The sequence below is a fragment of the Paenibacillus sp. 32O-W genome (assembly GCF_007679495.1).
Classification (GTDB): Bacteria; Bacillota; Bacilli; order Paenibacillales; family NBRC-103111; genus Paenibacillus_L; species Paenibacillus_L residui.
Window position 1 is genome coordinate 1 of sequence record NZ_VEGP01000049.1, and the last position, 42468, is coordinate 42468.

At 50.9% G+C, this 42468-nt stretch carries 36 protein-coding genes and 1 other annotated feature; of the genes, 26 read left to right on the forward strand and 10 right to left on the reverse strand.

All coding sequences use genetic code 11. The features are described from left to right. Positions 1–65: 65 nt before the first annotated feature. Positions 66–215 (reverse strand): hypothetical protein, encoded by a 150-nt coding sequence (locus FS806_RS26275; RefSeq protein WP_222126704.1) that lies wholly within the window; start codon positions 213–215, stop codon positions 66–68. A gap of 119 nt (positions 216–334) precedes the next feature. Here FS806_RS26275 and FS806_RS17670 point away from each other — a divergent pair, with 119 nt between their 5' ends. From FS806_RS17670 to FS806_RS17680, 3 genes are all read left to right on the forward strand, one after another. Then, a complete protein-coding gene (locus FS806_RS17670) occupies positions 335–1861 on the forward strand; it encodes an extracellular solute-binding protein (RefSeq protein WP_144939278.1) in 1527 nt (508 codons plus the stop codon). A 15-nt stretch (positions 1862–1876) separates the two neighbouring features. After that, positions 1877–3706 (forward strand): cache domain-containing sensor histidine kinase, encoded by a 1830-nt coding sequence (locus FS806_RS17675; RefSeq protein WP_144939280.1) that lies wholly within the window; start codon positions 1877–1879, stop codon positions 3704–3706. Positions 3707–3861: 155 nt separating this feature from the next. After that, positions 3862–4350 (forward strand): cysteine dioxygenase, encoded by a 489-nt coding sequence (locus tag FS806_RS17680; protein WP_144939282.1) that lies wholly within the window; start codon positions 3862–3864, stop codon positions 4348–4350. On the opposite strand, the gene FS806_RS17685 is transcribed toward FS806_RS17680, so the two are convergent. The 3 genes from FS806_RS17685 to FS806_RS17695 form a co-directional block, all read right to left on the reverse strand. Then, positions 4347–5399 (reverse strand): CapA family protein, encoded by a 1053-nt coding sequence (locus FS806_RS17685; RefSeq protein ID WP_144939284.1) that lies wholly within the window; start codon positions 5397–5399, stop codon positions 4347–4349. The two genes, FS806_RS17680 and FS806_RS17685, sit on opposite strands and share 4 nt — an antisense overlap. Positions 5400–5564: 165 nt before the next feature. Continuing rightward, positions 5565–6164 carry a YkoP family protein gene (locus tag FS806_RS17690; protein ID WP_260982153.1) on the reverse strand — a complete coding sequence of 200 codons (600 nt, stop codon included), beginning with the start codon at positions 6162–6164 and terminating at the stop codon, positions 5565–5567. 33 nt (positions 6165–6197) lie between these two features. After that, the gene (locus tag FS806_RS17695; protein WP_144939288.1) at positions 6198–6734 is read right to left on the reverse strand and encodes a phosphatase PAP2 family protein; all 537 of its coding nucleotides are present in this window, start codon (positions 6732–6734) and stop codon (positions 6198–6200) included. 398 nt (positions 6735–7132) lie between these two features. Between FS806_RS17695 and FS806_RS17700 the strand changes: the two genes are divergently transcribed. The 3 genes from FS806_RS17700 to FS806_RS17710 all read left to right on the forward strand — a co-directional run bounded on the left by FS806_RS17700 (position 7133) and on the right by FS806_RS17710 (position 10754). Continuing rightward, positions 7133–8086 carry a D-2-hydroxyacid dehydrogenase gene (locus FS806_RS17700; protein ID WP_144939290.1) on the forward strand — a complete coding sequence of 318 codons (954 nt, stop codon included), beginning with the start codon at positions 7133–7135 and terminating at the stop codon, positions 8084–8086. A 39-nt stretch (positions 8087–8125) separates the two neighbouring features. After that, the gene (locus tag FS806_RS17705) at positions 8126–8872 is read left to right on the forward strand and encodes an NAD-dependent protein deacylase (RefSeq protein ID WP_144939292.1); all 747 of its coding nucleotides are present in this window, start codon (positions 8126–8128) and stop codon (positions 8870–8872) included. A gap of 265 nt (positions 8873–9137) precedes the next feature. Further along, positions 9138–10754: an S-layer homology domain-containing protein gene (locus FS806_RS17710; protein ID WP_144939294.1), complete on the forward strand. Its 1617-nt coding sequence runs from the start codon at positions 9138–9140 to the stop codon at positions 10752–10754. Positions 10755–10997: 243 nt separating this feature from the next. Here FS806_RS17710 and FS806_RS17715 read toward each other — a convergent pair whose 3' ends face one another. Then, positions 10998–12449: a SulP family inorganic anion transporter gene (locus tag FS806_RS17715; RefSeq protein ID WP_144939296.1), complete on the reverse strand. Its 1452-nt coding sequence runs from the start codon at positions 12447–12449 to the stop codon at positions 10998–11000. 435 nt (positions 12450–12884) lie between these two features. Then, on the reverse strand, positions 12885–13583 hold the full coding sequence (gene sigK, locus FS806_RS17720; RefSeq protein WP_144939298.1) for an RNA polymerase sporulation sigma factor SigK: 699 nt from the start codon (positions 13581–13583) through the stop codon (positions 12885–12887). A gap of 396 nt (positions 13584–13979) precedes the next feature. Between sigK and FS806_RS17725 the strand changes: the two genes are divergently transcribed. Both FS806_RS17725 and FS806_RS17730 read left to right on the forward strand, forming a co-directional pair. Further along, positions 13980–18149 (forward strand): heparinase II/III domain-containing protein, encoded by a 4170-nt coding sequence (locus tag FS806_RS17725; protein WP_144939300.1) that lies wholly within the window; start codon positions 13980–13982, stop codon positions 18147–18149. A 478-nt stretch (positions 18150–18627) separates the two neighbouring features. Next, entirely contained in the window at positions 18628–18813 is a 186-nt protein-coding gene (locus tag FS806_RS17730; protein ID WP_144939302.1) for a hypothetical protein, read from the forward strand. A gap of 88 nt (positions 18814–18901) precedes the next feature. On the opposite strand, the gene FS806_RS17735 is transcribed toward FS806_RS17730, so the two are convergent. Both FS806_RS17735 and FS806_RS17740 read right to left on the reverse strand, forming a co-directional pair. Beyond that, a complete protein-coding gene (locus FS806_RS17735) occupies positions 18902–20167 on the reverse strand; it encodes a glucuronate isomerase (protein WP_144939304.1) in 1266 nt (421 codons plus the stop codon). Between the two features lie 292 nt (positions 20168–20459). Further along, a complete protein-coding gene (locus FS806_RS17740) occupies positions 20460–20666 on the reverse strand; it encodes a DUF1657 domain-containing protein (RefSeq protein WP_144939306.1) in 207 nt (68 codons plus the stop codon). Positions 20667–20828: 162 nt separating this feature from the next. On the opposite strand from FS806_RS17740, the gene spoVAC reads away from it, so the two are divergent. The 8 genes from spoVAC to FS806_RS17780 all read left to right on the forward strand — a co-directional run bounded on the left by spoVAC (position 20829) and on the right by FS806_RS17780 (position 29963). Further along, complete coding sequence (gene spoVAC, locus FS806_RS17745; protein ID WP_144939308.1) at positions 20829–21311, forward strand: stage V sporulation protein AC; 483 nt, start codon at positions 20829–20831, stop codon at positions 21309–21311. Positions 21312–21316: 5 nt separating this feature from the next. Next, entirely contained in the window at positions 21317–22333 is a 1017-nt protein-coding gene (gene spoVAD / locus FS806_RS17750) for a stage V sporulation protein AD (protein ID WP_144939337.1), read from the forward strand. Positions 22334–22341: 8 nt separating this feature from the next. Continuing rightward, complete coding sequence (spoVAE, locus tag FS806_RS17755) at positions 22342–22692, forward strand: stage V sporulation protein AE (RefSeq protein WP_144939339.1); 351 nt, start codon at positions 22342–22344, stop codon at positions 22690–22692. Positions 22693–23024: 332 nt separating this feature from the next. After that, the gene (locus FS806_RS17760) at positions 23025–23984 is read left to right on the forward strand and encodes an AAA family ATPase (protein ID WP_144939310.1); all 960 of its coding nucleotides are present in this window, start codon (positions 23025–23027) and stop codon (positions 23982–23984) included. A 4-nt stretch (positions 23985–23988) separates the two neighbouring features. After that, positions 23989–25221, forward strand: coding sequence for a DUF58 domain-containing protein (locus tag FS806_RS17765; RefSeq protein ID WP_144939312.1), 1233 nt, complete (start codon positions 23989–23991; stop codon positions 25219–25221). Next, positions 25218–27446 carry a transglutaminase TgpA family protein gene (locus tag FS806_RS17770; RefSeq protein ID WP_144939314.1) on the forward strand — a complete coding sequence of 743 codons (2229 nt, stop codon included), beginning with the start codon at positions 25218–25220 and terminating at the stop codon, positions 27444–27446. The genes FS806_RS17765 and FS806_RS17770 overlap by 4 nt, the downstream gene beginning before the upstream one ends. A 166-nt stretch (positions 27447–27612) precedes the next feature. Beyond that, positions 27613–28725 (forward strand): RNA-guided endonuclease TnpB family protein, encoded by a 1113-nt coding sequence (locus FS806_RS17775; protein WP_144939315.1) that lies wholly within the window; start codon positions 27613–27615, stop codon positions 28723–28725. A gap of 353 nt (positions 28726–29078) precedes the next feature. After that, a complete protein-coding gene (locus FS806_RS17780; protein ID WP_144939317.1) occupies positions 29079–29963 on the forward strand; it encodes a YitT family protein in 885 nt (294 codons plus the stop codon). Between the two features lie 49 nt (positions 29964–30012). Here the strand turns inward: FS806_RS17780 and FS806_RS17785 are convergent, their stop codons facing one another. After that, entirely contained in the window at positions 30013–30876 is an 864-nt protein-coding gene (locus FS806_RS17785) for an alpha/beta fold hydrolase (RefSeq protein WP_225312498.1), read from the reverse strand. A gap of 139 nt (positions 30877–31015) precedes the next feature. Here FS806_RS17785 and FS806_RS17790 point away from each other — a divergent pair, with 139 nt between their 5' ends. The 10 genes from FS806_RS17790 (at position 31016) to leuS (ending at position 40978) form a co-directional block, all read left to right on the forward strand. Then, on the forward strand, positions 31016–31510 hold the full coding sequence (locus FS806_RS17790) for a YqeG family HAD IIIA-type phosphatase (RefSeq protein WP_144939319.1): 495 nt from the start codon (positions 31016–31018) through the stop codon (positions 31508–31510). Positions 31511–31658: 148 nt separating this feature from the next. Then, positions 31659–32771 (forward strand): ribosome biogenesis GTPase YqeH, encoded by a 1113-nt coding sequence (yqeH, locus tag FS806_RS17795; protein ID WP_144939321.1) that lies wholly within the window; start codon positions 31659–31661, stop codon positions 32769–32771. A 24-nt stretch (positions 32772–32795) separates the two neighbouring features. Beyond that, positions 32796–33668 (forward strand): shikimate dehydrogenase, encoded by an 873-nt coding sequence (locus FS806_RS17800; protein ID WP_144939323.1) that lies wholly within the window; start codon positions 32796–32798, stop codon positions 33666–33668. 66 nt (positions 33669–33734) lie between these two features. Next, positions 33735–34025, forward strand: coding sequence for a ribosome assembly RNA-binding protein YhbY (yhbY, locus tag FS806_RS17805; RefSeq protein ID WP_144939325.1), 291 nt, complete (start codon positions 33735–33737; stop codon positions 34023–34025). Positions 34026–34208: 183 nt separating this feature from the next. Then, the gene (locus FS806_RS17810; RefSeq protein WP_144939327.1) at positions 34209–34796 is read left to right on the forward strand and encodes a nicotinate-nucleotide adenylyltransferase; all 588 of its coding nucleotides are present in this window, start codon (positions 34209–34211) and stop codon (positions 34794–34796) included. Beyond that, complete coding sequence (yqeK, locus tag FS806_RS17815) at positions 34786–35361, forward strand: bis(5'-nucleosyl)-tetraphosphatase (symmetrical) YqeK (protein ID WP_144939329.1); 576 nt, start codon at positions 34786–34788, stop codon at positions 35359–35361. The genes FS806_RS17810 and yqeK overlap by 11 nt, the downstream gene beginning before the upstream one ends. A 254-nt stretch (positions 35362–35615) precedes the next feature. Continuing rightward, positions 35616–35954 (forward strand): ribosome silencing factor, encoded by a 339-nt coding sequence (gene rsfS / locus FS806_RS17820; RefSeq protein WP_144939331.1) that lies wholly within the window; start codon positions 35616–35618, stop codon positions 35952–35954. Next, positions 35951–36838: a CvfB family protein gene (locus tag FS806_RS17825; protein ID WP_144939333.1), complete on the forward strand. Its 888-nt coding sequence runs from the start codon at positions 35951–35953 to the stop codon at positions 36836–36838. The genes rsfS and FS806_RS17825 overlap by 4 nt, the downstream gene beginning before the upstream one ends. Positions 36839–37028: 190 nt before the next feature. Further along, positions 37029–37754 (forward strand): class I SAM-dependent DNA methyltransferase, encoded by a 726-nt coding sequence (locus tag FS806_RS17830; RefSeq protein ID WP_144939343.1) that lies wholly within the window; start codon positions 37029–37031, stop codon positions 37752–37754. Between the two features lie 69 nt (positions 37755–37823). Continuing rightward, positions 37824–38089, forward strand: a binding site (T-box leader). A 438-nt stretch (positions 38090–38527) separates the two neighbouring features. Beyond that, positions 38528–40978: a leucine--tRNA ligase gene (leuS, locus tag FS806_RS17835; RefSeq protein ID WP_144939335.1), complete on the forward strand. Its 2451-nt coding sequence runs from the start codon at positions 38528–38530 to the stop codon at positions 40976–40978. A 460-nt stretch (positions 40979–41438) separates the two neighbouring features. On the opposite strand, the gene comER is transcribed toward leuS, so the two are convergent. Further along, complete coding sequence (comER, locus tag FS806_RS17840; protein ID WP_144939345.1) at positions 41439–42275, reverse strand: late competence protein ComER; 837 nt, start codon at positions 42273–42275, stop codon at positions 41439–41441. Between the last annotated feature and the right edge of the window lie 193 nt (positions 42276–42468).

The window sequence follows — 42468 nt, forward strand, 5'->3', positions numbered from 1 at the left end:
CGTTAATTGCGCACGTACGGATCTGTGAGGGGTAAGGGGCACAATCCTCGAAGGAAAGGCCCCGCCTACTCGACCAGCTCCTTAAGGGCCTCGCCCTTTTTTTGATAGTCGGGAGACCAGACCGGATTAACATTTTGCGCCTGTACAATTTTTAAAGCAGCGAACGCAATTTCCTTCTTGACGGATTTCCTCGAATCGTTCAAAGTGAAAGTCATGAGAGTACTACACAAAGTAACCGGAATCCACTATTTTATGGAAGCGCATACAGGTACAATAACGGTACACTTCCATCCTTCCGGTATTCTCGGCAAACATGATAACAAGGGGTATAAGTATGAAGAACCGCTCCGTAAGTAGACTAAGCCGCTTGATAATACTGGTTTCCGCTGCCGGTTGGATATTGATGGCCTCCGTCTCTTGCTCTTTACTGCCGACAGGCAAGGAAGGAAGGAGGGATAAGGACGGAAGTCCTCTGCCATCCAAAATTCGCATAGTAATCAGCAGCATGGGGCTCACTTTTCCGAATGGACTAAATGAAAACAACAATCCGTATCTCGACTATATCGAGCAGAGCACCAATCTGGATGTTGAGGTGATATTGCCGCCGGTGGATGCTTATCAGGAGATGCTCAATGTGATCATGGCATCGGGGGATTTGCCCGATATGCTCAATACGAGCAATCCCGGATTTCTGTCCAACTATGTCAAGAAGAATGCTTTGATGCCGCTGGATGATTACATCGATAAATATGGAGCCGATTTGAAACGGCTCATTCCCCAGGAAGCCTGGGATCAGGTCACCTTCGACGGGAAAATCTATGCGATTCCCAGCCTGAATGAGGTGAAAGGAACGGAGATCATGTATGTCCGCAAGGACTGGCTGGATAAGCATGGCCTTAAGCCTCCCAGGACGCTGGATGAATACGTGGAGGTTATGAGAGCCTTTGCCGGGAACAACCCGGACGGCAGTCTTTCCGGCGCTGTCGGCTTATCCATTACTGAAAATCTGGGGAGAACCGCTCCTTTCTTCGGCGCGTTCGGAACTCAGAAGAATGCTTGGTATGAACGTAACGGAGAACTGATCTACTCGGGAATTTTGCCGGAAACGAAGGAAGCGCTCGCTTTCCTGGCTGAATTATATCGGGAGAAGCTTCTGGACCAGGAGTTCCCTTTGAACAAGACCAAGACACTGGAGGAGAAGATAATATCGGGCAAGGTGGGACTGTTCTCCGCGGCTTGGTTTGATACGAGAGGTCCGATTGAACAAAACCGCAAGCTCGATCCGACCGCAGAATGGATTCCGCTGGAGTATCCGACTGGCCGGGACGGGCACAGAGGAACCTACACCACTTCCATTGTCCGTTCCTATAACGTGATTCCGGCTGCAAGCAGCAACCCGGAAGGGGTCGTCGCTTTTCTCAATTTTATCGCCGGGGAAGGGCACAAAACGCTAAAGCTCGGCTTTGAGAACGAAGTCTGGACGAAGAAGGACGGGAAGATGATTTCCAATTTCGAGGAGCATAACAAGCAGCAATACCGCGGCATTTACGGTGCGCTGTGCGATACGGTGGAGCTGTCTGTGAGCAAGGACCGGCTTGACTCGCTGGGAGAGCATTTTCGCCTGTGGGACAATATAGAGCAAATCCATGCCAATTTGATCAAAAACGAGTTCGATGCAGCCCCTACGCCGGCAATGGGCAAATACAATGCCAAGCTGCAGCAGCTTATGGACGAAACCTTTACCAAAATCGTCGTTGGTACGGTTCCGCTGGACGCGTTCGATGATTTTGTAGAGAAGTGGAAGCTGGAAGGCGGCAATGAAATCACGCAGGAAGTGAATGAGTGGTACAAGAACAAGTAGGAGGAACGCGCATCTATGAGAAGGCTGCTGAGAGGAATCTATAATTACTTTACCGGACGCATTCAGGTGAGGCTGACATGCTATTTTCTTCTCATCCTCCTTCCCCTCGTGATCATCAGCTTGTTTGCCAACGGCAAATCTCAACAGATATTGGAGGAGGAGACCGGGGAAAGAACACGCGGGGCGCTTCAGGCCGCAGTGGAATATATCGATTTGACCCTGCAGAATGTGGATGAGCTGTCCACTCTTCTGGCAACGGACCGCAACCTGATCCGTCTTCTCGAAGAGGCGGAATCGCAGCTGACGCCGCAGTCCATTGTCGACTTTTCCCTTCTGATGCGGGAAATTACAAATGTGATGTCCATCAATCATATTTTGTCTAAAATATCCATCATTCATCTGCCTTCCGAAATGATGATCACTACGGACTCCGGCGGAAAGCGAATTCCCGGTGCGGAACGGCATCCCGTCATCGCCAAGACGGTCGAAGCCAACGGGGCCAGGCTGTTGTACATCCCGGAAGCCGACGGGAACGAGGATCTGCTTAACGGTACGTTCGAGACCGATCAAATCTATTTATTGCGGACGATGGATTTATACAATCATGACCGGCAGCCGAACATACTGATTCTGGCGATCAAGAGAGATACGCTGCTCAAGCTGACCTCTTCGATTCAACCGTCCGAGAATGCCCATATCTACTTGTTCTCCAATGATAACAAGCTGGTAGCCGGCACCGGGCATAGCCGTTTCTTCCCTTATTGGGATCCGGTGAGCGAGGAGATGGTTATGAAGAGCATGGAGAAGCACGAAGAGAATATGTTCATCATTCGTGCCAAGTCCCGCTATTCGAATTGGTCGCTCCAGCTCATGCAGCCGGAGGTTGAACTGAACGGGAAGACCCGGCAGCTGCAAATGTTCACTTATTTGATCATCGGGCTGAGCGTTATTCTGGCCCTCTGGATCTCCTGGATTGTGTTCAGCGGGATTTCCTCGCCCCTGTCTAATCTGGCATATGGGCTCAGGCAGTTGAGATTCGGCAACCTCGACGTCAGGCTCAGCGACAATAACCGCAAGGACGAGTTCGGATATGTAACCAACACATTCAATAAAATGATTGAGGATCAGAAGCATCTGATAGAAAATCACTATGAGCAGCAGCTTCGCTTGTCCCGAACGGAACTGAAATTTTTGCAGTCGCAAATTAATCCGCATTTTCTGTATAACACTTTGGACACGATCTATTGGACGGCCAAAAATTACGAGGCAAGCGAAATTAGCGAAATGGTGCTGAATCTTTCCCGTTTTTTCCGGCTCAGTCTGAACAAGGGGAAGGATACGTTCACCGTTGAGGAAACAATGGGTCACCTGAATTATTACATCCGGGTGCAGCAGCTTCGCTTCCTCGACCAGTTTACAGTGGAGTATGAAATATCGGAGGACAGCAAGCACTTATATATTCTTAAGCTGCTGCTGCAGCCGCTCGTGGAGAATGCGATACTGCACGGGCTGGAGAAGAAGCAAAGCGGAGGCCATCTCCGGATCGTAAGCCGGTTAGAGGACGATCATTTGCAGCTTACCGTGCAGGATAACGGAGTCGGAATAAGCGCAGAGAAGCTGCGGTATATTCGGCAGGAGCTTGCTGCGGCCGCCTCGGTCGTCTCCAGCGCACATTCCGCGGAACCGGTTGAAGATCTGTTCGGCTTAAGAAATGTGGTCTCCCGTATCAAGCTGTATTACGGCAGCGAAGCGCGGCTGTCCATTGACAGCCAGGAAGAGGTAGGGACGACCGTCGTGCTTTCCATCCCAATGAGCGACCGCTTAACGACGGGCAACGGAGGCTAATGCTCCTTGTCCTTTTCTTTTTTTTGCCGGCTTTGTTGGAACCCTCCTGTTCTTTTTTCCATACATTGAAGCAGGGCTATAGTCCCTCAGGATCTATAGTTTTTTTATAAAGATTTCTTATAGGAAACAGGAACAATGCTTATAAGGAGGACAACATGAACTGGCTGGAAGAAGTAAAGAGAGTGATCAACGGGATATCCTCCGGCAAGGAGGAAGAGCTTAGAGCGGCTATTCGCGAATTGAAATGCACCCCGCTTCAGATCGGTCCGCACGTAACCGAACCGAAGGATTTGCCCTACGGACGGAACGTCATCCACCGGACCGATCAAGTGGAAGCGATCGTCATTTACCTGCCGCCCCTCCAGTCTACCTTTATCCACGATCACGGCAAATCGGTAGGCTGCGCTTATATCGTGCAGGGGACGATGGTAAATACGATCTATAAACCTAATGACCGCGGCAAGGCGGAGTTTCTTTACGAATACAGGCTGAATGCCGGGGAATGTTTCTACGCCGGGCCGGGGCAGGTTCACGCCATGCGCAACCCGTCCAACAAGCCGCTCATCACTTTCCATTTGTATTCGCCGCCGCTGCAGAAAGCTAACCGTTATGAGGCGGAATGGGTTCTCGATTTTGTTATTTAAGCCTGAACAGCCGATGCGGGGGAACGGCGCTTCAAGTTCAGGACGTCCAGCGTCTGCTGATAAAGCCGCTGCATCAATGCTCTTTCCTCCCCGTCGGTTATCTCCTCGGGCCGTTCAAGGGCGGCCTGAATGGGAACGACCTGATAGGTTCCGCTCTTCGTCTGCTCCGGAGAGCGGACCCAGGTAGGCACTGCATGCACATCGGAGATGCGCACCCTCCGGTTAGGTGCTTTCTCGATTTCGATTTGCAGAATCACTCCGGCCAGGGTGGACGGATTTTTTTTCAAGCGGGTGCTTAACAGACTTCCCATGGAATAGACGGCAAAATGTCCGGGTGAAGGAAAATACGCCGGCTGTACAACATGGGGGTGGGAGCCGAGAACAAGGCGGGCTCCATGCTGGAGAAGCATCCTAACCAACCGCCGCTGTTCGCCGGTCGGCTTGTGGCTGTACTCGGGTCCGGCGTGAATACAGACAATCGGAAGATCGGTGACCCGAACGAGATTCTTCAGATCCCGTAACATCGAGGGCAGGTGAATTCGGTTAACCATCCACGGCTTCGGGACCGGCAGCGAATTGGTTCCTCTTGTGTATGACAGGATGCCGATGCGGATTCCATTGCGTTCCAGGATCAGAGGCTTAGACGCTCCCGCTTTGGACGCATAGGTTCCGGTATGAGCGATACGGTGCTTGTTCAAGATGCGGAGGGTGCGGACCAATCCGACCTCCCCCCGATCCATGCAATGATTATTGGCGGTCGTTAATACGTCGACTCCGCTGTGGGCCAGCGCTGCCGCGAATTCGTCCGGACAGTTGAATTCGGGATACCGGGTCTTCGGATTTCTCCTCATATAGCTGCTTTCCCTGCCCGCCAATGTCACTTCCAGATTGCCTATCGATAAATCGGCATCCCGCAATATAGGCGCGATCGGCTCCAGCAGCGGCTCGAAGGAATACCGGTCCGTATCGGGCAGCTTGGCCGTCGTTATCATGTTTCCTCTGACTAACAGGTCGCCAAAGGCGGCTATTCGAAGTTTATTCCCGCTCATCCAAACTCTCCCTTCCTTTCTAGATTAACCGGCTCGAACCCACGAGTCTTATTATCCTATTCAGCAGAAGCGGAAAACGTTAGTTCCAGGTTAACAGGACAGGGCAGGGCCAGGGAAAAAGCCGAATCGAGCGGAAATATCGCCGGACGGATCACCCGCGCCGGGCTAAATAGCCGATGACTCCACCCCGAACCGGCGGATCAGCGAAGAGCGGGTCATCACTAGCCTCATCGGAACAAGCTTCTCCGTATGGGGGACGATGCGCCGGCGGTTATTCGGATGGAAGACCGTCAACAGCAAACGCAAATAGGAGGTAGTAAACTTGCGGAAGAAGCCCTGCTCCACGTGGTGAGTCTCAAAGCCCAACCCGTGCGTAATGCCTCGATGCAGCAAAGTTATGCCCTGCAGCGCCTTGACCTGGCTCAGCTGCGGGTTTCTTTGCATTTCTGCGCAAATTTGCCGCATGGCGCCGCGTGTAAGGCGGGCGATCATCAGCGCCACGCGGTTCGCTTCGTTGGACTGCAGCATATGAAGGATTTTCCGATTATCCAAATGCAGTTCGCCGATCCAATCGCCGGAATGTATCCATGTGCCGTCCTCGCACTGAATGCACTTCCCTTGGTACTTGATTACGAACATTTTACAGATGCCGAATTCTCCGGCATATTTGGAGCGTAAGCGGCTGAACGCCTCGAATACCCGCTCCCAGCCCATCCAACAATGCTGGACCACTTGTTTGATTTTTGAACCGGCTTGCATATCCATTTCCTCGCTTTCGTGTTCTCTAAAATTTGCTGCTTACGCGGCCCCGGCGACCAGTACAACCAGGATGGCGGTTATCGTGCCGACCAAACCGCCGGCCAGCACGTCGGAAGGATAATGAACGCCCAGGCAAATACGCGACAGGCCGACGATGAAGGCCAGCGGCAGCAATATCCGGGCGAGCCCGGGATCGGCGAACAAGAACGGAATGAAAGTGGAGAAAGCGGCCGTCGTGTGCCCGGAGGGAAACGAATAATCCTTGAGCGGATGGATGAAGAGCTTCGCCTGCTGCAGGACATCATAGGGCCGGTTGCGCTGGAACGTTTTTTTGATGAGCACTGCCAGCAGATGGCTGGCGGCTAAGGCGATCAGGCTCAGCCAGCCGGTTCTTTGCCAAGGCTCTACCGAGAAAAGGATAATCGAAAGGGAAAACAGGATGGTGAATGCCGCGCTTCCCAAATGGGTGAGCCCCTTTAGTAGGCGGTCGAGCACAGGATGGCTGAGCGAATGGTTGCACCAGAGAAACAGCCGATTGTCGTACTCGCGCAGCCAAAGATAATAGCGATGTTTCATTGTTAACACTCCCCAAGGAAAAATAGCTTGACCGGTCGCAGTTGGCGCAAGTCCTGCCTAATGCCGCTGGCCGGGCGCTGTCCTTGCCCGTTCTTCTCGCCTACCGGCCCGATCTGTTAGTTCACACAGCATAGTGATAAGAACAGCAGCGCGCTGATGCCAACCATTACTGTTTCGTCAAAGCTTGTGACCATCCTGTTATGGTTGGATTTGTTTTCCAGTATATCGGATGATGCGGGTAGAACGAACCGGCCTCGCGCCGAGATTTCACCTCCGACCAAAGTCCAGTCTGGTTTTCCCTGAAGCGCCGGCTTTCTGCCTTTTGAAGAATAGAGGCTTATTGTCGTATACTAGTAGGAAGCAGGATAGCCAATTTTCGGAAAAAGGGGGAGAGGTTCATGAACATAGTTGTTCTGGACGGTTATACATTGAATCCCGGCGATCTCAGTTGGGAGCCGCTGCAGCGGCTGGGCCGGTTGACGATCTACGAACGGACGGGCCCGGAGCAGATTGTGGAGAGGGCGCGGGATGCGGAAATTGTGCTGACGAACAAGACACCCTTGCGGGCCGCAACTCTGGAGCAATTGCCCAAGCTGAAATATATCGGAGTGCTGGCTACCGGGTATGATATCATCGATGTGAAGGCTGCAGCGGAACGAGGCGTCATCGTTACGAATGTGCCGGATTACAGCAGCCGTTCCGTAGCTCAGCTTACGATGGCCCTACTGCTGGAGCTGTGTCATCATGCCGGCCGGCATAGCGATTCGGTGAAGGCGGGTGATTGGGCGGCCAGCCGGGATTTCAGCTATTCGCTCACCCCGTTGATCGAATTAAGCGGCAAGACGATGGGGATTATCGGGCTCGGCACCATCGGAAAGCAGACGGCGAAGCTCGCGCAAGCCTTCGGCATGGAAGTGATCGCGACCAAGCGCAGCCTTCCCGTCGGAACAACGGAGGATAACGTGCGGATTGTGGAACTAGACGAACTGCTTCGTCTTTCCGATGTGGTCAGCCTGCATTGTCCGCTTACCCCGGAGACGGAAGAAATCATTCAGCGGAAGACGCTGGACCGGATGAAGCCCTCCGCCTTCCTGATCAACACCTCCCGAGGGAAGCTGGTGCGCGAGCAGGATTTGGCCGATGCGCTGAACGAAGGCCGGATTGCCGGGGCGGCGGTTGACGTTCTGTCCCAGGAGCCGCCTGGAAGCGATCATCCGCTAACGAAAGCGGCCAACTGCATCTTGACTCCCCATATCGCCTGGGCGACACAGGAGGCCAGGAGCAGGCTGCTGGAAACTGCGGCGGCCAACGTGGCCGCCTTTCTTGCCGGCACACCGGTCCATACGGTATAATCGCAATTCTTGTACGTACAGAGGAAAGCAGGGATGAGGATGGAACATTTGCTGGAACTGCGGCAGCTTCTTCGGCGAAGCCGCTCCATTGTTTTCTTCGGAGGAGCGGGGACGTCAACGGAGAGCGGAATCCCGGATTTCCGCTCGGAAGGGGGCTTGTACTCCACTTCGGAGGGAACGGAGGTTCCTCCGGAAGAAATTCTTAGCCGCCGTTTTTTTATGAAGCATCCGGAAGATTTCTACCGCTTCTACAGGAAGAAAATGATATATCCCGATGCCAAACCTAATGCGGCGAACCTGGCCTTGGCCAAGCTGGAGCAGGAGGGGCGTCTGTCCGCCGTCATCACTCAAAATATCGACGGTCTGCATCAGGCGGCCGGCAGCCGCAATGTCCTGGAGCTTCACGGCTCCATTCACCGGAATATTTGCTTGAACTGCCATGAGAGCTACGACCTGGATTATGTTCTGAACAGTGCAGAGAACGTACCCAAATGCGCGATTTGCCGGGGAAAGCTGAAGCCGGACGTTGTTCTCTATGAGGAACCGCTGGATGAGAAGGTGCTGACAGCGTCCATCGAAGCCATCGCCGGCGCCGATGTGCTGATTGTGGGAGGAACCTCCTTGACGGTATACCCCGCTGCGGGTTTGATTCGGTATTTCAATGGGGACCGCTTCATTATTATCAACCGGTCGCCCACTCCTTTTGACGGAACGGCGGATTATGTATTTCACGATTCGATCGGGCAGCTTCTTCCCCAATGGGTGGACGATTCGCCGGATAGCTGAATTTAGCCTGCCGGCAACGTCAGCGGATTCGCAAACTCATGGCGTGCATTATTTCAGAGTTTTTTTGCTGTTCCGCTATTTTTCTGGATTCGTCATCATACGCAAACCGCCGACATCGGCGGTTTTTCCATTTTCAATAAAGGTTAAGCTCGTCAGATGGGCATGAAAAGCATTCAGCCGTTTGCGTCCGCAGCCAATCCTCTTTCCCCGGGTGCAACTTTCCTCCCTATGCCGCGTTTTATATTTGGGGGAGGAGATCAAACGAATGGGAAAGTGGATAAAAATAATCGCTTTTGTCGTGCTCTTGATGAGCGTCGGAACAGTGAACGTCTATGCTTATGATGTAGCGGCTTTAAAGCCATTTAACGATTTGCAGGAAGGAGATTGGTCCGAAGCCTCCGTTTACTTGCTTTCGTCCTTGGGGGTGATAGAAGGCTATTCCGACGGCAGCTTCCGGCCGGATGAGCAGCTGACCCGCGAAGCTTTCATTAAGCTGTTGACATCGGCTCACAAGCTGGGTGCCCCAGCGGAGTCGTCATTAACGTTAACGGATGTAACCGGGGACCGGTGGTCTTATCCATATATTCAGGCCGCTTATTCATTGGGCTGGCTGGATCATATGGTTGAGAACGGGCAATTTCACCCCGAGCGAGCCATTACCCGGGAAGAGGTGGCGGCCGCGGCGGGACGATCGCTGCTGGCCGGCCTCGATGAACAGGAGCGGAAGGCCTGGCTGGAATCGGGCTGGCTCCATGAGCAGGCCGCCAGAGGATTTGCCGATCAGGCGCAATTCCGTCCGGATACGGCGCCCTATGCCTACTATGCAATGAATAGGGGGATCATGGAAGGTGACGAGACAGGCTTTCGCCCCGGCGACGAATTGACGAGGAAGGAGGCGGCGGCGATCATTCACCGGCTGACGGATCGCTTGCAATCCGGACAGCCTGTATCGGTGACCGGTTTCTATGCGATTCGCTCCTATTCCAATATGGACAAGCTGGCGATGGTGGATCATGCGGTATTCGGCTGGTCCCACCTCGAATATCCCGGGGAAGGCTCCGCGTCTCTGAATACAGCCGAGACGGAATACCGGATACCGGAAGGGTGGAAGGAAGCGTTGGATACCGCCGGAAGTCATCGAATTTCCAAGGATTTGATGGTCTTCTATAACGATGGCCCCATGTTGGCGAAGTTCCTTCAGGACGAGCGGGCAGTGGAAGCCTTCTATGAATCGGCATTGAACGTGCTGAGTGATCCCCAATACGGATTTACCGGATTGCTTATCGATTTCGAAGGGCTGAAGGGCGAAGAAAGCCGGGAGCCGTTCGTCCGTTTTATCCAAGGACTGAAGGATAAGCTGGGCTCCTATTCCTTGAAGGTGGCCGTCCCGCCGACCTACTACTATTCCGGCTATGACCTGGCGGAAATCGGCCGAATTTCCGATGCGGTCGTGCTGATGGCCTACGACTATACGGACCGGAGCCAAAGGCTTCCTTCCGCTCCATTGCCGTTGGTGAATGATACGGTCCGCCAGGCGCTGCTGTCGATTCCGGCCGAGAAGCTGATTCTCGGCATTTCCAAGCAGGCGAATCAATGGGTAAGCACTTCTGCGGGGACAGAATACTACTCGCCCGCCGTCGAGCTGGTAGAGGAACGGCTGAAGCAGCCGGGCATCCAGGCGAAGCTGGCCAATCCTTATTATGTTAAGCAACTGCTGTATTCCGATGATCGCGGCAGTCATGAGCTGTGGTACGAGGATACGGACAGCATAGGGGCGAAAATATGGCTGGCCAAATATTACGGGCTGCAGGGTGTGTCGCTGTGGCACATGGGGAATTTTACAGATCGTGATTGGGCTATGCTGGGGGCAGCGACCCGTTAAGGCAGTCAACGGAATCTGTTCGCTGCAACAACATTCCGCGAATGTCCCGTGAATAGACTAAGCCCGCTCTCCTTATCGGAGGGCGGGCTTTTTTCTAATATAAGCGTCTAAGTTTCACCTTATACCTGTTCTTATATTTCATCGGTAAACGCGCCTGTCCAAAGGACGGCGATAGCCGTTTATCCTTGGATAGTACAGATATTATAAGTTCCGGGGCTCCCCGCATTTGTGGGGTTATTTTATTTAATGTCCGGCCGACAGCTCGAGTCCGACCGTGTCCACCAATCGGCTGCTTTCGTTGTTAAGGCCGGTAATGCTAACCTTCTTGTCCAGCTGCCGGTACTTCGCCACAACTTTGGCGATAGCTGTCACGGCCGAATGATCCCAGACATGCGAGCCGGAGAAATCGATCACGATGTGGCCCGGGTCTTCCTGATATTGAAACTGCTTCAAGAAGTCGGATGTGGTGCCGAAGAACATCTGGCCGGTTACCTTGTATACTTTGCTCCCGTCCGCTTGAACCGTCGCCTGAATCCGGATCTTGGCCATTTTCCAGGCAAAGACCAGCGCGCTGAGCAGCACTCCGGCCAACACGCCTTTGGACAGGTCGTGGGTAGCCACTACAATAGCGACAGTAACGATCATTATGAACGAGTCGCTCTTGGGAATTTTATTAAGATTACGAAGCGAGCTCCAATTGAAGGTTCCGACGGAGACCATTATCATGACGCCGACCAAAGCGGCCATCGGGATTTGCTGAACGACGTTGCCGAGTACAATAATCAGAAACAGGAGGAAGGCTCCCGCAACGAAGGTGGACAGGCGGGTGCGGCCGCCGGATTTCACATTGATAACCGATTGCCCGATCATGGCGCATCCCGCCATTCCTCCGAAGAAGCCGGTCACTATATTGGCCAGCCCTTGCCCTCTTATCTCTTTATTTTTATCACTTGCCGTATCCGTCATTTCATCCACGATTGTCGCTGTCAAGAGCGATTCCAGTATTCCTACCAATGCCAGGGAGAATGAATAGGGAAAGATGATAAGCAGAGTCTCCCAGCTCAACAAAACTTGAGGAATGTGGAAGACCGGCAACGAATTGGTAATCGTCCCCATATCCCCTACGGTATTAACCTTCAAGCCAAGTCCGATCGACAGGAAAGAAACTATAAGGATGGCAGCCAGGGCAGAAGGGACGGCTTTCGTCCATTTCGGCAAAAGATAGATAATGGCCAGAGTGAGGCCAACCAACGCGTACATTACCCAGCCCTGTCCGACAAAATGGGGCAGTTGAGCCGCAAAAATGAGAATCGCGAGCGCATTCACGAAGCCCGTCATCACCGAATGAGGGACGAAGGTAATAAAGCGGCCCAGCTTCAGCAATCCCATCACGAATTGCAAAATACCGGTCAATATCGTCGCCGCAAATAAATACTCCAGCCCATGATCCTTGACGAGCGTAACCATTAACAGCGCCATGGCTCCGGTAGCGGCGGAAATCATTCCGGGCCTTCCCCCCGCGAAGGAAATAACGAGAGCAATACAGAAAGAAGCGTACAGCCCGACCATCGGGTCCACTCCTGCAATGATGGAGAATGCGATCGCCTCCGGAATCAAAGCCAGAGCGACCGTCATTCCCGACAGGATGTCCATGCGCGTGTTGGAAAACCAGGATTTTTTCAGTTGTGCATTCATGTTAGTGCGAGCAAACCTCCTAGATATCTGCGTATAGTTTTGTTGGCTTTCCACTCTCAGAAAAGCCGGGGCCGATGTTCACAGTTTGACATTATACCTAACAATACGGGGCTTGACCAGTTATTTTTGTAAAATGGCCAGGCTCGCTGAGATTCCGATTGCCGTGGAGTAAATTCCTGCGATAATACATCAATTATGAAGCGAACGGAGGGGTTCGAAAGAAAAGCCTGCGAAAATACAGGAATTTTCTTTCCAAATGGCTGAATCGCCTACTTCAAGAAGAAAAAGATGCACTATCGCAGGCTTTGACCCAATAACTGAAATGTAAACTCAAAAAGATGTATTTCTGCAGGCTTTGTGACAGCCGGACTCTACCTCCCCAATGCTAGAAAAAGCCGTTCTATCTCCCGGTCGGGAAATAGAACGGCCGCACAATCATTTCTTTTTATAAAATTCATGATAGAGCTTCATTAAAGCCCGCTTTTCAATTCTGGAAACATAAGAACGGGAGATACCCAATTCCTTGGCAATTTCCCGCTGAGTTCTCTCGTCGCCGCCCAGCTCCAGGCCAAAACGCCCTTTAATCACTTCCTGCTCCCGGTCATCCAGAATATCCAGATGATCGTATATTTTGCTTTTTTCAATTTTGAGCTGAACCCGTTCCGCCACCTCATCCGCCTCTGTCCCGAGAATATCGATCAGGGTAATTTCGTTGCCTTCCTTGTCCGTGCCTATCGGATCGTGCAACGATACGTCTTTTCTCGTCTTCTTGAGCGATCTTAGATGCATCAGGATCTCGTTTTCAATACAACGGGCGGCAAAGGTGGCCAGTTTCGTCCCTTTGTCCGGGGAGAAGCTCTCGATAGCTTTAATCAGGCCGATCGTACCAATGGAGATCAAATCCTCCAGATCTTCGCCGGTGTTATCAAATTTTTTGACGATGTGAGCGACCAAACGCAGGTTGTGTTCGATAAGCATGTTGCGGGAATGCTGGTCGCCCTGAGCCATTTGTTTCAGATGCCTCATTTCTTCCTCTTCGGTGAGCGGTTGGGGGAAAGCGTTGTTTTTGACATAAGAGACGAGAAGCATCAGTTCCTTGATGAATAAAGCAATAGCCGTAAATAGGCCCGGCACATCTGTCACCTCCTGAGCGTTAGCGAAACAAGCCTACCTCCTTGGCGTTTGTTCGACGAATATTACATTGTATGTGGGCAAACGCCCAACCGTGCCTGTACGGTCGGGAAAAAAGTGGGATCTGACGGATGGGTTCTCCCAATCCGGGGGTTCCGAAATTTTCTTTTTCATACATAAGAGGAATTTTGAGGGGAATATAGAATACAAGTTAGTAACAACTATGGGTTTGACCGAGAGTTATGCTGCCGGTTATGTCTAGGCACAAAATATCTTGCAGAAAGGAGGGAAACTTAAGCTTTTTTCTTCATTTATGAAAACGCTTTATTAATCAAAAGACAGCTATTGAAACGCCTGCATATCTGCCTCAAATCAATTTGGAAAAAGGAGAGCTGGCGGATGTTAAAAAAATGGTCTCTCATCGGATTGATCTTTCTGATCGTTCAGACAAGCATAGTCGGATGGGCGGAAGCCCGGCCGGACGAAGCGAAGAAGCACGGGCAAACGCTCGCCTCGGAAACGATACGCCATTATACGGACAAGCAGGCTTATATTCCATGGAGTGCCCAGCCGCCCGTCATGGACGGCAGTCTCTCGGACCCGGCTTGGGCGAATGCCGCCGAGCTAAGCAATTTTGTTACGGTTTACGATAACCGTCCCGCCGAACCGGACACGGTTGTCAAAGTAACCTATGATGATACCCATCTGTATGCGGCCATTCAAACCGGGAGGGAGGAGGAGCCGTCCCTGGCCCAGGTAGACCTGATGATCAAGCCCCCGGGTGATGGCGAAGCCTATTATATCGTCAATGTGAAGAACGGAACGCTGAATTTACCATATCGGACTCAATGGGGAGAAGGGGCCGTATCGGTATCGGGAGCGACCGTTCGCCAGCAAATGACGGACGGAGTGTTTACCGCAGAAATTTCGATTCCGTTCGCTTCTCTAGGCACAGGTCCGGTTCAACCGGAGACGCCATGGGGCTTCAATGCCGTCTTTGTGCACAAAATCAATACCAAACCGATGAGTTCATGGGTACAGATGCGCAACTCGTATTTTGCGGACACAGGCGCCGCAACGATTACTTTCGTCGGCAATGTTGCGGATCACGGCCGCTTCGGCCGCCTGTACTTCCTGCCCGCACCTGCAACCGATTCGTTGAAGAAGGGGCCCAAGTGGGAGAAATCCGTCTGGATTCCGGAACAAACCGAGTTTACTTACGAGGGTTATACCGACAAGCGATTTTCCTTCAAACGAAACGATATTCATGTAAGTCAAAATACCGAAGTAACCTTGCGATGGGGGACTCCGTCGGGAGAGTGGTCGGAGCTTGACCGTGTGCAGGTTGAACAGAACGGGGAGAGGTGGAGTATCGCCTTCAGCCATCCGGAAGCGAAGGAGGAAGGGCTGTACGGCCTGGAATTGAAGGTGAAGCAGGGAAAGGCAGGAGAAGTCACGGCCTTCATCGTATTTGACCGGAAGGATTTGATCGATGCAGGAGACCGTCAGTATGCTGCTCTGAGGAAGGCGGAAGGTTCCCCGAAAATTCCCGTCCCTTGGTCGGCTCCTTCCGAGCAGGTACAGACGCTGTTGGAGCTGATTCCGGACAAAACCGGTTTTATTTTCACAGGGCTGCCGGATCATCCCGAGCTGAGACCCTACACTTTATATAACTGGGACCCGGAGCATCCGCACCAGATGACTTCCGCACATAGCGATCTCACCTATCCCAACGACCGATATAAAGAAGATAAAGTAATGACCGCTCGCAACCGGAAAGGGGAGATCGTCGAGTATCCATATTATGAGGATGAGAACGGCAAAAAGTATTTTATTACGGCCCATCTATGGTACAAGCAAAAGGACTACACCGTCCAGCAAACCGCTGCGGTGGCCAAGCAGGACCCGCTGGGCGCGGCGCGGCTTTTATATCGTTTTGCCCAGGTCTATGAAGGCTATGTGCCGACCAATGACTACATGTGGCAGAACTATCCGCTGAATGCGGATTCCGGGCCTCCTTATGCTTATTGGGGCGGGGTCTGGTATCGCTGGTACACGGCCGATCTGAACAGCTTGAAGCCTCTTGTTCAGGCGTATGCGGAAGTGAGCCGGACGGACGCCTTCGAACAATTAAGCCGCGAGGTCGGCGAAGACGTGGAGAAGAAAATTGTGGAAGGGATGTTCCTTCCGTCCATCGATTTTACCAGATCATATCCTGTGTTAAACCATAATATGGAATACAATAACTGGCTGGGAACGATCGAGCTGGGCAAAGCACTCAACGATCCGAGCTATATTCATGAAGCGGTAGAGCTGGTGGAGAATTTTTCCATGAAAACTTATTTGTTTGACGGATTTTTCAAGGAAGTGACTTTCTCCTATCATAATCAATCTACCGGTGGCTTGGACCAAACGGTTCGTGCGCTTCAAGGCTGGACCGACCCGGCGGGCTATCTCTCGCCCAGAACCGGCCGCCGGTTGGAAAATCTGGATATGGGAAGCCGGTTCCCGGTGCTCGGCAAGGCTCAAGAGCTGCCCAACCTGATGGTTTATCCGGACGGCAAGTACTTCCCGATTATGGACACCTGGGCTAATCAGAAGGCCCCCGCACCGCAGCTTGACTCCGGCTCCCTGCTGCTTCCGGCATCCGGAATCGCCCGTTTGACCCGGGGAACTGGTAAGAGGGGAGAGACGGAATTTGGGTTGATCTATCCCTTCCCCGACATGACGGTGGAGGAACAGACGGTAGATTATCAATACTTCGGCAGCAGCGGAACGATTCAATTGGAGGCGAATTCGCCGGGCGAGAGAATTGTGTTCTCCTTTGAGGTTCCGTCGACCGATACTTATGAGATTGACTTGAAGCCTTTTAAAGCGGGCAGCTACGGACGCTATAACATTGCAATAGACGGGCAAATGCTGGCGGACAATTATAACTTCTACAGCAAGACATCCGGAGTTCAAAACTATGAGACTCTTGGAACGATGCGGTTGGAGGAAGGCGTTCATCGGATCAGCTTCGAGAATGTCGGCAAGGACGAACTCTCCACGAATTATAAAATGGGGGTTGTCCGGCTTGCCCTGCTGGACGAAGAAGCGCAGCAAGCGAGAGACGGACAGACCGGCGGGGAGCCGGAGGAGGATCCGAGCCAGCTTTATCTATCCTTCGTGCCCAAATACGGGCATAACCATTACGATCCGCTGAATCTCGTCTTCTATGGAGAAAATCAGGAGCTGCTCCCGGATATCGGCTATACGCATACCTTGTACCGGCAGTGGACGACCTCGACGATGGCCCATAACACGGTTGTCGTGGACAGCAAAGATATGAGCAAGACGGGGGAGGCCGTTCATGGGGGCCATATAGAGGTTTTCGCACCGGCGTCCGCGGGAATTCAGGTGATGAGGGCGCATCAGGAAACAGCCTATCCGCAGACGGACGAATACAGCCGGGAGCCCTGGATGATCCGCTTCCCGGGGACGGATGGCGGAGGATACATTCTGGATATCTTCCGGGTGTCGGGCGGAAACAGGCATGAATATACACTGCAGGGGGATGCGAACCGGGACGGTCAATGGATCACGGACCTTGCGCTGGCCGATTACGGACCTTATTTGCTGCCGCCGGGGACGGAGGTCGTTGAGCCGGTAGGAGAGAATGATCCGGGAAGCGCCGAAGGGCATTACTACGGGTATATTTACGTTCGGGATGTCAAGCGTGCCGCTCTGCCCGATGGTCGGTTTGAGATTACTCTAAAGACAAGCGAGAACGGTCAGGCCCGGGGGAATATGAAAATCATCGGCCGTGCAGATCCCGGGAGCAACGAGTTGTTTATCGGCCAATCGCCTTCGCTCCGCTCCACCCGGTTGTACGGAACCAGTCAAGACATTAACAGTGAAGCGGTGAAGCACTGGATGCCGAAGCTGGTGCTGAGAAGAGAAGGTAACCGGCTGAACAGCCATTTTGTTACGGTCATGGAGCCTTATGGATCCGGAGCGGCTGCTAGAATCTCAGCGGTCGAAAGGCTGACCCCGGACAGCTCTGCCGAAGGGGCAGTAGCGGTGGAGATTTCCTACGGAGATTATAAGGACATCATATTAAGCTCGCCCCGTTCCGAGGATTCGCTGGTCATCGGGGATATGACTTTGCAAGGAAAGATGGGAATCATTCGCTTGAAAAATGGCCAGGTGGAAGAGATGACCTTGATCGGCGGGACTTTGCTGCGGAAAGGAGAGGCTCAATTGACCGGTTCCGGCCCTGTAACAGGATCGGTGAGCGAGGTATGGCGGCAGGCCGACGGGCATCCTGTGGACGGTTTCCTCGTCGATACGGAAGTGCCGGATACGATGAAAGGAAGCAATATCGTCATTACTCATCCGGATCAATCCGCTCACGGCTACAAAATTAAAGAGCTTCAGCGGCAGAATGGACAAACCTTGATCCAAACCGACGGAATCGATCCCGGTTTTGCGATAGGTGCAGGCGGGCAGTCCGGGTTGAAATTTTACCCGTTTACTAGCTGGAGCGGGCCCCATACCTTCCGAATTGAAAACATAGAGAGCCGTTAATAGGGAAATTAGCAGGGTGTTCCTCGTCGGGAGCGCCCTGCTGCATATTTTGTGTTTTTTTACAAGACTCTCCTCGCAAAATAATATATGAGCAACAGTTTGGTTTTAACGGACCCCCAGAGACCTTAATTACTCGAGAAGAGCCTTTCGGTAACTTTAACGGACCCCAGAGACCTTAATTACTCGAGAAGAGCCTTTCGGTAACTTTAACGGACCCCAAAGACCTTATTACCCAAAAATGCACGCGAAAGTAGGAGAATTCAAAGCAATAAGCGCAACTGTTTCCGTTAGTCCGAAAAAAACTCCTATTTTGACGAAGTAAGGTCTCCCAGTTCCGTTACATTTTCGCTGTGGCTGGTTCCATGGATAAGAATAAAGAATTCGGGAGGCGGAAGTTTGCGCGTTTGAATCCTTTATTTACAGGTATATACTAATGGAAAATGAATTCGCTGGAATTTACAACGAAAGGGGGAGTACGTTGATATACTTTGGAGTTTTCTTCATCCTGTTCGGGCTGCTGTCCGCCTGCTTTCCCAAGTCCGTGGCTATGTGGATTGGACCGGAATCGGAGCGGATAACGGCCAATGCGGGTTATTGGAAGTGGGGAAGGGTTTGGGGCGGCTTCTTTGCTTGCTTCGGTGCGATCATCCTGCTTCTCGGGTGAATGAGGCAAGCAAGGCTTCTTCGTCTAAAATGGAAAGGCCCACAACTCCGCGGGAATTGCGAGCCTTATTCTTATGATAATGTTGGCATTAAGAAAGGGCCGGATCCGGTCTGCCTAGGAATTTCCAGAAAATTCCACCCAATAAATCCTCCACGTCCCTGCGGATTTCATCCTCTTCTAACCGCCAGCCGGCGTCGAACAGGTCCCCGTACTTATCGTACAGCACCTTGGCGATGATGGTTCGGGAATGATCCCACTTGTATAGAAGCTGATCCAGAATGCGGCAGTCGGAATGCTGAGGAATAACACTGCCGCCCAGCAATTCCAGACGCATGCGGGTAATTTCTTCTATCAGGCTCGGGTTGTTCAGGAACCACCAGCAGCCGAATACGAGCAGGTTGCGGTTCTTCCTGGCCGTTACCGCCAGCTCGTGCTGATTCTCCCGGGACAGCATAGTAACGAGAAACTTATTGTCCGGATATCGGCTGACTATTCGTTCCACAGCCCCGATATCGCTCTTGCCCACACTGTCACCGGCGTCTCTGAGGGCCGGATTGACTTTGCGCTTCACTCCTATCATCATGGCGAAAGGAATGCCTGCTTCGCGGGTAACGGGAATGATGCACTCATCGATAATCGTTCCCCGGACCGAAGCCTCGGGATAAGCGAAATCGGACGGGAGCGAGACCGCCATATACAACGGATCCATCCGCTTGATCCAATCCTTGAGGAAACGGCGGATTTCCGCCAGAGTCTGCTCGTTCAAGTCTTCCGTAACGTTATATCCCTGATCCTTCAGCTTGCTCCAGCTCGTATCCCACAGGTTGAGCAGAGGATCGATTCTTAAAGCCGCCTGAAAGCGGGAATCCTGACGGATGCCTCTATCCCATTGAGCCCGCTCGTAGTCATCGAAAGGATCGTTCGTCATGACGACGGTCTTCACTTTGGCCAATTCCATAATCCGGTTGATATGCTCTTCCGCCGTTACCGAACGGAAATAGGCGCGGTATTCATTCAGATCCCGCTTGGACAAGTCAAACCCGAGCCGGTTTAATACGGTGACGACGCCGCGGCATGCTTCGCTATAAGGGGAATGTTCGATAAATAGGGTCTGCCAAATAAGGTCGGCTTGCTCTTGTTTGGTCATGCTCCAGAATTGCTCATATGGCAAATCCGGACGGAATCTCATGGTCTCGGCAATTAAATAATGATATGTAAGCAGCTCGTCGATTCCCCACAGCAGCAAATCGCCGAAGGATTCCGCAAAGAGATGGGTATGAATGTCGGTGACCGGACAATGGGCTACCGTTTCTTTCACGAAGTCGTTCAACTGTTCTTTGGTCCGTATAGTCATATGTCATTCCTCCTTCACAATACTTCCTATTATATCATTTTTCGTAGAATAGGCGTATGACTCATTTACGATCTAATAGCGTCTGCATACGATATTGTAATATGCTGAGGAATACCATTTCCCCTATCATCAGGGAGAAAGACAGAGGTAGCTGTCCATGAAACGGGAAGCGGAAACGATTCTAATTCTTATCCTGTTTATTTTGCTGGTGATCCTGCTCGTTGTGTTCTTATAAAAATCTCTCGCAAACGAAAACCGGCCTGCTGCGGGCCGGTTTTTCGTTTGCGTGCCATTAAAATCCTTTGTATTGAGGTTCTTCATTCTCCAACTGCTGAACGCGGTTCGCCAGTTGATCAATCACTTGTTGGGTTGTTTTCGAAGCATTTTCAAATAATGTTTTAGCTTCCTGATTTTGCGTGTTCAGAGCGAATTGCTCCAGACTGGCTTGAGCGCTCTTTAAGGATGCGACGCAAGTTTTTACTTGAGAAGATACGGTCACAGGCTGCACCTCCCTGCAATAGTTTAAAAAACCCTCCATTAATATTTGCTGTCCGCGGCAAAAACATACCCTGACCAAAATTCATAAGCAGAGAAGGTTTGGCAAATAATTTAAGCAGAGCATTTTAGGTGAAATGATTAGAGTCCAGGGAGGTTATTGGGTATGAATGTCAAAGCTAAAAAGAAATTTACACCGACGATGCAGGAATATCAGGCTTTGGCTAAGCATAAAGAGCCGCCGCGCCCCATTCTGAGAAATTGTGTCCTTGCTTTTGTGGTGGGAGGGTTAATCTGTGTTATAGGACAGGCCCTTATGTTCATGTTCCAGATTTATTTCGGTTTTCCCAAGGAAGAGGCGGGGAACCCGACCGTGGCTGTTTTGATTTTTATATCCGTAGTACTAACCTGTCTGGGAGTGTATGACAAAATAGCCCAGTGGGCGGGAGCCGGAACAGCCGTACCGGTAACCGGATTTGCCAACTCGATGTGTTCTGCCGCCCTGGAGCATCGAAGCGAGGGAATTGTGCTGGGAGTAGGCGGAAATATGTTCAAGCTGGCCGGATCGGTCATCGTATTCGGGACCGTGGCCGCCTTCGTTATTGGCTTGCTAAGGCTGTTGTTCCTTGGGACGGGAGGAGGATCCTAGTGAGAATTTTGCGCGGCTACCAGAGCTGGGCCTTCGAGAATAAGCCGGTCATCCTATCGACGGCTACCGTTGTAGGTCCGGAGGAGGGCAACGGGCCTCTCGGTGACGATTTCGATATCGTTCACGGCGATATGACGCTGCAGGAGAAAACATGGGAGAAAGCGGAGCGCAAGTTAATGGAGGAAGCCACGAAGCTGGCGATCGAGAATGCAAAGACGACTAAAGAGAAAATCAATTTCTATGTAGGCGGCGATCTGATGAATCAGATCATTAGCAACTCCTTCGCCGCACGAACCTTGTCCGTCCCTTATTTAGGCGTGTTCGGGGCATGCTCCACCTCGATGGAAAGCCTTGCCCTTGCCGCCATGATCGTTAATACGGGGGGCGCTAATTATGCCCTGGCGGGAACCTGCAGCCATAACTGTACGGTGGAGAAGCAATTTCGTTATCCGACCGAATATGGGTCGCAGAAGCCGCCAACCGCTCAATATACCATTACCGGTGCCGGAGCCGCCGTCGTTGCCGCTAAAGGGGAGGGGCCGATCATTACCCGGGCAACGATTGGACGCGTGGTCGATATGGGCATCAAGGATCCCTTCAATATGGGGGCGGCCATGGCTCCTGCCGCAGTGGACACGCTGCAGGCCCATTTTCGCGATTTCCGCATTGAACCGGGCTATTATGATTTGATCGTTACCGGGGATTTGGCCAAGGTAGGTCACGCCATCGCGAGCGAGCTGCTGGAGAAGCACAGGATCCCTATGCAGCAGACCACCTTCATGGATTGCGGGCTGATGATCTATGATCTGGACAAGCAGCCGGTTCAGGCCGGAGGCAGCGGCTGCGGCTGCTCCGCCGTCGTCACATACGGCCATTTAATGAAAAAAATGCGCAACGGCGAAATCAACAGAATGCTTGTCGTTGCGACTGGAGCGTTGTTATCGCCGTTATCCTACCAGCAAGGCGAAAGCATTCCATGCATCGCGCACGCTGTCGCTATTGAGAGCGGAAGGAGGGAATAGCGATGTTTATGCAATATGTTTGGGCATTTGTAGTGGGGGGCGCCATCTGCGTGGTGGGTCAGCTGCTGCTTGACGTCGCCAAGCTGACGCCGGCCCATACGATGAGCACGCTGGTTGTTGCCGGGGCCGTTCTGGATGGGCTGGGCCTGTACGAGCCGTTGATTAAATTCGCCGGTGCCGGTGCAACCGTTCCGATCACAAGCTTCGGAAACTCGCTCGTTCACGGCGCCATCAGGGAAATCGAAACGAACGGCTGGGTCGGTATTATTACCGGTATTTTTGAAGTTACCAGTGCCGGAATATCGGCGGCGATCATCTTCTCCTTTTTGGCCGCTCTGGTCTGCCGCCCAAGAGGCTAGATGGTAAATATAGGAAATTTATGAGCGGACCCTCCCGGCGAATATCGCCCGGGCAGGGTCTTTTTTTGAAATATTAAGTATAAGTTTCATCTTATACCTGTTCTTATATTTCATCGGTAAACGCGCCTGTCCGAAAGGACGGTGATAACGTATAACCTTGCCGTATGACCGGTGACTCGCCATTCTGTTCCGGGATTATGATAAGCTAATCTAATATGGAAGTCGGGTCTTTTGAAGTATACTTAGCCTGTTAAATCTTGTACAATAAAAGGGAGACTGCCTTAGAGGCAGATGAAGCCGGTCCAGGAATGAAGCAAGAAGGAGGAGTGTCCATGGAGAGCATCCCGAAGGAAGAGATGCAGCTTATTCTGCAATTGCGAACGAATCTGGAATCTTGCATTTTTGGTAAAGAGAAAGAAATCAATCTGTTGCTTACCGCTCTGCTGGCCGAAGGCCATGTACTGCTCGAGGATGTTCCGGGGACCGGAAAGACAGTGCTGATTAAAGCGCTTGCAAGATCCATTCAAGGGCAATATCGCCGGATCCAATGCAACCCCGATTTACTTCCCACCGATATTACGGGCGTATCTATTTTCCATCCGAAAGAAGAATCTTTCATATTTCGTCCAGGCCCTGTAATGACCAACATCCTGCTGATAGACGAAATCAATCGCGCCACGACCAAGACACAGTCGGCACTGCTGGAGGCTATGGAAGAGAGGCATGTGACCGTAGACGGAGAATGCTACGAGCTGCCGAGACCATTCCTGCTGCTGGCTACGCAGAATCCGATTGATTTCGAAGGCACGTATAATTTGCCTGAAGCGCAGCTGGACCGTTTCATGATGAAATTCAGCCTTGGCTATCCCAGCCAGGATACGGAATTACAGATGATTACCGCACAGAGCAGAAGTCATCCGCTCGAGGATCTGCAGCCTGTGGCTACGACCGAACAAATTATCGGTTTACAGAACCTGGTTCGTCAGATCCATATGGACGAAGCTGTCGCTCAATATGCTGTCCAACTGGTCCGCCTGACCAGAGAGCAGCCGGCCATATACCTGGGGGCCAGCCCCAGAGCGACTCTGTCCCTGGTCCATGCGGCCAAGGCATATGCTTTCATTCAAGGAAGAGATTATGTCATCCCTGACGACATTAAAGAACTGACCCCTTATGTGCTTGGACACCGCATTATTCTTCAGTCCGAAGCGAGAATGGAGGGAGCGACCATCTTATCGGTGCTGGAAACGGTATTTCGGCAGGTGAGAGTACCGGTGCGATTGGAGAAGTGATCCAATGAACGAATATTACAGCAATATCGGGTCGAAATTCGCCAGCTTTCCAATCCGCTTGGGTATTGTCCTCGCCGTTTTCATATGTTCGTTATTTTTCCTCCTGTTTCAGGGCGGCAAGCTGGCCTTTATGCTGTTTATCATCGTTTTTATTCTGACGGTCTATCTGATTATGGGCAGATGGAGCGGAATTAAGAAGACGACGGGAAGCCGTACTCTGCTTATGGAACAAGACGGCAAGCTCGTGGCGGGGACTTCCGTTACCATTCATCTTCAAGTGCAAATACCCGGCTTCTGGCCGATTCCGTATGTGTTTATTAAAGACCGGATTAGCCGCAAGAACGGCGGAGAGCAGCGGTTTGAAGCATCGCTGGTTCCGGATTGGGGCAGGAGGGGAGTTGTGGAGTACAGGACAGCGCCTCTTCGCCGCGGGGTTTATCAATTTGGAATGACGGAGTGCTCTACCGAGGATATTTTTGGAATCTTCCAGCATACGGGAGTCATTCATCTTCCTTACAGCTTCAAAGTCTATCCGAAAATAGTCGCGATCAAGGAATGGAGCCAGCTCCACTTCATGTTCAGAGGCAATCATTTTCATTCCATGACGACCCGGGCGGTCCGGGAAACGACACAGATCAACGGTGTCCGGGAGTATAACTACGGAGACCGGTTATCCCGTATTCACTGGAATGCGACAGCCAAGACAGGGACGCTCAAATCGAAGGAGTTTGAGAAGGAATCTCTTCCGAAGACGATCATAATTTTGGATTGTCATCCCGATCATTATTCCTCCTCCGATCAGTTTGAGCTGGCTGTGTCGGTAGCCGCTTCGTTATTGGATTATGCCTCCAGGAACGGACTATTGGCTGGTCTATTGACTCATCAGTACATTCCGCCGGGACATTCGTCCGCAGGGCATAATCCGATGCTCGATCATTTGGTTGAAGTGGAGGCCAATGCTCCCCGTTCCCTTCAGCAGGTCATTCACGAACATTCCATCCACTTGCCGGCAGGGACATTCGCCTTGGTCATTTCGCCCTTGCAGGGAGAACCGATGGCTCAAAGTCTTGGCTGGATGAAGCTCCGTCAGTTGAATCCGTGTCATCTTTGTATTAGTGGAGAAGGCCGGGGAACCGGAGATAACTGGATGAAGCTTCTGAAGGCAAAAGGTATATTGGGTTATTCGGTTCATACCCTGCAGGAGCTTCCCTATGTGTTAGGGGGAAATGTGCGATGAGACAGGGACAAAATCGGTTCATCACACTTCTGCTGAACGATTGGGCGCATAGACTGACTGTGTTTCTGTCCGGGATTTTCCTGCTGCAATTCGTCATCTGGCTGGCTCAGGAGGAATATGTATGGCTTCCGGAGACGGTACTCTATATTAAGACCACACTTGTCATTGTCGGTGTGCTGGAAATCCTTCTATACAGGGCGGGCGGCTACCGTTTTTGGCTGCAGGCGGCTGCGGTAGCTATCTATACCTATGTCGCTGTCGATTATACCCCTGCAGCTATCAGGGAGTCTTCCTTTCAGGAACAGCTGTGGGATTTTCTCGGCCACCCCCATCCTTTTATCTGGTTCACCTTAGGCACCTGGATTATATATATTACAACGATATACTGGGTTCAGGTACGGTGGCGGATCTATTTGTTAATGTTTATAAGCATCATGGCGATGGCCGTCCGCGATTCGTTTAGCCAAATCTATTTATGGAAACAAGTAGCGGTAGTTATAGCGTGCGGCCTGTGCTTATTGATTATCCGTCATTTTATTGAACTAAGGCGGAGGAACCCGATTGGCTGGGCTTACCTGGCGGATTATCCGGCCACCGTCGGAATTCCGATTGTGCTGCTGCTGGTGTTCACTATCGTCCCGGGAGTGTTCGCGCCCAACGTCAGCAATATTCTGACGGATCCTTACACACTGTGGAAAAATTGGAAAGGCGAGCAGGTTTCCTTCAATGGTAAAGGCTTCAGCTCAATCTTGAACGACCTGGATGCCTCCTCCGGATATGGCCGGAACGACGATCAATTGGGAGGCGGCTTTAATTTCGATTACAGCCCGGTCATGACCGTGGAAACGACTCATCGAAGCTACTGGCGAGGGGAAGTTCGTTCCGTATATACCGGAAGCGGCTGGGAACAGAGCGCTGCGGAGAAGCTCGGGCCGTCCTCCGAGGTTCGTCCCTCCCGGACGCTGCGAAGCTACCCGCGATTCAAGGATTCCTTGACTGAAACGGTGGAAGTGAGGCAGACCGTCACGATGCTTAGAGAGGATACCTATCCGGTTCTGTTCGGGGCATATGCCATACAGCAGGCGGATGAAGTGATGGCCGAGCCGGGCTTTGAGCGGCTGCTATGGATGGAACGATCCTCCGAGCTTCGTTGGACAGAGAGGCCCTCGCGGCCTTATCCCACGACTTATACTCTTGTATCCCAAGTCCCAATTGTCCGGGAGGGAGAGCTTCGCAATGCGCACCGGCCGGTGAACCCCGGAGAGATGGCGGAATACTTGCAGCTTCCGGATTCCGTGCCGGACCGTGTCCGCGGACTGGCCCAGGAGATCACGAAAGACGAAGCAACGGCTTATGACCAGGTTAAAGCTATTGAGCGTTACCTGCAGACGAATTTCAAATATACGAACAATCCCAACTCTAACGGTTCGGATTCGATGGATTTCGTCGATCGGTTTTTATTTGAAATACAGGAAGGCTACTGTGATTATTTCTCGTCTGCGATGGTGGTCATGACCCGCTCAATAGGGATGCCTGCCCGTTGGGTGAAAGGTTTTGCGCCGGGGAGTCTTTCCTTTGACGAAAATATTGGCTTGAATCCATACGAAGAGATGGATCCGAATGGAGCCGGCTTATACACGGTTCGCAACTCAGACGCGCATTCGTGGGTGGAGGTTTATTTTGAAGGCTATGGCTGGATTCCATTCGAGCCGACTGCCGGTTTCGCCCTGCCCGTTCTTGCGCAGCCCTCCGGCGAAGACAATCCTCAGCCCGAACTTGACGAGGCTCCGGAATCGTTGCCCGAATCAGAGGATGTACCAGCTGACGAGCCGTTCGGCAACCGCGGGACGCAGGTGCTGATTGGATGGATAGCGGCCGCCGGTCTCCTGCTTGCAGCCGCAGCCGTCGGAATGACCCGCTGGGGAAGGACCCGAATCCGGCGGATCGTATTCAGGGAACTGCCCGCATCGGGCTTGCGGCAGCAGATTATCGTTGAATACAATCGGTTTATCCGGCATGCCAAGCGCAAGGGACGGCGCGCACATGATTATGAAACGGCGCGGGAGACGATTCAGCGTTGGGCGAATCAGCAGGTGTGGGCATCCGGTGATATGCTGAAGCTGTTGGGGTTGTTCGAGAAGGCCAAATACAGCGGGTCGCCGATTACCCGGGAGGAGTACGAACAAACCGTTGCACTCGTCAAGAAATTAAAGGAAATCGTTTAACCTTCCTCCGAAAGAAGTCTCCCACTTCTAAACGTGAAGGTGCGTCAGCCCCAGTGAAAGTGGGAGATGAATATCGGTTAGGCGTAGCCTAAAGTTGTCTATTCATCTGGAATATATTACAATAAAATTAGAACATATATTCTGTTTAGAAATGAGGTGATTCGATATGGCAAACAAAGCCTATAAGTTCCGTCTGTATCCCACGCAAGAACAAGAGAAACTCCTTGCCAAAACCTTCGGTTGTGTTCGTTTCGTCTACAACAAAATGTTAGCTGAACGGCGTGATACATATGAACAATTCAAGGGTGACAAAGAAGCGCTAAAGAAACAAAAGTTTCCTACTCCTGCCAAGTATAAGGAGGAGTTTGCATGGCTCAAAGAAGTAGATAGTCTCGCATTGGCGAACGCCCAACTGAATTTGCAGAAGGCATACAAAAACTTCTTCTCTGGTCGTGCTGAATGTCCGAAGTTCAAAAACCGTAAGGCAGGACAATCCTACACAACCAATGTGGTAAACGGAAACATTATGCTTTTGGATGGCTATATCCAATTGCCGAAACTGAAACTTGTGAAAATGAAGAAACATCGGGAAATTCCGTCGCTTCATAGGATCAAGTCTTGTACGGTTTCTCGAACAAAAACAGGAAAATACTATGTTTCTATTCTCACTGAATACGAACATCAACCTGTACAAAAAGAAGTGCAGACGAGCGTTGGCTTAGATTTTTCCATGAATGGCTTATTTGTCGATAGTGAAGAAGGTGAGACAGCCAATTACCCTCGTTTCTATCGCCAAGCCTTGGAAAAATTAGCGAAGGAACAGCGTATTTTATCACGAAGAAAGAAAGGCTCTAGTCGTTGGCACAAACAACGTCTGAAAGTAGCGAAGCTACATGAAAAAATAGCGAACCAACGAAAGGACTTTCTACATAAGGAATCGCACAAATTAGTGAAACTGTATGACTGCGTGGTTATCGAAGACCTCAACATGAAAGGAATGTCACAAGCACTCCATTTCGGGAAAAGCGTTGCTGATCATGCCTGGGGCAAGTTCACAACATTTCTCCAATACAAGTTAGAAGAGAAAGGGAAAAAGCTTATCAAAATAGATAAATGGTTTCCATCATCCAAAACTTGCTCATGTTGTGGTCAAGTAAAAGAGTCTCTATCTCTTTCTGAGCGTAAATTCCACTGTGATTGTGGTTTTGTGGCAGACAGAGATTGGAACGCTTCTATCAACATCAAACGTGAAGGATTACGCTTATTAGCGTTGGTATAGCAAAAAGAACTCTTGGAACGAGAGGGATAGCTCGGTCAGTTTTCGTTGGCTACTAAAAGCAACGATAAGTCGAGAAGCCTCCACTTCAAAAACCGTAAGGTTTTAAGTGGTGGGTAGTTCACTTCATCCGAATAGGTCCAGGTACTTATTGGAGCAATCCAAAGGGGATAATGATTACACAATTCCCGGGATTGCTCCTTTTCCGGGTCGCCGGATAATATAATCCAATTTGGAGATGATGATGGGTTAGAGTAACAAATATTCCGACCCATATGCAAAAAAAATCTTCGGAAGAAAAAGGTTTTAGTATACAATAATATACTGTAGGAAAAGTCATTAAAGGGGGAAACCGTATGAATCATCCGGAAGAGTCTATAGAGTCACATGCCCGGCTGACAGCCATTAAACTTGTCAAGCGAGCGTTTTTCATCTTGCTTGGGGCCGGTTTTGTGTCGGTCGGGCTGGAAATGTTCCTGGTACCAAACAAGATTATTGATGGGGGCATTACTGGCATATCGATCATTACTTCACATCTCACCAATTTGCCTGTAGGGATTTTTCTCCTGCTGTTCAATCTCCCGTTTTTGTACATAGGGTATAAAAAAATAGGAAAAACGTTTGCCATCTCCACTTTGTTTGCGGTTATTCTCATGTCGGTGGGAACCTTCCTGCTGCACAATTCCGATCCGTTCACGGACGATCCGCTGCTCGCTTCCGTATTCGGGGGCATTATTGTGGGCGTGGGTGTAGGAATGGTCATCCGGGCTGGAGGATCGTTGGACGGGACGGAAATTATTGCTATTTTGTTCAATGAGAAAAGCCCGTTCTCCGTAGGCGAAATTGTTATGTTCTTCAATATTTTCATTCTGGGCAGTGCGGGCTTCGTATTTGGCTGGAATCAGGCGATGTATTCTTTGATTGCTTATTTTATTGCTTTCAAAATGATCGATATCGTCATCGAAGGCTTCGATGAATCGAAGGCGGTATGGATCATCAGCGACAAATACGAGCAAATCGGCAAGGCACTGCTGAACCGTTTGGGCCGCGGAGTTACCTATCTGAACGGAGAAGGCGGCTTCAGCGGTGAGGATAAGAAAGTCGTCTTCTGCATCATCACCCGACTGGAAGAAGCAAAATTAAAATCGATTGTCGAGGAGTGGGATTCCAACGCTTTCTTAGCGATTGGCAACATTCACGATGTTCAGGGCGGGCAGTTCAAGAAGAAAGACATCCATTAAGGGCGGCGGCCTATTTCGCCGTTATCCGCCCGGACCGGCTCTATTCGTATTAATGAGGAAAATGTTCAAAATCGGGGGCGGGGATTTCCGCATCCATCCATACCGGCTTGCGATCCAAGTCGTCGGATGCGGCCTTTTCCCTATTTTTTAAATCCTCAATCCAGTAACGGATTAGATCATTCATCGCCACGGGGGCTTTCGTCGGAATTTGGTGTCGGACCCCTTTAACAAAGAATAACCGTGAATTAGGCAGCTTATGATGAAGCATTGAAGCATAGCGGAAGAAGCTTTTATCCTTGGTTCCATAAATCAACAGGACAGGGGCGTAAATCGTCTGCAGCCACTCGGTGCAATTGTACTTCAGACTGTATCGGTAGTAATTCATCCAGTCCTGAACAGAGCCTTCGCGCGCGGTTCTGGATAAATTGCGAAAAGTAAGCAGACTGTCCGAATTGCCGGCACATACCGAGGCATTCATGACCGGTTTGGCCTTGAACCGGGTTAGCCATTGCCCTAACCGGATTTTGCTGCGGAGCTTCCAATCGCTTACCTCGGACATGGCGCTGATCAGAATTCCGCCCATAATTCTTTCCGGATAAGTCAGCATGGCCTCCAATACGATGGAGCCTCCGGTAGAATACCCGCATAGGTAGGCTTTTTTTATTTTAAGCTCATCCATCAGCTGCTTAATATCTTCCACGATCAGAGTATAATCGAGCGGTACTCGCGACGGCTCGCTTTTTCCATGGCCGCGGATGTCGAAGGTGACGACCTGATAATCGTTGGATAAATCCGCTTTCTGATAATTAAAGTTGGCGCTCGTCAGAAGAGGAGGATGGATGAAGAGGATAGGATCTCCCTTCCCGGAAACATGAAAGTGCATCTTGTTCCCGTTGATTGTTCGGATCGGCACAACTATTCAGCTCCTTGCATTTCAGATTAATATTAAAATGCCCAATCCCGGCTTAGTTCCTCTAAAGTCTTTTTTGCAAAAAAGCCGAATTATGGTATAGTTTTTTGTATCGATAAGGGAAAAAACTGGGGTGAACCGGTTGTTAAACAAATTAATTCCCAGGCGCCAGGTGAATTCTATCTATGACCTTGCCCTGGATGAACTGTGGAACGAAGGAATACGCGGCATTATTACGGATTTGGATAATACGCTGGTCGGAGCCAGAGTTCCTCTAGCCACTCCCGAGCTGGTCAAGTGGCTGGACCACTTGCAATCCCTCGGGTTTAAAGTCGTCATCGTATCCAATAATAACGAAACGAGAGTATCTACATTCGCCAAGCCGCTGAATGTCCCCTATATCCATAACGCCCGCAAGCCATCGGTCCAATCGTTCAGCAAGGCGATGGAATGGATGGGGCTTAAGCCGGAGCAAATAGCTGTTCTGGGGGATCAGATGCTTACGGATGTGCTGGGCGGCAACCGGATGGGGCTGTACACGATTCTGGTTCAGCCTATCTCATTGGTCGATGAAGGGTTTTTTACCCGCATTAACCGAAGACTGGAGAAGGCGGCCAGAGCTTTAATGAAAAAATAAAGCTGCTTGATTGAAATGCTTTAATATAAGTAATTTGGATCGATCATCAGGTGCTGAATATTTCTTGGCGATGGAAATCCAAACCTGGCAACGTAAATCAAATGTAAAGAACTTTGACTATACACGACACTACATTCAGGAGGAACCTATGGAAGAAGATTTGCTGCAATGCGAAGGCTGCGGGATAGAGCTTCAGACAGATGACCCGTCCAGGTTGGGATATGTCCCCGAGCAGGCCTTATTGAAGGTGCCGGTTATTTGCCAGCGCTGCTATCGCATTAAGCACTATAATGAAATATCATCCGTCACTCCGAATCAGGATGATTTCCTGAAGATGCTTTCCCATGTTGGAGAGACGAACAGCCTTGTGATCCACATCGTTGATTTGTTTGATTTTGAGGGAAGCCTGATCAGCGGGCTCCAGCGTTTTGTCGGAAATAATCCCATACTGCTTGTGGTCAATAAAATGGACTTGCTTCCGAAGGTGACGAATTGGAACCGGATTTTGAACTGGATTCGCAAGCAGGCGAAGGAGAGCGGATTGAAGGTCGTCGACGTCGTTCTTTGCAGCGCCAAGAAAAATATCGGATTCGACCGGCTGCTGGAGAAGCTGGGAGAGTACCGTAAAGGGCGCGATGTTTATGTAGTGGGGGCGACGAATGCGGGGAAATCGACGCTCATTAACCGTCTCATCCGGGATTACAGCGATCTGGAATCGGAGTTGACCACCTCGCAGTATCCGGGGACGACTCTTGATCTGGTCCGCATCCCTCTGGATGACGGGAAGTCGATCATCGATACCCCGGGAATCGTCTACAGTTATAGGCTTACGGAAGTGGTGCCCAAGCCGGTTCTGCCGGTCCTGCTGCCGGATAAGACCATTAAACCGGCCGTTTACCAATTGAACGAGAAGCAGACATTGTTTATCGGCGGCTTTGCCCGCTTCGATTTTGCCAAAGGTCCGCGCCAGTCCTTTACCTGCTTCTTTTCGAACTCGCTGCCGGTTCATCGGACGAAGCTGGAGCGGGCGGATGAGCTGTATAATAATCATAGAGGAGAGCTTCTGAAGCCTCCGACCAAGGAACAACTGGAGCAGATCCCGCCTCTGGCCAAGCACCCGGTTTCCATCCGCAAGGGCCAGCAATCCGACGTTCTGATTTCCGGTTTGGGATGGATCAAGATCAACAGCCCGGAAGGTGCGGAACTGGTCATTCACGCTCCCAAGGGCGTTAAAATTGCGGTACGAGACAGTTTAATATAGAACATAATGGGAGGAGAAATCTTCATGTCAGCCGTTGTCGGGACAGGAGGAATCGATACGGCCACCGTCATGTACGGGGTATTCGGCGATCCGGTAGCCCATTCCAAATCGCCGCTCATGCTGAACCGGGCCTTCGAAGTGGCTGGAATCAACGCGGCTTATGCCGCTTTTCACATCCGGCCCGGAATTTTGCAGGATGCGGTCCGAGGAATACGGGCACTAGGCTTCGTCGGGGTGAATGTCACTATTCCCCATAAATTGGAAGTGATCGATTATTTGGATGAAATTGACGAGCATGCGCGGGCCATCGGAGCGGTTAATACGATTGTCAACGCCGAGGGGAAGTTAAAGGGCTATAATACGGATGGAATCGGTTATGTTCGGTCATTGAAAGAGGAAGCGGGATTCGATATACAGGGGAAAACCGTCATCCTGCTGGGGGCAGGCGGCGCGGCCCGGGGAATTGGTTACGCCCTGGCCAAGGAAGGGGCGTCACGGATTATCGTTGCCAACCGGACCGTCTCCAAGGCGGAGGAATTGGCGTCCTATCTGGACGAATTTACCCGGTCGGAAGGCATCGGCCTGGACGCGGTAAAATCGCGGATTCATGAGGCTGAGCTTCTTGTCCATACTACAAAGGTCGGGATGCATCCGAAAGTGGAGGATATTCCGATCGAACCGGAGCTCATTCACCCGGGGCTTCTCGTCAGCGATATTGTGTACAATCCTTTGGAGACCCGGCTGTTAAGGGAAGCCAAAGCGAGAGGCGCATCGGTTCATGGCGGGCTTGGAATGTTCATTTATCAAGGAGCCTACGCTTTTGAATATTGGACCGGACAACCTGCCCCGGTAGAAGCTATGCGCGCGGTTGTCCAACGGTCGCTCTCTCCGGAATGATCTTGAGGCTAAACGAAATTGAGTCTGATTTCTATGGCTAAACTATAAGAATTGAGGAAAACGTATATGTTGACAGGTAAACAAAAGAGATATTTACGCTCTCTGGCACACCATCTGAATCCTATTTTCCAAGTAGGCAAAGGCGGTGTCAACGATCACTTGATCACTCACATTCAGGAGGCGCTGGAAGCCAGGGAATTGATCAAAGTGACGATTCTGAACAACTGTTTGGAGGACCGGGAGGAGGTCGCCCGCGAGCTGGCGGAACAATCGGGTGCGGAGCTCGTTCAGAAGATCGGAAAAATCGTGGTCCTGTATAAAGAATCGAAGGAAAACAAGTCCATCGAGCTGGAGTGAACTCGTTCAGCTTAGCTGAACATCGAGTAATCAGATGGAGACTCTACTCCACCTGATTTAGAGCCCACCTATAGAGGTGGGGGTCTTAACCCGATAATACAAACATCGGGATAAATAAATTCGGAACATGAAGAGCTTTTCAGATGTAATGATTTACTTTTTTTCATGGGATGGGGTGGAGATGTGTTAATCGGAATCATGGGGGGAACTTTCGATCCCATTCATACCGGCCATTTGGTCGCCGCGGAGACGGCGCTTGAGGAAGCGGGGCTGGACGAGGTCTGGTTCATGCCTGCCAACATCCCTCCCCATAAGCCTAATACTCCATTGGCTTCACCGGATCAGCGATTGGAAATGGTCCGTCTTGCGATCGATTCTCATCCTTCTTATAGAGCCGTGGATGTGGAATTAACCAGAGGCGGAACGTCCTATACGTACGATACGGTTACGAGGCTGCAGCAGCTTTATCCCGATCATCGTTTCCATTATATTATCGGCGCGGATATGGTAATGTATCTGCCCAAGTGGCATCAAATTGAGAAGCTCTCCGAAATGGTCACGTTCCTTGGGGTCGGGCGCCCGGGCTTCGATATCGACCTTGAAGCGCTGCCGTCCCATTTGCGCAGCCGAATCAAGCTGATGACTATGCCGGCTATGGAGATTTCCTCCACCGACATACGCGAGCGCATACGGAACGGACGCTCTATTCGCTATAGAGTTCCAGATTCAGTCCGACTATATATCGAAAGGAGTGGTATTTATGGATCGTGAACGACTGATCGACCTTGTACGGGAGCAGATGCCGGAGCAAAGATGGCTGCATACTCAGGGGGTTATGGAGACCTCGGTCGAGCTGGCCGGCCGATTCGGCGCGGATCCGGTCAAAGCGGATTTGGCTGCGCTTCTCCATGATTATTGTAAATATTGGCCGATTGAGCAGCAGAAGAAGGTCATTGAGCAGGCCGGGCTTGCTGACGATCTTCTCCAATATGACAAACCTCTGTGGCATGCACCGGCGGGGGCCTGGGTGGCTGAACAGGAGCTTGGCATTAACGATAAGGAAATCCTGGATGCGATCCGTTACCATACGTCCGGCCGTCCCGGTATGACCCTGTTGGACAAAATCGTTTGTTTGGCCGATTACATTGAGCCGGGAAGGGATTTTCCGGGAGTAGAACAAATAAGGTCATTGGCTGAATTGAGCCTGGAGAGAGCACTGATTGCGGGCTTCGATTCAACAATTTCCTTCTTGCTGCAGAAGGGACAGAAGGTTTATCCTATGACCATCATGGCCCGAAACTCGCTGATTGACGAGCTGGTTCAGCGGTCAGGTTAAAACAGGCCCTTTTTTACCACATTAGAAAGTTTAAGTTCATTAAAGCATTAAAATGGAACAAACTTTCTAATTGGCATAAAAAGCTACCTTTAAAACCGGGTTATTCGTCTTCGAAGAGGCTTCGTTAGAAGCTTTTTTTATAAATATTACGCATACTAATTTCTGGGGTACGGCGGCGGATTTTCAGAAGTCCCGGCTTAGCGAAGGATTCGATCCGCCACCGTATTTCCGGGCGTTGGGAGGTCATAAATCGAATGAATGAACAAATGCTGTCAATGGTTATCCAGGCGGCCGAGGATAAAAAAGCGTACGATCCGGTCGTTTTGGATTTGCGCGGAATATCGTTGATCGCCGATTATTTTGTAATTTGCCATGGAAATTCGGAAACCCAGGTCCAGGCGATTGTCACCTCCATCCGCAAAAAAGCGGATGAACAAAAATGGACGGTACGCGGAGTAGAAGGGTTGGATAACGCCCGGTGGGTGCTTATCGATCTGGGGGATATCGTCGTTCATGTATTCCATAGGGAAGACAGGGAGTATTACAACATTGAGCGGATCTGGTCCGATGCGAAAGTTGTGGAGACCGTATGAATCTGCAGGCGGGAACGGTCGTTAAGCTGCAAGTAGCCAGGGAAGTTTCCCCTTACGGCTTCTTTCTGACAGACGGCAGCCGGGATATCCTTCTGCACTACACGGAGAAGGAAGGAAACATCGAACCGGGGCAGATGGTAGAAGTGTTCCTGTATTACGATACCGAGGATCGTCTGGCGGCTACAATGAAGAAGCCGCTCCTCCGGCTTGGAGAGGTCGCCCTGCTCGAAGTGGCCGATGCGCATCCGAGATTCGGGCTGTTTCTGGATATGGGGATCGGCAGACAGCTTCTGCTTCCCTATCGCGAGCTTCCGGAGCTGAAGGAGCTGCGCCCGCAGGTGGGTGATCGGGTGTTTGTAACTATGGCCCACGACCGGCAAGGCCGTCTTATGGCCAAACTGGCCGGGGAGAAGGAGCTGTCGCCGCTGGCTGTCCGGGCACCGGAATCGTGGAAGAATGAATGGATGACGGCAAGGGTTTATAAGCCTTTGCAAATGGGAACCTTCGTCATAGTAGAGGGCGGGGTGCTCGGATTCGGGGTTATCGGGCTTATTCATTCCAAGGAAAGAACCCGTCTGCTCAGAGTGGGCGAATCCGTGGAGGTACGGGTTATTCATGTCCGGGAGGATGGCCGGGTTAATCTGTCCATGCGCCTGCCGAAAGAGCAAAGCCGTACGGAAGACGCTGACGTTATTCTTGCCTATTTGCAAGAGAGGCCTAACGGGGCGATGCCTTATTCGGATCAGACCCCCGCGGATATTATCAGCTCGAAATTCAGCATGAGCAAGGCCGCTTTCAAGAGAGCGCTGGGCAAGCTGATGAAGGACGGGCTTATCGTGCAGCAGGAAAACTGGACCTATTTGCAGGATAAGGCCCCTAAATAGCTCGCCGGTTCAGAAGTTCCGAGTCCAGGGAATACGCAATGTTAAGACTCGGGGTTTATGGAGGATTTTGGGCGAGCGGAATACTCCCTAGAGCATTGAACGATAAAATGGAGTAGTGTAGGGTCCGGCTTTGGAAAGAGAGGGGAAGGCCTTGGCTTACGAACAATTCGCCTATTATTATGATCGGCTGATGGAGGACATGCCTTACGCGGATTGGCTTCGCTTTGCGAAGCAGTGCTGGGAACGCTACGGCACTCCGGTTACGGTCGTCGATCTCGGATGCGGTACCGGCAATCTGGCGATTCCGTTGGCCCGGCAAGGGTTTCATGTGACCGGGATCGACTTGTCGGAGGACATGCTGGCTATTGCAAGAAGCAAGAGCGAAACACTCTACGGAACGGAAGGCTCTCTTCGCTGGGTTCAACAGGACATGCGGGAATGGGAGCTGCCGGAGGCGGTGGATGCCGTTATTTCTTTCTGCGACTGTTTCAATTATTTGCTTGAACCTGAAAGCCTTGAGGAAGCCTTCCGGCAAACCTGCCAAGGGCTGAATCCGGGAGGTTTGTTCCTGTTTGACGTGCATACCCCTTATCAGCTGCAAAATTATGCGGAGCATCAGCCTTTTGTGCTGGATGAAGAGGATATAGCCTATATCTGGACCTGTCATCTGGACGAAGAGCTTTGTGAGCTGGAGCATGAGCTCTCCATCTTCGTCCGTGAAGAAACGGCAGGCGGTCCGGCCGGACGCCGTTACGTGCGGGTGGACGAAACGCATGTCCAAAGGGCTTATCCGCTGGAGCAGATAACGCAATTGCTTGGCAAATCCGGCTTTTCCACGGTAGAATGCTTTGCTGATTTTACATGGGATAAAGTTACCCCGGAGACGGAGAGAGCCTTTTTTGTTGCCCGTAAATAAGTAGGTGGGGCCTGTCCGCACTCCCGCTCCCTTGACAGAACACATAGTTTTCATTATAATTTCTTCATAATATTGGCTATGAAGAGGAGTAGTAGCATTGCAGAGCGTTTAGCAGAGAGCCGGAGAACAGGTGGAAGCCGGCAGCGCGAACAGCGAACTCGCCTCGGAGCTTGAAGGGTGAAGGTGCAGCGGTTATTGGCAGATGAATGCCAAGTTATTAACCGGGCAAGCTAGCCCGACCGTCTAATCCCGCGTTAAGGGCTTCGAGTGAACGGAGTGCTGTGACGCTCTGTTAATTAGGGTGGTACCACGGGATCAAACCTCTCGTCCCTAGCGTAATGCTGGCGATGGAGGTTTTTTTAGTTTCGGGGATCCCCGCGAAAATTGTAAAAATATAAGAAATTATAAGTTTCACCTTATACCTGTTCTTACCACATTAGAAAGTTTAAGTTCATTAAAGCATTAAAAATGGAACAACTTTCTAATTGGCGATAAAAACATCCTTTAAACGCGGTCGCTCATCCATGAAATACTCCGATAGGAGTTTTTCTCATATTTCATCGGTAAACGCGCCTGTCCAAAGGACGGCGATAGCCGTTTATCCTTGGGGTTAAATAATGCGACCTTTGACCGTTCCGGTCATTTAACCAAGAGTCAGGTGAACAAAGCAGCGAAGAAATCAATCATTCACCGTACTTTTTTTAAAAAATGCTTGCTGAAAGGGTCGGGCTAAAAGCTTGCCGGGCCGGCGAAAAGTTGAAGGAGGATGAATCATGGTTCACGAAACTAAGGGGCACGGGTACAACCCGCTCGCCATTGAACCTAAGTGGCAGAAGTATTGGGACAGCAAGAAAGTGTTTAAAGTATTGGATGATTCGGATAAACCGAAATTTTATGCCTTGGATATGTTCCCTTATCCGTCCGGTGCGGGACTTCATGTCGGACATCCGGAAGGATATACGGCAACGGATATTATCTCCCGCTATAAGAGAATGCGCGGCTACAACGTCCTCCATCCGATGGGCTGGGACGCCTTCGGTCTTCCGGCTGAACAGCATGCGTTGGATACCGGCCAGCATCCGCGCGACATAACGTTCAAAAATATTGACAATTTCCGCCGACAGATCAAATCTCTCGGATTCTCATATGACTGGGATCGCGAAATCAGCACGACGGATCCGGATTATTATAAATGGACGCAGTGGATTTTTGTTCAATTATATAAACGAGGACTCGCCTATATGGCCGAGGTTCCCGTTAACTGGTGTCCGGCATTGGGCACGGTTCTGGCCAATGAAGAGGTGATCGACGGAAAGAGTGAGCGCGGCGGTCATCCGGTCATTCGCAAGCCGATGCGTCAATGGATTCTGAAAATTACCGAGTACGCCGACCGGCTGCTCGAAGATTTGGAAGAGCTCGATTGGGCCGAAAGCATCAAAGATATGCAGCGGAACTGGATAGGAAAATCCAAAGGAGCGGAAGTCCGCTTTGCCGTTGATGGCCACTCCGGAGAGGAGATTGTCGTATTCACGACCCGCCCGGACACCTTGTTCGGCTCCACCTACTGTGTACTGGCACCCGAGCATCCGTTGGTAGAACGGATTACGACGAAGGAACAGATACAGGCCGTTAAGGAATACAAGGAGAAAGCCGAACGCAAAAGCGATCTGGAACGAACGGACCTGGCCAAAGAAAAGACGGGAGTATTTACCGGAGCTTATGCGGTCAATCCGGTCAACGGGGCGAAACTGCCGGTATGGATTGCCGATTATGTGCTTGCCGGTTATGGAACAGGCGCGATTATGGCGGTGCCCGGCCATGACCAACGGGACTACGAATTTGCCAAACAGTATAATCTTCCGATCATCGAAGTGGTGAAGGGCGGCAATTTGGAGGAGGAAGCCTATACCGGAGACGGAGAGCATGTCAATTCCGGGCTGCTGGATGGACTCCGTAATGAAGAAGCCATCGCCGCCATGATTCAATGGCTGGAGGAGAACGGCAAGGGCGCCGGCAAGGTTACCTATCGTCTTCGCGATTGGTTGTTCAGCAGACAACGTTATTGGGGCGAGCCTATTCCCATTCTGCACCTCGAGGACGGCACTATGAAGGCCGTTCCGGAAGAGCAGCTGCCGTTGGTCCTGCCGGATGTCGATCATATCACACCTTCCGGGACCGGGGAGTCGCCTCTTGCTGCAGTGGAAGAATGGGTGAATACAGTAGATCCCGAGACCGGAATGAAAGCGCGCCGCGAGACGAATACCATGCCCCAATGGGCGGGAAGCTGCTGGTACTACTTGCGCTTCATTGATCCGCATAATGATAAGGAGCTTTGTTCCTTTGACAAGCAGAAGGAATGGCTGCCCGTCGATTTATATATCGGAGGGGCGGAGCATGCGGTGCTCCATCTTCTCTATGCAAGGTTCTGGCATAAAGTGCTCTATGATTTGGGCGTCGTCTCCACCAAGGAACCGTTCCAGAAGCTGGTCAATCAAGGGATGATTCTTGGAGGAAATAACGAGAAGATGAGCAAGTCCAGGGGCAATGTTATCAATCCGGATGACATTGTGAGCAAATACGGCGCGGATACGCTGCGTATGTACGAGATGTTCATGGGACCTCTGGAAGCTACCAAGCCGTGGAGCGAAAACGGGGTGGAAGGAACATATCGCTTCCTGAACCGCGTGTGGAGATTGTTCATCCAAGAAGACGGTTCTCTGAATGCGAAAATAACCAAAGAGGATTCCAAGATAGACGATTCATTCCGAAGAACCTGGCACAAGACGATCAAGAAGGTAACGGAAGATTACGAGGCGCTGCGTTTTAATACGGCCATCAGCCAGTTGATGATATTTGTTAACGAGGCTTATAAAGCGGACAGCTTGCCATGGGAAGCCATGGAAAACTTTGTCCAGATGCTCTCTCCAATCGCCCCTCATATTGCGGAAGAATTATGGGAGAAGCTCGGTCATACGGATACTTCGATCACTTATGTCCCATGGCCCGTTTACGATGAGAAATGGACCGTAGAGAATGAAGTGGAGATCGTCGTACAGATCAACGGCAAAATCGTCGACAGGCTTTCCGTTCCGAACAATCTGGATCAACAGGGGATGCAGGAAGCCGCCCTTGGATCGGATAAAGTGAAGGAGGCCATGGCCGGCAAATCGGTGAGAAAAGTCATTGCCGTTCCAGGTAAGCTTGTCAACATCGTTATCGGTTAACAGGGACCACTAAGGACCGTGCCAACTGTGAAGTCATGCCGATGGAGAAAGATATTCGGCTTGACTGAACCTTGGCATGGTCTTTTTTTACCAATTCATCTTCGAAATGGCTCCATCAGGAGCTTTTTTTACCACAATAGAATTTATAAGTTATTGCGTCCTGAATAAATTCAAATCCTATTTTGCGATAATAACATTCTCTAAACGCGGTCGCTCATCCAGATTGAAATACTCCGATAGGTTTTTCTCAAAATATAAGAAAGTATAAGTTTTCATCTATACTTGTTCTTACCACATTAGAAAGTTTAAGTTCATTAAAGCATTAAAATGGAACAAACTTTCTAATTGGCATAAAAAGCTTCCTCTAATACCGGGTTATTCATCTTCGAGGTGGCTCCGTTAGGTGCTTTTTTTATATTTCATCGGTAAACGCGCCCGTCCTAAGGACGGCGATAGCCGTTTATCCTTGTTCGGCAGGCCGGGATAACAATGAAGCTACTTTAGCTACATCTTCATCATATTTTGCGTGGGTGATGCGAAAAAGCTGATTGAACGTATCCTTCATCTCCTTTTCCATCAAACGGAGCCCTTCGGCAGTAATGCCCCCCGGAACACTGACCCGTTGCCGCAGCGTCTCGGGAGTAAACCCGCCTTCGGTCAACAGCTTGCCTGTACCGACGAGCATTTGGGCAGTGAGTGTCGAAGCCTGCTGCTCGTTAATTCCGGTTTCTTCTACGGACGCGCGAATGAAATGCTCGAGAAAATAGGCCAGGAAAGCCGGCCCACAGCTGGAAATATCGGAAGAGACGCGGGCGAGCTTCTCTTCAATTTCAATAGGCTGCCCGATATTTGCAAGCAGGGTGAGCAAATCGTCACGGCCCGCTGCAGAGACTCTCTTCCCGAACATGCACAGTAACGCTCCGCCCAAGGTGAAATTGGTAATACTTGGTATTACCTTGGCGATTTGACAGTTCAGAAGCTGCTCCAATTGTCCGAGCATTACCGGGCTTGTTATGGAAACTACGATTTGCGACGGATCGGTAAAGTCACGAATTTCATCTATAACCTTCTTGTATTCCATTGGTTTAATGCAGAGAAAGACGATTTCGCTTTCGAGTACAACCTCTTTATTGGAACGCGCGATGCGCAGACCTGGATAACGTTGGGCGAGCTGTTCAGCTTTGGCTGAAGTACGGTTGAAAGCGGTAATTTCCTGAGGCAGCAGCGCTTCCGAGCGAAGGAATGCTTCTATCAGCAAACTTCCCATACTGCCGGTCCCGATGAATCCCGTATTCATCATGAACCCCTCCTTGACCAGTGATATACGTGCGGCAATGCTTTTATAAGTATATGCGGGTGAGGAAGGTTGCATTCCTATAATCTGGTAATCGATTTAAGAGAAGGAACGGGGATTGATAGGATCTCGGAATAAACCGGGCGATTGAGGCTCAATTTGGGGTGCTTGAGTTAAAATTATCGATGTAAACGTG

Bases quoted from the DNA above. Each gene is read 5' to 3' on its own strand.
- FS806_RS26275 (WP_222126704.1), bottom strand. From the start codon at position 215: ATGACTTTCACTTTGAACGATTCGAGGAAATCCGTCAAGAAGGAAATT.
- FS806_RS17670 (WP_144939278.1), top strand. From the start codon at position 335: ATGAAGAACCGCTCCGTAAGTAGACTAAGCCGCTTGATAATACTGGTT.
- FS806_RS17675 (WP_144939280.1), top strand. From the start codon at position 1,877: ATGAGAAGGCTGCTGAGAGGAATCTATAATTACTTTACCGGACGCATT.
- FS806_RS17680 (WP_144939282.1), top strand. From the start codon at position 3,862: ATGAACTGGCTGGAAGAAGTAAAGAGAGTGATCAACGGGATATCCTCC.
- FS806_RS17685 (WP_144939284.1), bottom strand. From the start codon at position 5,399: ATGAGCGGGAATAAACTTCGAATAGCCGCCTTTGGCGACCTGTTAGTC.
- FS806_RS17690 (WP_260982153.1), bottom strand. From the start codon at position 6,164: ATGGATATGCAAGCCGGTTCAAAAATCAAACAAGTGGTCCAGCATTGT.
- FS806_RS17695 (WP_144939288.1), bottom strand. From the start codon at position 6,734: ATGAAACATCGCTATTATCTTTGGCTGCGCGAGTACGACAATCGGCTG.
- FS806_RS17700 (WP_144939290.1), top strand. From the start codon at position 7,133: ATGAACATAGTTGTTCTGGACGGTTATACATTGAATCCCGGCGATCTC.
- FS806_RS17705 (WP_144939292.1), top strand. From the start codon at position 8,126: ATGGAACATTTGCTGGAACTGCGGCAGCTTCTTCGGCGAAGCCGCTCC.
- FS806_RS17710 (WP_144939294.1), top strand. From the start codon at position 9,138: ATGGGAAAGTGGATAAAAATAATCGCTTTTGTCGTGCTCTTGATGAGC.
- FS806_RS17715 (WP_144939296.1), bottom strand. From the start codon at position 12,449: ATGAATGCACAACTGAAAAAATCCTGGTTTTCCAACACGCGCATGGAC.
- FS806_RS17725 (WP_144939300.1), top strand. From the start codon at position 13,980: ATGTTAAAAAAATGGTCTCTCATCGGATTGATCTTTCTGATCGTTCAG.
- FS806_RS17735 (WP_144939304.1), bottom strand. From the start codon at position 20,167: ATGACTATACGGACCAAAGAACAGTTGAACGACTTCGTGAAAGAAACG.
- spoVAC (WP_144939308.1), top strand. From the start codon at position 20,829: ATGAATGTCAAAGCTAAAAAGAAATTTACACCGACGATGCAGGAATAT.
- spoVAE (WP_144939339.1), top strand. From the start codon at position 22,342: ATGCAATATGTTTGGGCATTTGTAGTGGGGGGCGCCATCTGCGTGGTG.
- FS806_RS17760 (WP_144939310.1), top strand. From the start codon at position 23,025: ATGGAGAGCATCCCGAAGGAAGAGATGCAGCTTATTCTGCAATTGCGA.
- FS806_RS17765 (WP_144939312.1), top strand. From the start codon at position 23,989: ATGAACGAATATTACAGCAATATCGGGTCGAAATTCGCCAGCTTTCCA.
- FS806_RS17770 (WP_144939314.1), top strand. From the start codon at position 25,218: ATGAGACAGGGACAAAATCGGTTCATCACACTTCTGCTGAACGATTGG.
- FS806_RS17775 (WP_144939315.1), top strand. From the start codon at position 27,613: ATGGCAAACAAAGCCTATAAGTTCCGTCTGTATCCCACGCAAGAACAA.
- FS806_RS17780 (WP_144939317.1), top strand. From the start codon at position 29,079: ATGAATCATCCGGAAGAGTCTATAGAGTCACATGCCCGGCTGACAGCC.
- yqeH (WP_144939321.1), top strand. From the start codon at position 31,659: ATGGAAGAAGATTTGCTGCAATGCGAAGGCTGCGGGATAGAGCTTCAG.
- FS806_RS17800 (WP_144939323.1), top strand. From the start codon at position 32,796: ATGTCAGCCGTTGTCGGGACAGGAGGAATCGATACGGCCACCGTCATG.
- yhbY (WP_144939325.1), top strand. From the start codon at position 33,735: ATGTTGACAGGTAAACAAAAGAGATATTTACGCTCTCTGGCACACCAT.
- yqeK (WP_144939329.1), top strand. From the start codon at position 34,786: ATGGATCGTGAACGACTGATCGACCTTGTACGGGAGCAGATGCCGGAG.
- rsfS (WP_144939331.1), top strand. From the start codon at position 35,616: ATGAATGAACAAATGCTGTCAATGGTTATCCAGGCGGCCGAGGATAAA.
- FS806_RS17825 (WP_144939333.1), top strand. From the start codon at position 35,951: ATGAATCTGCAGGCGGGAACGGTCGTTAAGCTGCAAGTAGCCAGGGAA.
- FS806_RS17830 (WP_144939343.1), top strand. From the start codon at position 37,029: ATGGAGGACATGCCTTACGCGGATTGGCTTCGCTTTGCGAAGCAGTGC.
- leuS (WP_144939335.1), top strand. From the start codon at position 38,528: ATGGTTCACGAAACTAAGGGGCACGGGTACAACCCGCTCGCCATTGAA.
- comER (WP_144939345.1), bottom strand. From the start codon at position 42,275: ATGAATACGGGATTCATCGGGACCGGCAGTATGGGAAGTTTGCTGATA.